Here is a 57,032-nt window from a genome sequence, read left to right as displayed (position 1 = left end):
GACGAGCGTCGTGTGCTGTACGGTGGCGGCCTCGTCGAGCGCTACGGGACAGGCTTCAAGTTCAAGTTCTTCGATCGCCTGCAAGGCAAGCTGGTGACTTTGTACGTGTCACCCTCGCAGATGCAGGCCTACCGCTCCAGCCGCTATCTCAGTGAGCTGCTGAGTCACGCTGACGAGGTGCGATTCTTCACGGTCTTTGCCTTGGGCAAACTGGTCGCCAGCCCTTCCGGGAAGAGCGTCAGCGTGGAGATCGAAGACTTGCGTCATCTGGCCATCGTGCTTGGGCCTTCGAAAGACGCTGAGGAGACTTCTTCAAAAGGTCCGGCTATCTAATACGAAGACTTTCTCCAGCTCGAAAAAAAACCCGGTTTCTCTCGCGAGCAACCGGGTTTTTTTGCGTTTCATTCAAGCGACTAAGGCGCTGCGTATGTCACCAACAGTTCCTTAGTTACCTGAAAATCCAGCGACATGGCCACGCTCAAGGCAGTGATCGTGAAGATGGAGAACACGAACAGCTTGCGTGCCCAAACGGTGTCGTCTTTGGCTTTGTAGCCGGTCCAGGCCATGTACAACCAGTACATGCCCATCGCCGCTGCAACGGCCAGATAATTGAGCCCGGCGTAGCCGCCGAAGGTCAGCATCAAGGTCGCCAGCAGGAAAGCCAGGATGTAGATCAGGATGTGCCGCTTGGCGACCCGGATACCACGCTTGACCGGCAGGACCGGAATCGAGGCAGCCCGATAGTCATTGAAGCGGAAAATCGCGATGGCATACGAGTGAGGCATCTGCCACAGGCTGAACATCACCAGCAAGGTCAACGCCGCGAGGTCGAAGGTGTTGCTGACCGCGACGTAACCAATCACGGGAGGCATCGCGCCCGACAGGCTGCCCACCAACGTGCCATGAACCGACCTGCGCTTTAGGTACAGGCTGTAGAAGCCGACGTAGATCACGAAGCCGATCACGGCAAACAGCGCCGCCAGTGCATTGGCCTTGGTGTAAAGCAGGCCGACGCCGACGACGCCCAGCACAGTGGCGTAAATCAGTGCCAGTTTCACTGACACCAACCCTTGCACCAGCACCCGATTCTTGGTGCGCTCCATCTTCACATCGATATCGCGATCGATGCAGTTGTTGAACACGCAGCCAGAAGCCACCACCAGTGAAGTCCCTATCACCGCTGCCAGGAACAAGCCGATGTCGACGTGTCCCTTGGAAGCCAGAAAAAAGCCACCTGCCACCGAAAGCACGTTACCGAAAATGATCCCCGGTTTGGTGATTTGGATAAAGTGCTTCAGTGACATCAGGTTTTCCTCACTTCGCCATCATGGCGGTGTGGATGCTGAACATGATCCAGGTGCTCAAGCCCACCAGCAGCACGATCACAAGGCCAGCGAAAGCAAACGCGATCACGTTGTTGCGCTGCGCTGCCGAGCGGTCAAGGTGCAGGAAGTACACCAGGTGAACGATAACCTGCACCACTGCGAAGATCAGAACGACCCACAGCGTGGCCACTTTCGAGATCGTCGGGAACATCACCAGACCGAAAGGAATCGCGGTCAGGATGATCGACAGTACGAAACCGACCATGTACGACTTGAAGCTGCCGTGGCTCGCAGGTTCGTGGCTGGCAGCGTCATGGGAGTGATGTGAATTCGCCATTTAAATGGTCCCCATCAGATAGACAACGGTGAACACGCAGATCCAGACAACGTCCAGGAAGTGCCAGAACAGGCTGAGCATGCTCAGGCGAGTCTGGTTGGTCCCTGTCAGGCCGTGCTTGGAGACCTGATACATCATGATCGCCATCCAGATCAGACCGCTGGTCACGTGCAGACCGTGGGTGCCGACCAGCGTGAAGAACGCCGACAGGAAACCGCTGCGGTTAGGACCGTAGCCTTCGGAGATCAGCAGGTGGAACTCGTTGATCTCCATGCCGATGAAGCCCAGGCCGAACAGGAAGGTCACGAACAACCAGCCCAGAACGCCCGACTTGTTGCCCTTGTGCATCGCCAGCATGGCGAAGCCGTAGGTGATCGAGCTGAGCAACAGGCAGGCGGTTTCGCCAAGCACGTATGGCAGTTCGAAGATGTCGTGGCCCGCAGGACCACCCGCTACGTTGTTAACCAGTACCGCGTAAATGGCGAAGATCGACGCAAACAGAATGCAGTCGGTCATCAGGTAGATCCAGAAACCGTAGATCTTCATCTCGCCGGCGTCATGGTGACCATGGTCGTGCTCGTGGTCATGACCGTGGTCGTGACCCTTCGCACCATCAAATACTAAGTTCGACATTGTTTATGCCTGCTCCAGCTTGTTGACAGGAGAGTTTGTCTGGCCATTGCGAACCTGAGCCAGGATCGCGTGTTGCTCGCCTTCGATGCGTGCCACTTCGGATGCAGGAACCATGTAGCCCTGATCGTCACGTGCAGCGTGAATCACGAAGTACACGATGGTACCGATCAAGCTGACGGCAGCCAGCCAGAAGATGTGCCAGATCATCGCGAAACCGAAGACGGTCAGCAGGAGGCCCATCACCATGCCCGTCGCCGTGTTGTTCGGCATGTGGATGTCGGAGTACTTGGCCGGAACCTTGTACGCCTCGCCATCACGCTTGGCGGCATAGAACGGGTCGATCTCGTTGGCTTTCGGCATTTCTGCAAAGTTGTAGAAAGGCGGTGGCGACGAGGTGGACCATTCCAGAGTGTGGCCATTCCATGGGTCACCGGTCAGGTCGCGGTTCTGCTCGCGGTCACGGATACTCACGAAGATCTGGATCAACTGACAGGCGATACCGATAGCGATCAGCAACGCACCAACGAACGCGACGTGCAGGTACGGCGTCCAGTCCGGGTTGTCAGTGGTGTTCAGACGACGGGTCATGCCCATGAAGCCCAATGCGTACAGCGGCATGAAGGCGACGTAGAAACCCGAGATCCAGAACCAGAACGCTGCCTTGCCCCACTTCTCGTTCAGCGTGAAACCGAACGCTTTAGGGAACCAGAACGCGAAGCCGGCGATGTAACCGAACACAGCACCACCGATGATCACGTTATGGAAGTGCGCGATCACGAACAGGCTGTTGTGCAGAACGAAGTCGGCACCCGGGATAGCCAGCAGTACGCCGGTCATACCACCGATGGAGAAGGTCACCATGAAGCCCAGGGTCCACATGACAGGCGCGGTGAAGCGCAGACGGCCCTGGTAAATCGTAAACAGCCAGTTGAATAGCTTCACACCCGTCGGGATGGAGATCAGCATCGTCGCCAGACCGAAGAAGGCGTTGACACTTGCACCCGAACCCATGGTGAAAAAGTGGTGCAGCCAGACCATGAAGCCCAGGATCGAGATCGCACCGGAGGCGTAGATCATCGAGTGGTGGCCGAACAGGCGCTTGCCGGTGAACGTCGAGATGACTTCGGAGAAGACCCCGAACGCCGGCAGAATCAGGATGTAAACCTCAGGGTGACCCCATGCCCAGAACAGGTTCACGTACATCATCGGGTTACCACCCAACTCGTTCGTGAAGATGTGGAAGTCCAGGTAACGGTCGAGGGTCAGGAACGCCAGGGTGCCGGTCAGGATCGGGAACGAAGCCACGATCAGGACGTTGGCCCAGGTGCAAGTCCAGGTGAAGATCGGCATGTCCATCAGTTTCATGCCAGGGGTACGCATCTTCAGAACGGTGACCAGGAAGTTCACCCCGGTTAACGTTGTCCCCAGTCCTGACAGCTGCAGTGCCCAGATGTAGTAGTCCACACCCACGCCCGGGCTATAGCCCAGTTCCGACAGCGGCGGATAGGCAACCCAACCGGTACGTGCGAACTCGCCGACGCCCAGGGACACGTTGACCAGAATCACGCCGGAAATCAGCAGATACAGGCTCAAGGAGTTCAGGAACGGGAAGGCAACGTCGCGAGCGCCAATCTGCAGAGGCACGACGATGTTCATCAGGCCGGTGAAGAACGGCATCGCCATGAAGATGATCATGATCACACCGTGAGCGGTGAAGATCTGGTCATAGTGCTCAGGCGGCAAATAGCCGGGCGAGCCTTCGGTGGCCATGGCCAACTGCGAGCGCATCAGCACGGCATCGGCAAAGCCACGAAGCAGCATGACCATAGCGATGATGATGTACATGACACCGATTTTCTTGTGGTCGACGGACGTCAGCCACTCGGTGTAGAGGTAAGTCCACTTCTTGAAGTACGTGATCAGGCCCACCAGCGCCACACCACCGATCGCGATCATGGCGACCGTGATCATGACTATCGGCTCGTGGAACGGAATCGCGTCCAGACTTAATTTACCAAACATTGTTTACTCCTCTGCCTGCGCAGCTGACTGCTTACCCATGTCCATCCCTTCCGTACCTGCTACTTCTTTCTTCTCATGGACAATCTTGCCCGGCTTCATACCTTCATACTTGTCGATGATGATCTGGAACAGGTTCGGAGTGACCGAGGAGTAGAGTTCAACGGGGTTACGTTCGCTGGGCTTGGCCAGCGCGGCGTATTCGGCCGTTGCCAGTGTTTTAGGTGAATTCTTGACGTCGGCAACCCAGGTGTCGAAATCAGCCTGTGAGGTAGCAGTCGCCTTGAACTTCATGCCGGTGAAACCTGCGCCGCTGTAGTTGGCGGAGATACCATCGAACTCGCCGTTTTCATTGGCGATCAGGTGCAGCTTGGTCTGCATGCCGGCCATTGCGTAGATCTGGCCGCCCAGTGCAGGGATGAAGAACGAGTTCATGACCGAATCGGACGTGATACGGAAATTGATCGGCGTGTTGGCCGGGAACACGATCTTGTTGACGGTGGCGATGCCCTGTTCCGGATAGATGAACAACCACTTCCAGTCCAGTGCGACCACTTCAATGGTCAGCGGCTTGACGTCCGACTCGAGCGGGCGGTATGGGTCCAGCGCGTGGGTGGACTTGTAGGTCACATAGCCGAGCACAATGATGATGGCCAATGGAACCAGCCAAACCACCAGTTCAATCCGGGTCGAATGCGCCCAGTCAGGCGTGTACGTCGCGCTCTTGTTGGTAGCGCGATACTTCCAGGCGAAGATGATGGTCATGAAAATGACCGGCACCACTACCAGAAGCATCAGCAAGGTAGCAGTGATGATCAGGTCACGCTCTTGAACGCCGACATGCCCTTTGGGATCCAGCAGGGTGTAATCGCACCCGCTGAGCAGGAGCATGCTGAAAAGGGCCAAGAAGCCAAAAAACCTGGGGTACCTTTTTTTACTCATCTCACGACCTCTAAAAGCAGCTTTCGCATCGCAGTTGGGTTTCGACCGCCAACACTTCACCCTGCCAGGTGCTGGCAAATGCTTGGATTGAAAAGGGGCCTGTCAAGAAGCATGTGGGCCTCACAACAAATCCGGGTTGAGCTTCGGTTTCTTATTCGAATGGTGGCGCCCGCTTATGCGGACCCTATCCCTTGGCGCAGACATTCAGAACGTGACTCAGGAGGCCATTCGAACCGCGTCTACTAGAGCGAAAAGACGCTCAATAACCTCGATTTACACCGTCCCGCAAATGAGGGGGGGCGTGAATTGGGGGCGATTGTAGATACGTAAAGTTTTATTGACTATAAGTTTCTGCGCAACAGTTAATTTCGAAATCGGTAAAAATGCGGTGTTATGCCGCACCCTGAAACGGCGCAAAGCCCCGGTTCTCTTGAACGATCTCGGGGCGCTTTGTTACGCAACACTTTGTAATCAACGTGCTTTCATCCGGTTACGAATAATCCCGGCCGGAACCAGCAGTACGGTCAGCACAAACGCCACTAACGCCCATTGCGCCAGAGACAAACCGAGAACTGGCGGATATGGCGTCTCGCAGAAACCACCTACCTGAAAGCCTAGCGGAAATAGCGACGCAAGGGGCAAACCGTCGACAATCGGCTGGAGCACATCGATGCCGCAACTCTCGGTCGGGTGGGTCTGGATGTACACATGACGCCCGGCGGCAACGAGCCCGCCGACTGCGCTCAAGGTCACCAGCGCTTCACAGATCGTCAGGCTCAGACGACCCGGCATCGCTGCGCCGATGAAGGCAAACACCGCGATGAACAACAGCGCGTAACGCTGCAGTATGCACAGCGGGCAAGGCGCCTCGGCCAATACCACCTGCATGTACAAGGCGCCGCCGATCAACGCCAGGCAGATGATTCCCAGCAACACAAGAAACTGCTTTTCACGCCGCAGGTACAACATCTCGTCAGTCATTCACATATCCTTTGAATTGGAGTCATCCGGATCTACGGATGCGTTGTGTTGCGGCCCGGACGCCCCGGAAAGGCAGCGATTCTACCATCGTCGTACCTCCCCGTTCACAGAGCCGCCGTTTCCGCAGAAAAGCAGCGGCTCCCGACCCGGGCACTGCAACCGGCGCAATGGTGAACACTCGCGCATTACCTGAGCGTTAACATTCCAATACAAAGCCCACCCACCCGGCCTTGCACCTTCCTTATATATAGAAGAGTGCGGCTTTTTGTCGCAGACGCAGATCGCGACAGTGACTCCTTCTATATATATGTAGGATGCGTCTAATTGTCGCAGCGATTATTCCAGCGCTGAGGCAGGACCAAAGAATTCGTAATGCGTTTGCACATCGGGTACACCCGCCGCTTTCAATTGACGCTTGATCGCAGCCATGAAGCCTTTGGGCCCCAGAAAGTAGGCGTCAACATCCCGGTTCTGCGGAAGCCACTGTTCCAGCCGCGCCTGATCGAGAAGCCCTGTCCCATGAGGGGCGGGGCTTACGCCATCATCTTCCGCGTAGCAATAGAAACGCTTGAGCTGCGGATGCCGAGTGGCAAGGTTTTCGATCCAGTCGCGAAACGCGTGAACCGAGCCATTGCGCGCACAGTGGATGAAATGGATCGGGCGCTGGCTCTGCAGCGCGGCCTCCAGCATCGTCAGGGTCGGGGTGATGCCAACGCCGCCGCTGATCAGCACCAGCGGCTTGTCGCTGTCGGTCAGGGTGAATTCGCCTGACGGCGGAAACAGATTGATGCTGTGCCCCAACTGCAGGTGATCGTGAAGGTAATTGGAGGCAACGCCGCCAGGCTCGCGCTTGACGCAGATGCGGTACTGATTGTTCCCCACAAGCGCTGAGAGCGAGTAGTTGCGGCGGATTTCTTCACCTTCCACCTGCAACTGCAGACCGATGTACTGGCCGGCCGTGAATTGGAGAATCGGCTCGCCGTCTGATGGCGCGAAGTAGAACGAGGTGATTTCTGCGCTCTCCGGTGTTTTGCCGACGACCTTGAATTCACGCGCGCCACGCCAGCCACCCACTGCCTTGGCCTTATCGTCGTAGATGGTTTTTTCTGCGCCAATCAAAATATCGGCGAGTTGGCCGTAAGCGTTGCCCCACGCGGTAATCACCTCGTCAGTGGCGATCTCGGCACCCAACACTTCGCGAATGGACTCAAGCAGGCATTCCCCGACGAGAGGATAGTGCTCGGGCAGGATCTGCAAAGCCACGTGCTTGTTGATGATCCTGGCAACCAGATCGCCTAGCTCATCAAGCTGATCGATGTGCCGCGCATACATCAATACGCCGTTGGCCAATGCGCGTGGCTGATCGCCAGTGGCCTGGTGCGCCTGATTGAACAGAGGACGTACCTGCGGATATCGATCGAGCAGCATTTTGTAGAAGTGAGTAATCAGCGCCTCTCCCCCGCTTTCCAGCAGTGGCACTGTCGACTTGACGATGGCACGATCCGATGCAGACAACATAGAAAACTCCTGAGATGTGATGAGAAAGCGATACCTCAGCAGTTCATGAACCGTGCCAGTTGCGCGAGGCCCTGAAACCGGCCACCGCGACGATACCAAGTCATTTTGACTCCTAGCATTGCATGTCAAAATGACCCTGACGTGGTCAATTTGACCGGGCAGGATTTGCACCGAAATGAGCCTTCAGGCCGAAAGGGTTAAAGCCTGACATCGGCAGGTCGATAAACCGTCATCGAAAGCTGTTGGCCGAACCCACACGGCCAGGCAACGCATCACAGAAGGTTTATATGTCAAAGAACGTCCGCGCAGATTCACTCTCGCTTCTGCTGTTCACGTTACGCAGCGGAAAGCTGATGGCGATCAACCTGCTCAAGGTCAGTGAAATCATTCCCTGCCCTCCCCTCACGCGTCTGCCGGAGTCTCACCCACACGTCAAAGGGGTCGCGACCTTGCGTGGCAATCCGCTGTCGGTGATTGACCTGAGCCGCGCCATTGGCGAGCGTCCGTTGGTCGACCCGGACGGCGGCTGCCTGATCGTTACCGACGTCAGCCGCTCCAAGCAGGGGTTGCACGTGCAGGCCGTCAGCAAGATCGTTCACTGCCTGACTACTGACATTCGCCCGCCGCCCTTTGGCTCCGGCAACAAGTCGTTCATCACCGGCGTGACGCAGGTGGACGGGACACTGGTTCAGGTGCTGGATATCGAGAAGGTCATTCACGGCATCGCCCCGGCGCGGATCGTCGCCGAACGCGCCGAACTGAGTGCCGATGACGCCAAAGTGCTGGCCAAGGCGCGCATCCTGGTGGTTGATGACAGCCAAGTGGCGCTGCAACAATCGGTGATCACCCTGCGGAATCTGGGCCTTGAATGCCATACCGCCCGAAGCGCGCGCGAGGCCATCGATCAACTGCTTGAACTGCAAGGCACCGCACAGCAGATCAACGTTCTCGTGTCCGACATCGAGATGTCGGAGATGGACGGCTACGCGCTCACCCGCACACTTCGGGAAACCCCGGATTTCCAGGAGCTGTACGTGCTGCTGCACACCTCACTGGACAGCGCGATGAACGCCGAGAAAGCCAATGCTGCCGGCGCCAACGCTGTGCTGACCAAGTTCTCCTCGCCCGAGCTGACACGATGCTTGATCGAAGCCGCCCGCACGGTCGAAGCTCAGGGAATCTGAGACCTGCCGCAGGCGATGCCTCCACCGCGCATTACTGGCTGATGCGCCGCGAACTCGGCCCGGGCCTCGATGATCCGCGCTGGCCCGGCCCCGTGCGCCTCGTTGAGCTCACTGCGCAGAACGCCTTGGCGGTTCATCAATTGCTGGCGCTGGGACGCGAGTACGGCGGCGGGCAGGTCGCGGACTATGCCACTTGGCTGAATGCCTTCGAGACTGATCCCGAGTTTGATCAGGCGCTGTGCTTCGTTGTGGAGGATGCTCTGGGCGTCGTGGCCGTTGCGCAATGCTGGACCAGCGCGTTCATTCGCAATCTGGTGGTTCACCCGCGCGCGCACCGTCAGGGCTTGGGACTGGCTTTGCTGAACCAGTTGTTCGCGGTCTTCCGCCAGCGCGGCGAAGGCTATGTCGATCTCAAGGTGATGGAAAGCAATCTGGGTGCACGCCGGCTGTATGAGCGCGCTGGTATGCAATATATTCAGCGCCACGAACTCGAACCGCGCTGAATCTGCGCCGAGACGTGTTTCCCCCTCATGCCATGGAGAGCCCCACCCATGAAGATGCACACCGCGTTGTTACTCGTTCTAACCGCCTGCGCTGCTGGCCAGGCCAATGCCTCCAGCCCGGACGCCTGGACCGCCTTCAACAAAACCCTGGTCGACAGTTGTATCAGCGCCAGCTCTTTAAAGAACGCAAAACCCGCCGGCGCCGATGCGGCTTTCGATGACAGCGTTGGCTTCAACGCACTGTTGATCAAAGGCCAGTACAAGCAGGCGTTCATGAAGAACAAGACCGGCACAGAGCTGTGCCTCTATGACCGCAAGAACAAGAAAGCGCTGATTACCGAGTGGGATAACGTCACCACGTTGCCGAAAAAGTAAGGCGACTTGCGCTCGGAGCGTTCGCGACTTGAGCTAATAAGGCGGGATGAATCCCACAGCAACCGTCGCCTCCGAGCCCCCCCTTCCGATTGGAGCGTGCCTGATCGCATCTATGTGCGCGACCGTGAGTTGATGACATCGGCCAAGGTCACGCCTACGGAGTTCGTGCAGCGCGCGCCAGCGAAAATGTAATCAGCGCTTGCCCATCGAACGACGCGTGCCTGATGGCGCAACGCCCGGACGCTTGTCGTGGTTGGATTTGCCAGAGCCTTTGTAGTGCTGCTGATCCTTCTTCGCCTGCAACAGCTCGCCCGGTTTGAACGGGAAGCTGAATGCCGGGATCGAAGGTTTTGTATCTGTCGCCGCAGCGTTGGCGTCGACCGAAGCGTGCGATTCACGATCATCAGGAGCAGGCGTGTGTTCGGGGGTGGTCATGGAAGCTCCGGGATAGCAGACGGTCGAGAATACGGGCGGCGCCCGAGGGCCGCGCAGCATACCTGAATCGCCAACGGATCGCTTCTGCCAACAGACCGACTGCGCGCACCTATTTGTAGAACAGATCCACCATCACTTCCGCTGAAAACGGGCCCGCGGTCGGCGTGCTGGTTTGCCACAGCAGTTCGGCGTTGAAGTCCGCCGTCTCCGAGTAATTGCCCTCCAGCAGGTCGGTCAGGTGGAAGGGTTCGAGGAACGGCACAGGCGAGCCGTCGCGGGCATGGGTGATGCGAACGCCGATGCTGTCGTTGTTGACCGGCACCAGTACGTCGCCCTTGAGTATCCCGGACACCGGCGTGATGCGCGCATTGAGGCTGAAAGGTGATTCGCAGGTGCGGCTGGTCGCCAGAGCGAAGCGTTGAAAGGTGGCGACTTCTCCCACCCGTACGTTTCGGATGGCGACGTCACCAAAATCCACGGTCTCGGGCATGACTCGCAATTCAGCGTCGCAGGCCACGAATCGCAATCCCCCAAGGTTGTTGATGACGTAGCTCAGCGTGCGGTCAGGCCCCGGACTCTGCCCGCTGCTGCCATCGAGCTGGAACATCCGATAGTCGTGCAGGCCACTCGCGACCCCGGAGGGCGGGGTCGGTCCGTACTTCTGGATGAACACTGAAAACGGCAGGTTGAACGTGACGCTCGGACACGCCGAGCTTGCGTCGATGCAGGCCGGTGCTTGCTGCTGCGTGGGAATGCGTCCGCTGGTTTGCACGAAATCGATGCCACTCAACGTGAGCCCGGCGCGAATCCCCTGTCCGATCTGCAGGTTGTCAGGGTTCAGATCAATGAACACATCCTCGGGGCCGCCCGGTTCGTCCCTCGCACATTCGACGGCAAGGTTCAGTCGCTCCGAGCGCCAGACTGCGCTGCCATCGGGCAGATTCGCCGGGATGGAGACGGTGCTGCCGAGGTCCGCGCGAACCACTGAATCGCCGGCGCCCTGGGTCTTGCAGGTCAGCGCCAGTGCGCAGCCGGGCATCAACAGCATCAGCAGCGGCGTCATCAGCAACGTCAGCCACCCTCGGAGGATGGTTTTTTTCATGTCAGCATTTCCCTATGGGTGAGTGTGAATCGGGCGTGCGCAGCGGCACCGTGAATGGCTGCCCTCCCTGAAGCGGCGCGCAGTAATCGCGTTGACCGCCGTAATCGGTCATGGCCTTGAAGCTCAAGGTGTCGGGCACTGGGGGCTTTGTGCCGAGTACAGGCACGGCCAGTGATGCGTCCGAAAAAGGCGACAGCAACCGGTGATCTGCGATCTCGATTCCATTGACGCGCAGGTCCACCAGCGAAACGTGATACGGGGTCGGGTTGCGCACCGAAAGCGTGGCGTCCGCCGATGGGATGCGTTGCCAGAGCAACCTTTGCGCCGCGTCTGCCGGGTCGCCGACCAACCCCGCCGGGCGGTAAAACACGTTAATGCGCTGGCGAATCGCGACGCTCAACTGCTGAGCCGCCGGGCTGCGCCGAGGGATTTCCAGCACAAACAGGTGCAGCATCGATTCCCGGTCCTGGGGCATGCCGATGCCTTCATACAGCAGGCGCAGCGTCTGCTTGCCCTTGGCCGGGATGCGCACCAAGTGCGGGGTCAACGCGAACGGCAGATCAGCGACGCGCCCATCGGCGGGTTGATCGTCGCCACGGGGCGCATCGAGCCAAGCCTGAATCAGGGTCTCGGCGTCCCTGCGGTTGCTGACCTCAATGGTCGCCTCGTTGTCGCTACCGTCAACGATCAACCGCGTGCCTGACAGCGACACCGCGCCTTGGGCCATTCCGCCGATCACGGCCAGAAATACCCCTGAAAGACAGGGGCGCTTCACAGGCATTGCACCTTCAGGCGATCGTAACTGCGGTGGACTTCTTTGAGCGGCAGCGCGAACGCGGCGCGGCACTGCTGATCGGTCCATTTGACGACGAGCTCGCCGCTGTCCCGCTCGCTCAGCACCAGCGCCCGCCCGCTGGGGTCGACGGTTGCCAGCGGCTTGCCCTGTTCGTCTTCCACCGCCGCGCCCATGGGCAAGCCGCTGCCATCGGCTCGCACCAGTTCGAATTGCACACGCCGACCGATTGCCGTGCGAAAGCTGATCAGGGGGGCAGCGCCGCGTCGAGGCACGACTTGATCCACGGCATTTTCCAGCTCGATATCGGCACCCAACCCACGGGTATCGAGGTTGACCCAGTTGGTTCGATACGGCTGGGCATAAGGCAGGATCGCGTAGCCGTTGTCGGCGGTTTCGACGTTGCTGAAATTGCTCAATCGCGCACCGCTGACGCCCTTCACCTGCACCAGAGCGAAGGTATCGCCCAGGGGCTGACCAAAGTTCACCCCGTCGGCATGAGCAACCACCGAGCCTGCAGCGCCCATGCTCAGTGCCTGATAATCCCTGCCCTGCCCGTAGCCCGCGTCGAAACGCCCGTAGGCCGTAGTGGTGCTGAGCTTGCCGAACCCTGAAGACCCCGACTCACTGTCGTGTCCCGCCTGTACCGAGTAGAAGCTGTCGCGGTCGTCGAAGATCTGGCCATTGAGCCCCGACTGCATGCTGGAGGCGCCGAAGCTGTCACGAACGGCATTGCCGAATACCCGCGACGAACCGGAATCGCTCCCCAGCGGCAGGCTCACTGTCAGCGCGATGCGGTTGTCCGATTGACGTTCTCCGCTGCGCTCGAAAGTCTGGTTGCGCTCGACCGATACGCTATAGCTGAGGCTGCGCCAGGCCGAGTTCCACGACAGAAAAAGCTGGCGCGTCTTGCTGCCCCTGTCCCAGTAACGCTGCTCGGACCCGGTAAAGCTCAGCGACGCGGCCTGCTCCGGCAGCGATTGGGTCAGGCTGATCTCGAGGCGATCCTTGGCGCGCGCGCTGGCTGAGCCGTCACGAGCTTGCAACGCATCGATATGGTCATCGAAGGTCAGGTATTGATCCGTTGAATAGCGATAGCCGGCCACGGCGAGGGTGGTGTTGGTCAGGTCCAGCGTATTGGCGTAGCGCACCCGCAGGCTCTGTCCGCTGTAGCGTTGCTCGCGCTGGTGGCTGAGCGACTGAGTCACGTCCAGAGACACCGCGCCGAGCCCGGTGTTGACCCCCGCGCCGATGTTGCCGGCCTGGTAATCCTCGGCGATTTGCACGCCGCCCGCTGCCGTCAGCTGCTCGGTCAGGCCGTAGACCAGCGTGCCAGCGGTAAAGCCGGGAGAAAGACCGTCTTCGGTGTTGCTGTCGTATTGGCCTGCTGCGAGGCTGTACCGCAATGCGCCTTTCGGCACCATGATCGGCAGCGACGCATAGGCCTGGACGAACACGCGCTTGCTGCCGTCGGCTTCGACGACCGTGACTTCCAGATCGCCGTTCGACCCGCTGGGATAGATGTCGGTGATTTCGAACGGGCCCGGCGAGACGTTGCCGCTGTACAGCATGAAACCGTTCTGCCGCACTTCCACTAACGCGTTGGTGTCGGCGATGCCACGAATGACCGGCGCGAAAACCCGCTCGCTGTCGGGCAGCATGCCTTCGTCGGACATCACCATGGCGCCGAGGAATCGAACGCTGTCGAAGACTTGCGAATCGGTGAAGGTTTCACCCAGGGTCAGTTGGCCTTTCAACGCAGTGAGGTCGCGCTGCATGAACGTCCGGTTGCTGCGAAAGCGGTAAGGCTGGTCATTGCCATAAGTCAGCGAGGATTCGTTGCGCAAGCGCCAGGCACCAAGGTTCACGCCGTTGCGCATGCTCAGGTAATACTGATCCTGTGCCTGGGATCGACCTTGGCCGCTGCGAGTACGGCGCGCGCCGCTGAAGTTGTAATTCACGAAACCCACCGTCTCGCCTTCGTCCCATAACTCCGGTGGGACATAGCCGCGAGCGCTGCGCGACATCATGGCCTGAGGGATGCTGATGTTCAGGCGCAAGCTCGCCGGCTGGTAGTCGACGCGGGCAAATTCAACCCGCGCCGGAAGATCGAAACATTCCGTCGGCGAAGCGTCACCGGCTTGCACAGCGTCCGGATTCATGCCGAATTGGCGAAGCATGTCCAGCGTGAGGCAGGCTTCGACAGTGCCTTTTGCAGGGTTGGCGATGAAGCTGATGTCACGCCGCCCGCTCAGGACACGGTTGACGTACACATCCACCCGATAGCTTCCAGGGACCACGCTGTTGCCGTGCAAAAACGTCGCGAGATCGGCGGGCTGATCCGTGCCCTGGATGAACGAGGTATTGAATTTCACATCGGCTGCATCATTGCTCTGGTTGGTCATTGCCCCCGCAGACGACGCCAGCGCCAATCCTGCCGAGGCAACAATGACCCTCGCCAACGGGCTGATGCGCAGCGGCTGATGCACCAGATGTCTGCGTTCGAAGGGCGAAGAGCATGCTGCGATCCGTGCATATCCCTTGGTGTGATCTCGGGGTTCCATTGGCTGGTTTCACTCGTGTTCTCGATTCCGACGCGCTGGCAAATCATGTTTGGCAGGCGCAAGGCGCTGGAGCCGCATGACTGCGACCGAAGAAAGACCTGGGTAAAATCCGACCTGCGGCTGAGTGGCTAGTCGGTTCGGGTGATGACGCTGGTGGCCTTGATGGCTTGAGTCGTCTGACCGCCGGACACTTGCGCGCTGTACGGCTCCTGAGCGCCGAAATCGTTGATGCTGATGAACCTGAGGTCTACCGCGTGACCGCTGGCCAACTGCTTGAGTGGCAATTGCACGGTCTGCCCGGGCGCAAGCATCCGGTTGTCCGCAGCGAACAGTGTCTTGCCCTGCTGTCGGGCGTCGATCTGGATCATCGACACGTGATACGACGTCGGATTGCTGACTTCCAGCTGGCCGTGATGCACGCGCCATTGCAGGTTTTTGGCAGCCTCGAGCGGATCGTCACTCAAACCGGCGGGCCGGTAGAAAAGTTTGATGCGCTGACGAATCGCGATCTGCAGCTGGTTATCCTTCGCCGATTGCGGGATCTCCTGAACGTTGAGCCAGAACACCGACTCTCGGTCCTCGGGCAAACCTTCGCCGGCGTAGATCACCCGAATCATTTGCCGGGCGCCGCCTGCCATTCGCGCCAACGGCGGGGTCACGACGAAGGGTAGATTCTCGGCATTGCTCTGCGCTTCGAGCCATGACTGGGCGAGAATGTCAGCTGTGCCACTGTTGTTCACAACCAGACTGACCTCCTTGTCCGTGGCCTGGTAGATGACACGCGTGGTGTTGAGCACGATACCCGCCTGCGCCGGGGCAGCCAGAAGCAGACCCAGCCAGAGGGCCGAGCAGCGAATGAAGTAAGGAAACATGGTGAGACCGTCTTGGGCTGTGAGGTGGACACGCCAGGAAGGCGAGCGAGCCATTGCCCGCTCGCCCGTTACATCACAGGTAATCCATTACGAACGGCAGGAAGCCGTCGGCATTACCCGGGTTGGTTGGCGCGCCGTTGAGGACGTAAACGGCGCCGAAGTTGATCTCGGCGGTCGCACCGTCGGCGCCGTCCTTGACCAGCGGCGTGTCGATGGTTTCGTTACCGCTCAGGTCCATCAACTGATTGGACGCATTGAGCAGGCCGATGCCCACGCCGTCCGCCGCGCCGGTAGCCCGCAGCAGTTTCTGGTCGAGGTTATCCAGACCGCTGCCCTGACGGGCGACGAAGCGCATGTTCACGGTGTTGTATTGAGCGGCGCCGCCGGTGCAATTGACCAACAGCTGGATGGGCGAAGCAGTTTCGAGTTTGTTGTCGGCGAAGAGACCGATGTCGGAAAACGAGACGTTGCCCAGATCTACGTTGATTTCGCCCGGGTTGTTGCCAGGAGTAGCGCCAGTTCCAGCGCCGATGTCACACGTGATGTTGGTCAGGGTGCCAGTGAAAACAAGTTTGCCGTTGTTGGCAGCATTCGCGGTCCCGGAAATGCCAAGCCCCATTGCGGCCACGATAGCCAGGGTAAGAGAAAGCTTTTTCATATAACGACGTTCCTTGTGTCGATTCGTGTGTGCCCAAAAGGACGAGAGGAACTATAAGCAGCGTCTGCAATGTCGGCTGTCAGGCGTTCTACTTCCTGTGGACTGAAAAGACAGTGGCGCGCGTCGGATTTTTCGGTAGGAGTTGACGCTTTTATTTCGCAGAGCCCTTAGGCTGGGGCTTGCAGCTTTAACCCCTTGCAAAAGCCGGGACGAACGTTTGCACGACACGCCGGCGCGCGTGGACGGGGATGGGCACCTGCAAAGTGGTCACACACGCACAAAAAACCCGGCTCGATTGAGCCGGGTTCGTCAGCAGATGTTTCTGGTGAGGGAGAAAGCGCTTATTGGTAAGTCAGCGTGACAATGCCTGCGTGAGTATCCGCCCCACCTGTAGAAAGCTCGGCGTAACTGGCCTGCACGGGCAAGGCCATCTGGCCGCAAGCGTCGTCAGCGCGACTCAAACCCACACTGACATGAGCGCTCGCTTGCAGGGTTTTAACCGGGAGGGCTGTCGACGGAGCACTAAAGGCTTGCGCGTCGCATGTCCCATTGACGACGCTGCCATGGAAAATAAGCGCGCCCTGGGCAGCCCAGGCGGCAGGCGCCGTCATTGCACACGCACCAACGACCGCGATCGAGAAAAACAGCGAAACAGCCTTTTGGCTTTTCATCGCACTACTCCGGAGTAGGAACCGGCTGACCGAAATCAGTCACAGTCCCTTGTGAACAAGCATTCAGAACTCACGAAGTTTATGTAGGAATTTTCCCCGTCACAGTAGAACTCGTTCATCGAAACTCGTGGCTTCTATTTGGGTATCGCCCTGCGGCGTTCTTTCTTTACCCACGTTCATCGTCTGCCGTTATTCACCTGACAATATTGACAGGCAGCAGTCATTTTGCTGACCGGGTCAAAGGGTTATAAAGAGCGCTCTCGATTACGCCCCTCATTCACTGGCTGGCCCTGTCCCTGTATGCAGAAGAAGAACAAAGTGGTGATGCTCGCGACCCTGTTTGTCGTGGTCGTAGTGATAGGCGTCTGGGCAGTGACCCGCCCCGCGGCAAAGAAGGTCAGCACCCCGGTTGCCGTGCCGGTGCGCGTGATCAACGTGACGCAGGAAGACGTGCCGCGTTACGTCACCGGGATCGGCTCGGTGCTGTCGCTGCAAAGCGTGGTGATTCGCCCTCAGGTGGATGGCATCCTGACCAAGGTGTTGGTCAAGGAAGGCCAGCAGGTCAAGACGGGTGATCTGCTGGCAACCATCGATGATCGCTCGATCCGCGCCGCCCTCGAACAGGCCAAGGCGCTGTTGACCCAGAGCCAGGCACAGCTGAACGTGGCCAATGTCGACCTCAAGCGCTACAAGCTGCTGACCGTAGACAACGGCATTTCCAGGCAGCAATACGATCAGCAGCAAGCGCTGGTCGATCAACTCAAGGCCACGGCGCTGGGCAATCAGGCGTCGATCAACGCCTCGCAGGTACAGCTTTCCTACACCCAAATACGCTCGCCCGTGACAGGTCGGGTCGGCATCCGCAACGTAGATGAAGGCAACTTTCTGCGGGTCAGCGATGCGACCGGACTGTTCTCGGTGACGCAGATCGACCCGGTAGCGGTCGAGTTTTCCCTGCCGCAGCAGATGCTGCCCACGCTCCATGATCTCATTGCTTCCAGCACGCCCGCGCCAGTCAACGCCTACCTCGGCGAAGGGGCGACCGGCACGTTGCTGGGTCAAGGCAAGTTGCTGTTGATCGACAATCAGGTGGCGGCCAGTACCGGCACCATCCGCGCAAAGGCGATATTCGACAACGCGGAAGAGAAGCTGTGGCCCGGTCAACTGGTGACCGTGCGCATTCAGACCGCCATCGATCGCAACGCCTTGAAGGTCCCGCCGCAGGTGGTGCAGCGGGGCATCGACCAGCATTACGTGTATCGGGTCAAGGGCGACACGGCCGAGGTGGTGCCGGTCAAGGTGCTGTATCAGGACAGCGACCTGATGCTGATCAGCGGGGTGGAGGTCAATGACGTTTTGGTCAGCGACGGTCAATCGCGCCTGAAAAACGGTGCGCGCATCGAGGTGGTCAAGGGTGATCCTGTGGACACCCTGGCCGACTCCACCGGGGCGGCGAAATGAACAGCCGCGGCTCTATCTCCGCCTGGTGCGTCAATCACCCGATCGCCACGGTTCTGCTGACGTTCGCGCTGGTGCTGCTGGGGTGCATCGCCTTCCCTCGCCTCCCGGTGGCGCCGCTGCCGGAAGCCGAATTTCCGACAATTCAGGTTGCGGCCCAGTTGCCCGGTGCCAGCCCGGAAACCATGGCGTCCTCGGTGGCGACTCCGCTTGAAGTGCAGTTCAGCGCTATTCCCGGCATGACCCAGATGACGTCGAGCAGCGCGCTGGGCTCCACCAACCTGACGCTGCAATTCACCCTCAATAAAAGCATCGACACCGCCGCTCAGGAAGTGCAGGCGGCCATCAACACGGCGGCCGGGCGCTTGCCCGCGGACCTGCCGACGCTGCCGACCTGGCGCAAGGTCAACCCGGCGGACAGCCCGGTGCTGATCCTCAGCGTCAGCTCGAACCTGATGCCTGGCACCGAACTCAGCGACGTCACCGAATCCCTGCTGGCGCGTCAGTTGAGTCAGATCGATGGCGTCGGACAGGTCAACATCACCGGGCAGCAACGTCCGGCGATCCGTGTCCAGGCAGCGCCCGAGAAACTCGCGTCCATCGGGCTGACCCTCGCCGATTTGCGGGAATCCCTGCAGCAGACCAGCCTGAACCTGGCCAAGGGCGCGCTGTACGGTAAAGACAGCATTTCCACCCTCGCCTCCAATGACCAACTGTTTCAGGCGAAGGACTACGAACAACTGATCGTTTCCTACAAAGACGGCGCCCCGGTTCATCTGCGTGACGTGGCGAAAGTCATCAACGGTTCGGAGAACGCCTACGTGCGGGCCTGGTCCGGGGATCAGCAGGGGGTGAACATCGTGGTGTTCCGCCAGCCCGGCGCGAACATCGTCGAGACGGTCGATCGCGTGCTCGGCCAGTTGCCCAAGTTGCAGGAAATGCTCCCGGCGTCGGTGGACGTCTCGGTGCTCAGCGACCGCACCAAAACCATTCGTGCGTCGCTGCATGAAGTTGAAATGACACTGCTGATCGCCATCGCGCTGGTGATTGCGGTCATGGCGCTGTTCCTGCGCCAGCTCTCTGCGACGCTGATCGTGACCGCCGTGCTGGGCGTGTCCCTCGTTGCCAGTTTCGCGCTGATGTACGTGCTCGGTTTCAGCCTGAACAACCTGACCCTGGTGGCCATCGTGGTGGCGGTGGGGTTTGTCGTCGACGATGCGATTGTCGTGGTGGAGAACATCCACCGACACCTGGAAGCCGGCGAAAGCATGCGCGATGCGGCGATCAAGGGTTCCAGCGAAATCGGCTTTACCGTGGTGTCGATCAGCTTTTCGTTGATCGCCGCGTTCATTCCGCTGCTGTTCATGGGCGGCGTGGTGGGCAGGTTGTTCAAGGAGTTCGCACTGACCGCGACGTCGACCATTCTGATTTCGGTGGTGGTCTCGCTGACGCTGGCGCCGACCCTTGCGGCGCTGTTCATGCGCGCGCCGAAACACGATCCCCACGCCAAGCCCGGCTTCGGTGAACGACTGCTCGCGCGGTATGCCCGCGGCGTGCGGTTCGCCCTCGCCCACCAGCGATTGATGCTGGGAATTTTCGGCCTGACTCTGGTGTTTGCGGTGGCCGGCTATGTGCTGATCCCCAAAGGTTTCTTCCCGGTTCAGGACACCGGCATGGTGCTGGGCACGAGTGAGGCGGCGGCGGATATTTCCTTCCCGGACATGATCGAGAAACACAAACAGCTGGCGAAAATCATCGCGGCCGATCCGGCGGTCAAGGCGTTTTCCCATTCGGTGGGCGTCAGTGGCAGCAACCAGACGATCGCCAACGGCCGGGTGTGGATCGCCCTCAAGGACCGAGAAGACCGGGATGTCACGGCCAGTCAGTTCATCGACCGGATCCGGCCGAAACTGGCGCAGATCCCCGGCATCGTCTTGTACCTGCGGGCCGGGCAGGACATCAACCTGAGCTCCGGTCCGAGCCGCGCGCAGTACCAATACGTGCTCAAGAGCAATGACGGCGCGCTGCTGAATGTCTGGACGCAGAAGCTGACCGACAAACTGAAGACCCTGCCGGCCTTTCGCGATCTTTCCAATGACTTGCAACTGGGCGGCAGCGTGACCCATCTGGACATCGACCGCAGCGCCGCTGCGCGCTTCGGCCTGACCACCGCGGACGTCGATCAGGCGCTGTATGACGCCTTTGGTCAGCGGCAGATCAACGAATACCAGACCGACATCAACCAGTACAAAGTCATTCTGGAACTGGAGCCGCAACAGCGCGGCAAGGCCGAAAGCCTGAATTACTTCTACCTTCGCTCTCCGCTGACCAATGAGATGGTGCCGTTGTCGGCACTGGCCAAAGTCGGCGCGCCGAAGATGGGACCGTTGTCGATCAGCCATGACGGGATGTTCCCGGCTGCGAACCTGTCGTTCAACCTGTCAGCCGGCGTGGCACTGGGGGATGCGGTGGTGCTGCTCGATCAGGCGAAGAACGAGATCGGCATGCCGGCCTCGATCATCGGAAACTTCCAGGGCGCGGCCCAGGCGTTCCAGAGTTCGCTGGCCAACCAGCCGTGGTTGATTCTCGCGGCGCTGGTGGCGGTGTACATCATTCTGGGCGTGCTCTATGAGAGCTTCGTCCATCCGCTGACGATCATTTCGACCCTGCCCTCCGCCGGTATCGGTGCGCTGTTGCTGCTGTGGCTGATGGGGCAGGACTTTTCGATCATGGGTCTGATCGGGATCGTGTTGCTGATCGGCATCGTCAAGAAGAACGGCATTCTGCTGGTGGACTTCGCCCTGGACGCTCAGCGCAATCGCGGGATGTCCCCGCGCGACGCCATTTATGAAGCCTGTCTGACGCGCTTTCGGCCCATCATCATGACCACCCTGGCCGCATTGCTCGGCGCGCTGCCCTTGATGCTCGGTTATGGTGTCGGCGCCGAGCTGCGTCAGCCGTTGGGCATTGCCGTTGTCGGAGGATTGCTGGTGAGCCAGGCGCTGACGCTGTTCACCACACCCGTGATCTACCTGCAACTGGAGCGTCTGTTCCACCGCCCGCGTCAGACGCCTGGCTCGACAGCGGCTGACTCGATAGCGTCTGGCCCGGCAGCATCCGGTAAGCCGGCGGTTGCGGAACTGGCCACTGAAAAGTAAGCCGTTGAAACCACGTACCCAATAAGCAAGCAGTGAAAAAGTGAGCGTGGACCGATGCGTGTCCTGATTATCGAAGACGAAGAGAAAACCGCCGATTACCTGCACCGGGGCCTGACCGAGCAGGGTTACACCACCGACGTCGCGCGCGAAGGCATCGAAGGCCTGCACATGGCGCTGGAGAGCGAATACGCGGTGATCATCCTCGACGTCATGCTGCCCGGCCTTGATGGCTATGGCGTACTGCGGGCCCTGCGTGCGCGCAAACAAACGCCGGTGATCATGCTGACCGCCCGAGAGAACGTCGACGATCGCATTCGCGGCCTGCGCGAGGGCGCTGACGATTACTTGGGCAAGCCGTTCTCGTTTCTGGAACTGGTCGCGCGTCTGCAAGCCCTGACCCGGCGCAGTGGCGGCCACGAGCCGGTGCAGATCAGCGTCGCCGATCTATGGATCGACCTGATCAGCCGCAAGGCCATGCGGGGCGGCGTGCGTCTGGACCTCACGGCGAAGGAGTTTTCGCTGCTCAGCGTGCTGGCCCGGCGCCAGGGGGAAATCCTGTCGAAGACGTCCATTGCCGAGATGGTCTGGGACGTGAATTTTGACAGCGATGCCAACGTCGTCGAAGTCGCGATCAAACGTCTGCGCGCCAAGCTCGACGGGCCGTTCGAGCAAAAACTGCTGCACACCATTCGCGGCATGGGTTACGTGCTGGAGAGCCGTCGTGTCGACTAATTCCATCGCCCTGCGCCTGAGCGGCATGTTCGCCCTCGTGGCGCTGCTGGTGTTTATGTTGATCGGCTGGGCGCTCTACCTGCAAGTGGACAAGGGGCTGGGGCTGTTACCGGAAGCCGAAGTCGACGCCCGTTACAGCGTCCTCGAATCGGCCGTCCAGCGTTACGGAACGCCCGAGCACTGGGCCAAGATCAACGCCAAACTCAAGCTGCTCAGCGAGGAGGACAAACGCCTGCGCTTTTGGGTAGTCAGCGACAACCCGACCTATGAATTCGGTGACCCGGACGCCGAGATCCGCGCCTTCGCCAAGGGCCCGTTGGGCATGCGCGACTTGAACCTGAGCGGCCATGATTACCCGTTCAAGGTGCTGGTCAGTCAGTTTCCGGCGAAAGATCAGCGCCCGCCGCTGCGGTTTCTGACAGCGGTCGACACCGAAACCTTCTGGCAGACCCAGCATTCCCTGCTCGTCGCGCTGATCAGTCTGGCCGCCGTCGGCATCCTGCTCGCGTCTGCGCTGGGTTACTGGGTGGCGCGCATCGGCCTGAAGCCGCTGACGGAGCTGTCGCTGGAGGCGCGCAAGCTGACGCCGCCGCGATTGAGCGGGCGCCTGAAATTGTCGCACCTGCCGCCAGAGCTGGATCAGTTCGTGACGTCGTTCAACTCGACGCTGGACCGGGTCGAGCAGGCCTATTCGCGGTTGGAGTCGTTCAATGCAGACGTTGCCCATGAATTACGCTCGCCGCTGACCAACCTCATCGGTCAGACCCAGGTGGCGTTGACCCGTGGGCGATCGGCCGAGCATTACTTCGAGGTGCTGCAATCCAATCTCGAAGAGCTTGAACGGCTGCGCTCGATCATCAATGACATGTTGTTTCTCGCCAGCGCCGATCAGGGCAGCAAGGCCACGCAACTGACCCAGGCCTCGCTCGCTCAGGAAGTGGCGAAGACCCTGGATTACCTGGATTTCATTATGGAAGACGCCCAGGTGCAGGTTGAAGTGCGTGGGGATGCCAACGCGCCGATCGAAACCGCGCACTTGCGCCGGGCGCTGATCAATCTGCTGCACAACGCGGTGCAGCACACCTCGCCGGGGCAGTTGATTCAGGTGGATATTCGCGATGAGGGCGATCACGTCAGCATCGGCGTGACCAACCCCGGCGCGCCGATCGCCGGGGAGCATTTGCCCAAGTTATTCGAGCGCTTCTACCGCGTCGATGCCTCTCGCAGCAACAGCGGCGCCAATCACGGGCTTGGCCTGGCGATCGTCAAAGCCATCGCCCTGATGCACGGCGGCACCGTGTTCGTGCGCAGTGAGGATGGGGTGAATACGTTCGGGATCAATTTGCCAAGTTAAGTGGGACGCGTGTCACCCCACGATGTTAGTTCCACGCTCCGCGTGGTAACGCCGCCCGGGATGCTCCGCGTCCCCATCCGCACTCCAGTGACGCGGAGCGTCATGAGCGGCATTCCCACGCGGAGCGTGAGGAACGATCCTCGTGGCGATCAACCCTTCTTCACAAACTCCGACTTCAGCTTCATCGCGCCGATGCCGTCGATTTTGCAGTCGATGTCGTGATCGCCGTCCACCAGGCGGATGTTTTTGACTTTGGTGCCGACCTTGACCACCAGCGACGAGCCTTTGACCTTGAGATCCTTGATGACCGTGACGGTGTCGCCGTCCTGCAGCGTGTTGCCCACAGCGTCCTTGATCACCTTGGTGTCATCGCCCGCTTCGGCGCTGGCCCCGTCCGCCGACCATTCGTGGGCGCATTCCGGGCACACGAACTGGCTGCCATCTTCGTAGGTGTACTCGGAACTGCATTTTGGGCACGGCGGTAAGCTCACGGCGGATCTCGCATCAGAGGAATAGGCGCAGGATTATAAGGGTTTTTACGCGGTTGAGGAGCAGGCGCCTGAAAGTGCTGGAAACATCACTCGCTGCTGTAGTCTCAATCGCAAGTGCGGCGAGGTGCCGCGATCAGGGCGAGGCGTCAGCAATGAACGATCCATTTGATCTGCAGCGATTTGTCGAGGCGCAAACGCCGACGCACGAACGCGCACTGGCGGAGCTGAAATCCGGGCGCAAACAGTCGCACTGGATGTGGTTCGTGTTCCCGCAACTCGCGGGTTTGGGCCACAGCGACATGGCCCGGCGGTACGGCATCAGTGGGCGCGACGAGGCGATTGCCTATTTGCAGCATCCCCTGTTAGGTGAACGATTGGCGCGCTGTTGCGAGGCGCTGCTTGAATGGAAAGACCGCAGCGCCATGCAGATCATGGGCTCGCCGGATGACATGAAGCTGCGATCAAGCATGACGCTGTTTGCAGCGGTCGCGCCTGATAAGCCGATTTTCCAGCAGGTGCTTGACGCGTTTTTCGACGGCAAGCCGGATGCCGTCACGCTGTCGAAGCTGGCCTGAGGCAGCCGCCCGCCTCCTCAGGCCAACGCCGTGTCCATCACCATCATCAGGCAGAACCCGACCAGTAATCCGAAGCTGGCGATTTTGTCGTGACCGTTTCGGTGGGATTCGGGGATGACTTCGTGGGTCACCACCAGCAGCATTGCCCCGGCCGCCAGCGCCAGTCCTACCGGCAACAGCAACGCAGCCACTTCTACCAGCCAGGCGCAGAGCACTGCGAACACCGGCTCGACCAATCCGGACGCCGCGCCGATCAGAAACGCCTTGAACCGCGACATGCCGGCCGCCGCCAAGACCAGCGCGATGACCAGCCCTTCCGGCACGTCCTGAATGGCGATACCCATCGCCAGGCTGTCGGCGTGGGCCAGACCGCCACCCGCCGACACGCCCACCGCCATGCCTTCCGGGATGTTGTGGGCAATGATGGCGATGACAAATAGCCAGATGTTCGAAGGAATGGCCGGCTTCCCCGCCACCTCCGACAACGGCGACCCTCTGGAAACCAGCGTGTCGACCAGAAACAAACCGGCGGCGCCGAGCAGTATCCCGAAGCTGATCAACGCACCGGCGCCCCACGGGGTGAAGCCCAGATCGTGGGCCGCGCCAAGGCCCGGCACGATCAACGAAAACGCTGTCGCCGCCAGCATGATGCCGGCGCCGAAACCCAGCAGGCCGTCGGACACCGCCACCGGCATTCCGCGAATCACCAGCACCGGCACAGCCCCCAAAGCGGTACCCAATGCGCAGAGGGCACCGCCTTCAAGCGCGCGCAACATTCGGGGCTCAAGCGCCACCCATGTAAGTCCCTGGGCCACCAGCAGACCGGCCCCGACGAGGACCAGCATCGAGCCCAATGCCAGCCGCAATAAACGCACGCTGCCGAGAGCCAGTATGTCCGAGCGCATAAATCGCCTTATCCGAGTTCTGGGAGGTTTCAGCCGATCGCCGCTGCGTAGCGCCTGGCAACTTCATCCCAGTTGACGACGTTGTAGAACGCGGCGATGTAGTCCGGACGACGGTTCTGGTAGCGCAGGTAATAGGCATGCTCCCAGACGTCCAGCCCGAGGATCGGCGTGTTGCCGTTCATGAGCGGGCTGTCCTGATTGCCGCTGCTTTCCACGACGAGTTTTTTGTCCGGAGTAACGCTCAGCCAGGCCCAGCCGCTGCCAAAACGGGTCAGCGCTGCTTTGGTGAAAGCGTCCTTGAACGCTTCGAATCCGCCTACCTGTTCGTCGATCGCCGTCGCCAGCGCACCGCCTGGAAGACCGCCGCCCTTGGGGCTCATGATGTCCCAGAACAGCGAATGGTTGGCATGACCGCCGCCCTGATTGATCACCGCCGGGCGCAGCTTTTCCGGAAGCTCGGCTACGCTGGCAACCAGCTTCTGGATCGGCCACTCCGCGTATTCAGTGCCCTCGACGGCTGCATTGAGGTTATTGATGTAGGTCTGGTGGTGCTTGCTGTAGTGAATTTCCATGGTCTGCGCGTCGATGTGTGGCTCGAGCGCATCGTAGGCGTAGGGCAAGGCAGGCAAGGTAAAAGGCATGTCAGTGGACTCCATACGAAAGGGTGCCGGCGCGGGCCGCATGGTGCTGTAGCGCCGAGCGAGAATGTTCGCCGTTGCTGTTGAGCAGGCGACGGGTGCGTGGGTACTCGCCGTATTGGCCGACGAAACCCAATAGTTCGCTGTAGGTTTTATTGCTGTGACGCAGCGCGGCCTGTCGCAGGGCGGGCGTCATTTGCGGATCCTGAATCACATTCAACAGTCGCTGATGGACGGCGCACAGGTATTCGGCGCTCTCCTCCGGCTGACCCAGGCTGAGGTGTAGATCCGCCAGGTTGTGGTGCGAAATCACGAACGCCGCCACGGCCTCATCGGCGACGCTCCAGCGGTCGAACAGCACTTGCGCCAGCGCGAGGGCTTGCAGGTACAGCTCGCGCCCATCGATCAGGTCGCCTCGGTTGAAGCAACTGTTACCGCTCAGGATGGTACGTTTCCATTGCTCCATAGCGCAGGTCCTCACGAGTGGCGCCGGCGATCAGAAGCCGTCGGCAGGGCGTTTTGCGGATTTGATGGCGCGGGTTCCGTCAGCGGAATCGACGGCAGCAGTGCGCAGGTCGCCAGGCGCTGGGCGAAGGATTGAACGCGTTGCTGTTGCGCAGCGGATTCAGCGAGCGCCTTCATGTCTCGCAGCGGTCGCCATGCCTGGTCCAGGCACAGACAACGCCAATGCCAGGGCAGCGCGGTGTCGCTGGCGGTGTCGATCAGCAGGCGAAAGGTGCTTTCACAGATGAGGGATTTGGGCGTGGCGGTGAAGCGCGCCAGATAGCGACCTTCCGCAAGGTAGTGCTCGATGAGCCGCGGCTCGTCCGGATCCAGCGCGCAGCGAATCCGCAGACTCAATGCGCGCCAGTTTTCCAGGTAAGGCGACTCGTGCAGAACAGTACCCATGACCGAGGCCCATTTAACGAATGAGATTCATTATTAAATGAGTTTAAGAATCAAAACAACCCCGGTGATGAATTGAGATCATGCTCTGATCTCAAGAGCACCCTCCTGTAGGAGCGCGCTTGCCCGCGAATCTCGGCTTGTCAGTCACAGAAATGGAACTGATCCACCGCCATTCGTGGGCAAGCGGCCCTACAGGGTTTGGATGTGCGATAAAGCGAAAAGCACCCACAAAAAAGGCCCGCACCGGAATCGGGGCAGGCCTTGGGGGTGAAGCGTTAACTCGGAGCGGGATCAGCTACCCGCTACCATCATTTTCTCGATCAGCACAGAACCCGTGCGGATGTTGCTGCGCATCTCCAGATCACTGCCCACGGCGACGATCTGCTTGAACATGTCACGCATGTTGCCGGCGATGGTCACTTCCTGAACCGCAAACTGGATCTCGCCGTTCTCGACCCAAAAACCCGCCGCACCGCGGGAATAATCCCCGGTGACCATATTCAGCCCGCTGCCCATCAACTCGGTGACCAGCAGCCCGCGTCCCATGCGGCGGATCAGCGCCGCCTGGTCTTCGGTGCCGTGGCTGACGAACAGGTTATGCACGCCCCCTGCGTTCGCGGTGCTCGGCAGGCCCAGTTTGCGGCCCGAATAGGTGCTGAGGATGTAGGACACCAGATCGCCGTTTTCGACGAAGGGCTTGGCATAGGTCGCCAGACCATCGCCGTCGAACGCGGAGCTGCCCATGGCGCCGACCAGATGCGGGCGCTCGTCGATGGTCATCCACTCGGGGAACAGGCGCTGACCGATCGCGCCTTCGAGAAACGATGACTTGCGGTACAGGTTGCCGCCGGAAATCGCGCCCAGCAAACTGCCGAACAGACCGCCCGCCAGCTCCGCCGAGAACAGCACCGGCACTTCGCAGGTCGGCACCGGCCGTGCGCCCAGTCGGCTCGCGGCGCGCTCGGCGGCTTTCTGGCCGATCAATCGGGCGTCCATCAACAGCTCGCCACGACGATTAACGTCATACCAGTAGTCGCGCTGCATCTGCCCTTCGCCTTCGGCGATCATCACGCAGCTCAGACTGTGGCGGGTCGACGCGTAACCGCCGATGAAACCGTGGCTGTTGCCATACACGCGGCAGCCCTGATGGACGTTGAGCGTGGTGCCGTCGGCGTTCTTGATCCGGCTGTCGGCGTCGAAGGCAGCGGCTTCGCAGATCAGCGCGCGTTCGATGGCCTGCTCGGGGGTGATGTCCCACGGGTGATATAGATCGAAATCCCGATGGTCTTTCGCCATCAATGCGGCGTCGGCGAGACCCGAGGCCTCGTCTTCCGACGTATGTTTGGCGATGGCCAGCGCCGCAGCCACGGTCTCGCGAATGGCATCAGGCCCGCTCGCCGACGTGCTGGCCGAACCCTTGCGCTGGCCCACATACAAGGTGATGCCGAAACCCTGGTCACGGTTGAATTCGACTGTCTCGACTTCCCGCTGGCGAACCGTGGTGGACAGGCCCTGCTCCAGCGACACGGCGACTTCGCACGCGGTCGCGCCCTGACGTTTGGCTTCAGCGACGATCTGCTCGACCTGCTGCTGCAATGCCGGCAAAGCCTGCGGGCCGACGCTTTCTGATGCACTCATGACGTTCTCCATCAAATTCTGATTTCAGCAGCCGGGCCGGACAATCGGGCCCTGACTGGTTATCATGGCGGCGTTTATTTGCGGACGGCCCCCATGGTTGATTCTTACGACGACTCCTTCGACGGAGAGAAAAGCAAAACCCAGGTCAAACGAGAGCTTCACGCTCTGGTGGAGCTGGGCGAACGCTTGACGACATTCAAGCCCGATGTGCTGGCCAAGCTGCCTCTGACCGACCCTCTGCGTCGGGCTCTGGCTGATGCTCCCAAGCACACCGCGCACATTGCGCGCAAACGCCACATCCAATTCATCGGCAAGCTGATGCGCGATCAGGATCTGGATGAGATCCTGGTGCTGCTCGATCAGCTTGACGCCTCTACGCGCCAGTACAACGAGCGCTTCCACAATCTGGAACGCTGGCGTGATCGCCTGGTGACCGGTACCGACGACGTGCTTGAGCAGTTCGTCAGCGAATACCCGGACGCCGACCGTCAGCAACTGCGCTCGCTGATCCGTCAGGCTCAGCACGAAGCTGCGCAGAACAAGGCCCCTACCGCGACCCGCAAAATCTTCAAATACATCCGCGAGCTAGACGAAAGCAAACGCGGACTGCGCTAGAACTGCTGCGCCGTTTGAATCACTCAACCGGCGCACCCCCTCGACCATCACGCCGCGCCTGTGCCGCCAACGGTGATCGCATCGATCTTCAGCGTAGGCTGACCCACGCCTACCGGAAGCGATTGACCGTCCTTGCCGCAGGTGCCGACGCCGCTGTCCAGGGACAGATCGTTGCCGACCATCGACACACGGCTCATGCATTCCGGACCGTTGCCAATCAGCGTCGCGCCTTTGACCGGCGCGGTGATTTTGCCGTCTTCGATCAGATAAGCCTCGCTGGTGGAGAACACAAACTTGCCGCTGGTGATGTCCACCTGTCCGCCGCCGAGGTTGGCGCAGTAAATGCCGCGCTTGACCGAGGCGATGATTTCCGCCGGATCGCTCTGGCCGCCGAGCATGTAGGTGTTGGTCATGCGCGGCATCGGCAGGTGCGCGTAGGACTCGCGACGACCGTTACCCGTGCGCGCGACGCCCATCAGCCGTGCGTTGAGCTTGTCCTGCATGTAGCCCTTGAGCACGCCGTTTTCGATCAGCGTGGTGCACTCGGTCGGGGTGCCTTCGTCATCGACGGTCAGGGAACCGCGGCGATCGGCCAGCGTGCCGTCATCGACGATGGTGCAGAGCTTGGACGCGACCATCTCGCCCATACGACCGCTGTACGCCGAGCTGCCCTTGCGGTTGAAGTCGCCTTCAAGACCGTGGCCGACGGCCTCGTGCAGTAACACGCCGGACCAGCCGGAGCCCAGTACCACCGGCAAGGTGCCCGCCGGCGCCGGAATCGCTTCGAGATTGACCAGCGCCTGACGCAGGGCTTCACGGGCATAGCCCATGGCGCGGTCGTCGTTGAGGAAATAACGGTAATCGGTGCGTCCGCCGCCGCCGTGTCCGCCGCGCTCACGACGGCCGTTCTGCTCGACGATCACGCTGACGTTGAAACGCACCAGGGGACGTACGTCGGCAGCAAGACCGCCGTCAGTCGAGGCCACAAGAATGCGCTCCCAGACACCGGCCATGCTCACGGTGACCTGCTGAATACGCGGGTCAAGCGCACGAGTGGCGGCGTCGACGCGCTTGAGCAGCTCGACTTTCTCGGCACGGGTCATGACTTCCAGGGGGTTGTCCGGCGCATAAAGCTGGGCGACGTCCTGGGTGGTGAACGCCTGAACCCGCCCTTCCTGGCCAGCGCGGGAAATCGAGCGAGCGGCCCGGGCCGCCTGGGTCAGGGCTTCATGGGTAATGGCGTTGCTGTAGGCGAAGCCGGTTTTCTCGCCTGACTGTGCGCGTACGCCGACGCCCTGGTCCAGGTTGAAGCTGCCTTCTTTGACGATGCCGTCTTCCAGTGCCCAGGACTCGGAAATCTGCCCCTGAAAATACAGGTCGGCGGCGTCGATGCCTGGGCCGGCCAGCTCGCCGAGCACCGATTGCAGGCTGTCGATGCTCAGGCCGCCTGGTGCCAGAAGGTGTTCGCTGACAGAGGACAAGTGGCTCATATTCACTCCGGGGTATTGGCAGGTCGCACGGCGGCCTGCGAAAAAAATCGCCGGTGATTCGCTACCGGCATGCGCGCCCGTATGGACGCTTGTTCTACGCTGTCTCGTTCGGCCAGCAGCACGGCTTCACCCTGCGCCTGCTCGGCCAGCACGCGGCCCCATGGATCTATGATCGCCGCGTGCCCAAATGTTTCTCTCGGCCCCGGATGAATTCCGCCCTGCGCCGCCGCCAGCAGGTAGCACTGGGTTTCGATGGCCCGGGCGCGCAGCAGAATCTCCCAGTGCGCCGCGCCGGTCACGGCGGTAAAGGCCGACGGCGCGGTGATCAATTCAGCCCCCGCTTCCCGCAGCGCAGTGTACAGCTCGGGAAAGCGCAGGTCGTAACACACCGACAGCCCCAGCCGTCCGACCGGCGTATCGGCCACGACCACGTTGTTGCCGTGGGCGTAATCGTCGGATTCCCGGTATCGCCCTCGTGCATCGGCGACATCGACGTCGAACAGGTGCAGCTTGTCGTAGCGCGCGACCTGCTGGCCCTGATCGTCAATCAGCAGCGAACACGCCGTGACTTTGCCATCAGGCTGGCCTTCAGGGGGCAGCGGCAATGTCCCGGCAACTATCCATAAGGTGAGGTCGCGAGCGGCAAGTTTCAACCACGGCAGGATCGGTCCTTCGCCAAGGGCTTCGGCGCGACCGATGGCAGCGACATCACGACGGCCCATCGCGGCGAAGTTTTCCGGGAGCACGGCCAGTTTCGCGCCCGACGCAGCCGCCTGTTCCAGCAACCTGCGCGCCTGGGCCAGATTGCCGAGCACGTCGCTCTGGCTGACCATCTGAATGACTGCGAAGGACATACGCGCTCCCTGATCGATAGAACTGCACTCTACTCCAAGCGCCGATGATGGGCTCGCCCGGCTGCTCGAATTCATCGTCACTGCACCACCCTTCCCGGCTGAAGCCGGTCCCACTAAGGCTGCGTGTTCATCCCGTGGGTCCGGCTTTAACCGGGAATCTTTCAAGTGTCACACCGCAGAGCAATTGAAGAGCCGCAGATCAGAATGCAGGAGCGCGCTTGCCCTCGAAATCGTAGGTGCGGACGACCCGAATGCGTCGGATGTACCGGCCTCTTCGCGGGCAAGCGCGCTCCTACACCGATCAGCGGCAGACAGTGAACGCTCGTGGCACCCACTGGCCTCTTCCCGGCTGAAGCCGATTCCATTGACACCGCGCTCACTAGTGGGACCGGCTTTAGCCGGGAAGGCGTCGGAAGCCACACCGCGAGGGTCGGGCGTCACGCCAAGGCAGTGATTACTGCCGTTTCTCGAACGGCTTGTCGAAGGTGATCTTGGGTTCTTTCCATGGCCCTTCGACCTTGTACTGGACGCTGGCGAAGCGCGATACGCGATCGCCCAGCAGTTTGTCGACGAGGAACAACGCGCCGCCAATCGCCGGTGCGCCGACGATCAACGCGGCGATTGGCAAATTATTGGTCACTGGTAAGGTCACCAGCAGCTTGGCGTCGACGCGGTCGCGGACCATGTCCAGCGTGCCGTCGAGTTCCAGGTTGGTGGACGGACCGGTCATGGTGATCGGGTCGCGAGTGACATACACGCCATCGCTCGCCACCAGCAGCCCTTTGACCTTGTCGTAGCTTAGCCCCTTACCCAACAGGTCGGAGAAGTCCAGACGCAGACGCCGGCCAATCGAATTGAAGTTGAGCAGGCCGAACACCCGCAATGCCTGCGCGCCACCCTCGACCTCAACGAACTGGCCGTTTTTCAGCGTCGCATCCAGGTTGCCGGAATAACGCTTCAACCCCACCCAGGCGGGCGAGCCCGGCCAGCGTCCGTCAGCGTTCAGCTCGAACTCCTGACTGGTGACCGTCGGCGCGAAACCCCAAGCCTTCAGCACATCCGCAAGATTCTTGCCGCTCACCTGGCCCTTGAACCAACTGCTGGTCGTCCCTGGTGTACCTTCCCACCCCCCATTACCCAGCAGCGCAATGCCTTTGAGGCCCAGATTCATGTCGGCCATCTGGATACCGTTAGGCGTCGGGCGGATCTTGAGCGACCACGCACCCATCAATTGATCGCCCTGAAACAGCTGCGTGATCTTGATGTTCAGCGCGGGGATCTTGCGCGGGTCGACGTCCGCCAATGGGTCCGGCGGGTTTTCCACAACTGCAGCGTTCGGGTCTGGTGCGGGCAAACGGACGTACAACAGATTGATGTCGATCGGCGCGGTTTTGCTGTCCGGCAACGTCGCAGTGCCTTTCACCTTCGAACTGTCCAGCGACAGCGCCCACGCGGTGTCACTGCGGTTGAGCTGAACCCCCGCCTGCTCCAGCGTCGTCCCCATCGCAGTCAGCTTGCCGATTTGCAAATCGACGCTGTTGAGTAACTGCTTGGCGCTGCCCCCCGGGTCATTCCCGGCGTAACGCTCAGCCATGGCTTGCCAGGGCGCGATGTCCAGCTCCGACAGCGAACCGCGAACACGCAACCCCTTGGCGTCCGGCACGATCGCCCCGCCTTCACCAAGGAATAGCTCGCCACGCCCATCGGCGAACTTGCCCGGCGGCGACGCGAACGCCAGATTGGCGATATTGCCGTAGCCGACGTCAATGCGCCGTTCCGGGCCTTGGAGGTTCATGCGGAAATCAGTGTCGCGCGCGTCATCAGCAGATTTTCCGAACGGAGCTGGCAAATCCACTGCCAGACCTTTCAGATTCGAGTTGATCTGCAACTGACTGGCGTTGCCGCTCAATGTCAGCTGCAGCTGATAGGGCAGATCACCCGAGATCGGCAGCGGCTGCGTCACGCCCAGCCAATCGGTCAGGCGCTTGCTGGCGATCTGGCTGCTGGCAGTAACACGCGTCACCGGCGCCCCCGGTTTGCCTTCGGCGAAGATCTCGGCGTTCACCGGCTTGTCGAAGGCGACGGCCTTGATGTTCTTGCCGCTCAGGCCCTTGGTGTAATCGAAGCGGAAGTCGCCGCGCAATTGCGTCAACTCCAGCACCGGATCGGCGAGCTTGAGACGCGAATTGTCGGTACTGAAATCCATTACGACCTTGGGCTCCTGCCCCTTGACCAGCGGGATATCCAGATTGAGGTGCCCCTGCAGCGGTCCTTCCGCCTGCCAGCCGGCGAAGGTCTGGGCGGTGCCGATCGGCGCTTCCTGAAGAATCTTCATGCCGTCCTGAAGGCTGCCCTTCAAGTCACTGTCCACCAACAGATGGCTGGACTGGCCCGCCGGGACATGGGGAATGTCCACCGCGACATTGCTGACCTGGGTGTTCAGCAGCTGACCCTTGTTGGCCCGAATGCGCACGCCGCTGTTCTCAACGAAGACGTCACCGTCGACATTGTTCAGCTGCGGCCATCCCGGCTGAAAGGCCAGGCTCGCGTTGCGCACCTTGAAGAACAGGCTGATGACACGCGCCACGTCAGGCGCGTCTTTGTTGATCGAACCCTGATACTGGAAGAAACCCTGATCGACGTTGCCACCCAGAATCGCGGTGCGCAGCCATTGGTCGAGGGCTGGGCTGAGCACGGCGGGCAGGTACTTGGAGGTGTAGCGACCGTCGCCGTCGACCAGCCCGACGCGCAGGTCCATGTAGTCTTCCTGGCTGTGATCAAAGTGCAGGCGAATGAGGAAATCGCTGGCGATGTTGCCCTCCTCCCCCTCGACCTTGATGTAGGGCGCAATCAGCGTGAAGCCTTGATCATCCAGCGACCAGGTCAGCTTTGCATTGGCGTGCCGGTACTTCCATTCGTTACGGAAGATCGGGTCCAGGTGCAGCATGAAATCATCGGTGTCGAGGCGCAGTTCGCCCTGGCCCAGATCCCCGCTGATGGCACCGCTGACGTTCCCCGCCGCCGGCGCGCCGTGGTAAGCGTCGAAACCGACCTTGTCGAGATTGGCAGCGAAGCTCAGTCGCTTGGGCGCCTCGGCCTGCGGTCGGTAATCGACCAGCACATTGCGCAGGCCGCCAGTGACTTTCAGGCGGTCGACCGCCACCATGACCTTGTCGGGCAACGGCGCCAGTGAGTCCAGCAGCGGCGTAATCGGCGTCAGATCAAGACGGTCCGCCTGTACGTGCCACAGCTCTTCGGCGTCGGCCGTCGCAGCGGTCTGCTGCAGATCAACGCGACTTTCCCAGCGCTTGCTGTTCAGGTCCATCGCCAACGAATCGAGCGTGGCGCTGAAGCCTTTTTCGTCGCGCACAAACCACGCATTGAGGGCCAGATTGTCAATGCGCGCGGGCTTGCGGTCGGCGTACGCGCCTTTGAACTGCGGCGCGTTCAAGCGGGCAACGGCGCTTTGCACATTGCCCTTGCCCCAGTTCAGCCACAGCTCGCCGCCGGCCTTGAGCTTCTGGATCTTCCAGTCGCGGGTCAGGCTCTTCGGCAACCATTGCGACCACTCGCTTTGCGGCAAGCTCAAATAGGCCTGGGCCTCGCCATCGCGCCATTCGTGGGCGCGCACGGTGGAGCGAACGTTCAGCGACAGCGGCTGGCCGTCAGGCAGGTTCAGGCGAGCGTCGAGGCGCTGATGCAGACTGCCGGTCTTCAGCGTCAGGCTCACGTAGGTCAGCGTCAGGGGGGAATGGTCATACGGCTGCAAGGTGATCTGGCTGTCGAACAGCGACAGGTGCGAGACCATCTGCATCTGATTGAGGATTTGCTCGGGGTCGAAGGGCTTGTCGGTTTGAACGGGGAGCCCTTGCAGTGCCCAGTGGCCGGTCTGGTCTTCCTTCAGGCCGATCTGCAGGCCGTCCAGCTCAAGCCGTTCGAGGCGCACTTCGCGGGTACGCAGGCTGGCGAGCAGGTCAGGCATGGCCCGCACGTGATCGAGCCGAACGGCATTGCCGCCTTCACCGATCATTACATCGCGCGCGACCAAAATGGGGGCGAAGCCGCTCCAGCTGCCTTCCAGCCGACCAATGCTCACCGGCATGCCCAGCGCGGTCTGCGCCTTGGCCTCAACGTCGGCGCGGTATTCGGCCACCATCGGCACCAATTGACGGCCGACGCTCACGTACAGCGCGACCAGCACCACGAAGAGGGCGCACAGCGTCAGGCCCCAGCGGATCAGCGCAGCGAGAAACCGAGTCAGACGCTCCATGTCGCTACGCCTCCGCAAAAACTGCCTGCATATGGCATCCGGCCCAATCGTGCAGGTGCGGGTACGTCCAGGTTGTGCTCAATCGCCACGCGTTGTTCTCTTTGGACGGCATCCGTTCCGTCTGCCTCAAGGGCACTGTTTTCTGTATTCAACTGCACCGCCACTCGGCAGCGCGGCGCATCACGCACTCTCAGAGCAGCACGACGTCATATTGTTCCTGGGAGTACATGGTCTCGACCTGGAAACGAATGGTCCTGCCAATGAACACTTCCAGTTCGGCCACATTGCCGGATTCTTCGTCAAGCAACCGGTCGACCACTTTCTGATTGGCCAGCACGCGGTAGCCCACCGCCTGATAAGCCCGGGCTTCGCGCAGAATCTCGCGGAATATCTCGTAGCAGATGGTTTCCGGGGTCTTCAGCTTGCCACGGCCCTGGCAACTGCTGCACGGCTCGCAGAGCACTTGCTCCAGGCTTTCCCGGGTGCGCTTGCGCGTCATCTGCACCAGGCCCAGTTCGGTGATGCCGATGATGTTGGTTTTGGCGTGGTCACGCTCAAGCTGTTTTTCGAGGGTCCGCAGCACTTGGCGTTGGTGCTCGGCGTCTTCCATGTCGATGAAATCGATGATGATGATGCCGCCGATATTGCGCAGACGCAGCTGCCGGGCAATGGCAGTCGCTGCTTCAAGATTGGTCTTGAAGATGGTCTCTTCGAGGTTGCGGTGACCGACGAACGCACCGGTGTTCACATCGATGGTGGTCATGGCTTCGGCGGGATCGATGACCAGATAGCCGCCGGACTTGAGCGGTACCTTGCGGTCCAGCGCCCGTTGAATTTCGTCCTCGACGCCGTACAGGTCGAAGATCGGCCGCTCGCCGGGGTAATGCTCAAGGCGATCGGCGATTTCCGGCATCAGCTCAGCGACGAACTGGGTGGTCTTCTGGAAGGTCTCGCGGGAATCGATGCGAATCTTCTCGGTGCGCGGGCTGACCAGATCGCGCAACGTGCGCAGCGCCAGACCGAGGTCTTCGTAAATCACGCTGGCCGGGCTGATGGTTTTGATCTGCTCGCCAATCTGGTCCCACAGCCTGCGCAGGTAGCGGATGTCCATCATGATCTCGTCAGCGCCCGCCCCTTCGGCGGCCGTGCGCAGGATGAACCCGCCCTTCTCCTTGATCCCTTCCTTGGCGACGCAATCGCTGACCACTTGCTTCAGGCGTTCGCGCTCGGCTTCGTCTTCGATTTTCAGGGAAATGCCGACATGGGCCGTGCGCGGCATGTATACGAGGTAGCGCGACGGGATCGACAGCTGGGTCGTCAACCGTGCGCCTTTGCTACCAATCGGGTCCTTGGTGACTTGCACCACCAGACTCTGGCCATCGTGGACCAGCGAGCTGATGGTCTCCACGGCCGGGCCTTCGCGCATGGAGATTTCCGAAGCGTGAATGAACGCCGCACGGTCCAGACCGATGTCGATGAACGCCGCCTGCATGCCAGGCAGCACGCGCACGACTTTGCCCTTGTAGATATTGCCCACGATCCCGCGACGCTGGGTGCGTTCGACGTGCACCTCTTGCAACACCCCGTTCTCAACGACCGCCACGCGCGATTCCATCGGCGTGATGTTGATCAGAATCTCTTCACTCATGACTTGTCACCTTCCGGGCGTTGCCAACAGGGTATGCCGAAACGCTGGAGGATTTCTGCGGTTTCGCACAACGGCAAGCCGACCACGGCGGAATAACTGCCACTGAGGTTTTCCACGAACACCGCGCCCAGGCCTTGAATGCCGTAGCCGCCGGCCTTGTCGCAGGGCTCGCCGCTGGCCCAGTAGCGGCGTGCTTCATCCTCCGGGATCGCCCGGAAGCGGACACGGCTGGTAACGGTTCGGGTTTCGCAGCGCTCTTCGTGCACCACCGCGATGGCGGTCAGGACTTCGTGTTCCCGGTTCGACAGTGCGGCGAGCATCGCCAGCGCCTCGGCTTCGTCCGCCGGCTTGCCGAGGATGCGGCCGTCCAGCACCACGGCGGTGTCGGCGCCCAGGACGCAGGCGGTCGGGTAGGCAGGATCGTTGGCGAGCTGCAGCAGCCCGGCGTCCGCCTTGCCACGGGCCAGCCGCAGGACGTACGCGGCAGGGGGTTCGTTGGCCAGAGGGGTTTCGTCGATGTCGGCGCTGAGGGTCGTGAACGGCACGCCGATCTGGGTTAGAAGCTCACGACGGCGCGGGGAGCCGGAGGCCAGAAGAAGTTGGGGCATGGGACGTCTCCGTGTCGTTGATCACAAGCGTAGCCTTGGTGCACACCGCTGACGTGATGGTGGTCACACCAGCTTCTTCCCTTGTAGGACCGGCTTCAGCCGGGAAAGCGCCGGGTGTAACTCCGCAACATTCATCTGCCGGGGACAGATTAATTTACGGTGAAGCGCTGTAAATAAATCAGTCCCCTTTCCGTTAAAAACACCGCGTTCAAACTGTGGGACCGGCTTTAGCCGGGAAAGCGTCGGGTGTCACACCGCAGAACTGATGGCGCTCACACCGGCCTCTTCCCGGCTCAAGCCGGTCCCACTAAAACAGACCAAAAACGGCCCCACTGAATGGTATTGCTTAGTTGATCTTCAAACGCAGACGCAATCCGCGCAGGCCGTAGCTGACCCATGGCCAGAGCAATGCGCTGACCAACGCCGGCAATACCAGCGCCAGGGTCGGCTGACGATTGCCGGTCAGGGCACTGAGCCATAGCTGCACCAACTGCGCGAGGCCGAAGATCACCAGGAGCACCAGGCACTGCTGCCACATCGGGAACATGCGCAAGCGCTGCTGCAACGACAGCACCAGAAACGTAATCAGCGTGAGGATCAACGCGTTCTGTCCCAGCAACGTGCCGTACAGCACGTCCTCGGCCAGCCCCAGCATCCAAGCCGTGACCATGCCGATCTTGTGCGGCAACGCCAGTGCCCAGAAGGCCAGCAGCAATGCGAGCCACAGCGGGCGAAATATTTCCATGAACTGCGGCAGCGGCGAAACGCTGAGCAGCAGGCCGATGGCGAAGGTCAGCCAGACCACCCAGCCGTTTCGTGCGGGAGCATGACGCGCCATTATTCTTCCCTCTCGCGTGGAGCGGCCGGGGTCGCAGCAGGCGTCGCCGGTCGGGTGGCGGCAGGTTTCGCCGCAGGCTTGGCGGACGGTTTGCTGGTCGCGGGTTTGGCAGGCGTGGTCGCCGCCGGTGCGGTGGTCGCCGGAGCCGGTGCGCCGTTGGCGTTGGCCGGCGTCGACGAAGCACTGTGCCCGGCAGGCTTGGGCACGGTCGCGGGAACAACCGCCTTGTTCGGCGTGGCAGCAGGAGCGGCACCCGGCACAGTGGCCGATGGCACCGCCGCCGGGTCAGCCGCCTGACGATCGAGCGATTCCTGCTGCTGCGCAGCGTCGGCAGCGCGCTCTTCAGGGGAACGGCCGTCCGAGAACACCAGCAACAGATAACGGCTGCGGTTCAGCGCCGCCGTTGGCACCGCTCGCACGATGGCAAAGGGCTGGCCGGAGTCGTGGATCACTTCCTTCACCGTCGCCACCGGATAACCCGCCGGGAAGCGCTGACCCAGACCGGAACTCACCAGCAGGTCGCCTTCCTTGATGTCAGCGGTGTCCGCCACATGGCGCAGCTCGAGACGTTCCGGGTTGCCGGTGCCGCTGGCAATCGCGCGCAGCCCGTTGCGGTTCACCTGCACCGGAATGCTATGGGTGGTGTCGGTCAGCAGCAGCACGCGGGACGTGTAGGGCATCAACTCGACCACCTGCCCCATCAGGCCGCGGGCATCGAGCACTGGCTGACCGAGGACCACGCCGTCGCGCTCACCCTTGTTGATGATGATCCGGTGGGTGAACGGGTTGGGGTCCATGCCGATCAGCTCGGCGACTTCGACCTTCTCGTTGACCAGTGCCGACGAGTTCAGAAGCTCGCGCAGGCGAACGTTCTGCTCGGTCAAGGCAGCCAGCTTTTGCAGGCGGCCTTGCAGCAGCAGGTTCTCGGTCTTGAGTTTTTCGTTTTCGGCGGCAAGCTCGGTGCGGCTGCCAAACTGGCTGGCGACGCCCTGATACAGACGCTCGGGCAGGTCGGCAATCCAGTAAGACTGCATCAGCACCAGCGACATCTGACTGCGGACAGGTTTGAGCAGGGTGAAACGTGCGTCCACGACCATGATGGCCACAGACAGCACGACCAGCACCAGTAGACGGACGCCCAGGGACGGGCCCTTGGAGAAAAGCGGTTTAATGGGCCGCTCCTTCCAGAGATGCGTGAATCTTGCTGTGCTTATTCATGCGACATGAAACCGGCCTGATGCGGATTGATGGAAATGCAGGGCGTCAGACTTGCAACATCGCTGCGCGACGTCAACAGGTCGGACACGAACAGGCAGCACGGTGAGGTGCTGCCCGTTAAGCGCAACATGCTGCGTTCCGGCGACTTATTCGCTGGAGAGCAGGTCCATGGTGTGCTTGTCCATCATTTCCAGCGCACGACCACCGCCACGCGCGACGCAGGTCAGCGGGTCTTCGGCCACGATCACCGGCAGACCGGTTTCCTGGGCCAGCAGCTTGTCCAGGTCACGCAGCAACGCGCCACCACCGGTCAGCACCAGACCGCGCTCGGCGATGTCCGAAGCCAGCTCCGGCGGGGATTGTTCAAGCGCGCTCTTCACGGCCTGAACGATGGTTGCAAGGGATTCCTGCAACGCTTCCAGCACTTCGTTGGAGTTCAGGGTGAAAGCACGTGGCACGCCTTCAGCCAGGTTGCGACCGCGTACGTCGACTTCGCGCACTTCGCCGCCCGGGTACGCCGTGCCGATTTCCTGCTTGATACGCTCGGCGGTGGATTCGCCGATCAGGCTGCCGTAGTTGCGACGCACATAAGTGATGATCGCTTCGTCGAAACGGTCGCCACCCACGCGGACGGATTCGGCATACACGACGCCGTTCAGGGAGATCAGCGCGATTTCAGTGGTACCGCCACCGATGTCGACAACCATCGAGCCGCGGGCCTCTTCGACCGGCAGACCGGCACCGATGGCTGCGGCCATTGGTTCTTCGATCAGGAACACTTCACGTGCGCCGGCGCCCAGAGCGGATTCGCGAATGGCGCGACGCTCGACCTGGGTCGATTTGCACGGGACGCAGATCAGCACTCGGGGGCTTGGCTGCAGGAAGCTGTTCTCGTGAACCTTGTTGATGAAGTACTGAAGCATTTTTTCGCAGACGCTGAAGTCGGCGATAACGCCGTCTTTCATCGGGCGAATGGCAGCAATGTTGCCCGGGGTACGGCCCAGCATCCGCTTGGCTTCCATCCCGACAGCAACAACGCTCTTCTGATTTCCGTGGGTCCGAATGGCCACAACTGATGGCTCATTCAGCACAATGCCGCGCTCACGCACGTAAATAAGGGTGTTGGCAGTGCCCAGGTCGATGGAAAGATCGCTGGAAAACATGCCACGCAGTTTCTTGAACATGGGGAAAGGACCCTAGGCAACGCGTGGGTAAAAAAGTGCGGCAAACTCTAACAACGACAGGGATTTTGGGCAAGGAGCCAATATGTTAAATTGGCGGTTTTCCGAGCACTACCCTCGAAGATCGCGGCCTTATGACCGTTTAAAGGGCGTAGTGTTCCGCAATCTGACGTACGGTTCACCCCGTGCGCATTCCACTGGAGAACCCCATGGCGCTTGATCGCTCCGACGTGGAAAAAATCGCTCATCTGGCCCGACTGGGCCTCAATGACGCCGATATCCCGCGTACTACTGAAGCACTGAACAGCATTCTCGGGCTGATTGACCAGATGCAGGCGGTCGATACCACCGGCATCGAGCCCCTCGCACATCCCCTTGAAGCCTCGCAACGCCTGCGTGTAGACGCCGTTACCGAGATCAATCATCGCGATACCTATCAAGCCATCGCACCAGCGGTCCAAGACGGCCTTTATCTGGTTCCGAAAGTCCTCGACTAAGGGAATGTGCCTGCAATGCATCAAATGACTCTGGCAGAGATCGCTCGCGGACTCGCCGATAAAAAGTTTTCCTCCGAAGAATTGACCCGCAATCTGCTGGCGCGCATCGCTCAGTTGGATCCGCAGCTCAATAGCTTCATTACTGTCACCGAGGACCTGGCGATCACCCAGGCTCAGGCTGCTGACGCCCGTCGCGCGGCAGGCGAAACCGGCGCACTGCTGGGGGCCCCACTGGCGCACAAGGACCTCTTCTGCACCAAGGGCATTCGCACCAGTTGCGCGTCGAAGATGCTCGACAACTTCAAGGCGCCCTACGACGCCTCTGTGGTTGCCAGGCTCGCCGCCGCCGGCACCGTGACCCTGGGCAAGACCAACATGGACGAATTCGCCATGGGGTCGGCCAACGAATCCAGCCATTACGGCGCGGTGAAAAACCCATGGAACCTGCAACACGTCCCGGGCGGTTCGTCCGGCGGTTCGGCGGCGGCTGTCGCGGCGCGTCTGCTGCCTGGCGCCACCGGCACCGACACTGGCGGCTCCATTCGCCAGCCTGCTGCGCTGACCAACCTCACCGGCCTTAAGCCGACTTATGGTCGCGTGTCGCGCTGGGGCATGATCGCCTACGCCTCCAGCCTTGATCAGGCCGGCCCGATGGCGCGCACCGCTGAAGACTGCGCGTTGCTGCTGCAAGGCATGGCCGGTTTCGACGTCAACGACTCCACCAGCATCGACGAGCCCGTGCCGGATTACAGCGCAGGCCTCAATGCTTCGCTGCAAGGCCTGCGCATTGGCGTACCGAAGGAATACTTCAGCGCCGGTCTCGACCCGCGCATCGCCGATCTGGTCATGGCCAGCGTCGAAGAGCTGAAAAAGCTCGGCGCCGTGGTCAAGGAAATCAGCCTGCCGAACCTGCAACACGCGATTCCGGCTTACTACGTGATCGCGCCGGCCGAGGCTTCTTCCAACCTGTCGCGTTTCGACGGCGTACGCTTCGGCTATCGCTGCGAAGACCCGAAAGACCTCACCGATCTGTACAAGCGCTCCCGCGGCGAAGGCTTCGGCCCTGAAGTGCAGCGCCGGATCATGGTCGGTGCCTACGCGCTGTCAGCCGGTTACTACGACGCTTACTACCTGCAGGCGCAGAAAATCCGCCGCCTGATCAAGAACGACTTCATGAACGCGTTCGCCGAAGTCGACGTGATCCTTGGCCCGACCACGCCGAACCCGGCCTGGAAAATCGGCGCCAAGAATGCCGACCCGATCGCCGAGTATCTGGAAGACTTCTACACCATCACCGCTAACCTCGCGGGCCTGCCGGGCCTGTCGATGCCTGCCGGTTTCGCCGACGGCCTGCCGGTAGGCGTGCAATTGCTGGCGCCGTATTTCCAGGAAGGCCGCTTGCTGAACGTTGCCCATCAATATCAGCAAGTAACCGATTGGCACACCCGCTCGCCGGCTGGCTTCTAAGGAGAAAACACATGCAATGGGAAGTCGTCATCGGGCTGGAGATTCACACCCAGCTCACCACCCAATCGAAGATTTTCTCCGGTAGCGCCACCACGTTCGGCTCCGAGCCGAATACTCAGGCCAGCCTCGTCGACCTGGGCATGCCCGGCACGTTGCCGGTGCTGAACAAGGAAGCCGTGCAGATGGCGGTCAAGTTCGGCCTGGCCATCGATGCCGAGATCGGTCAGCACAACGTGTTCGCCCGCAAGAATTACTTCTACCCGGACCTGCCGAAGGGTTATCAGATCAGCCAGATGGAATTGCCGATCGTTGGCAAGGGGCATCTGGATATCACCCTGGAAGACGGCACCATCAAGCGCATCGGCGTGACTCGCGCTCACCTTGAAGAAGACGCCGGCAAAAGCCTGCACGAAGACTACAGCGGCATGACCGGCATCGATCTGAACCGCGCCGGTACGCCGTTGCTGGAGATCGTTTCCGAGCCGGACATGCGTTCGGCCAAAGAAGCCGTCGCCTACGTCAAGGCGATGCATGCGCTGGTTCGCTACCTCGGCATCTGCGACGGCAACATGGCTGAAGGCTCGCTGCGCTGCGACTGCAACGTGTCGATTCGCCCGAAAGGCCAAGTCGAGTACGGGACGCGATGCGAGATCAAGAACGTCAACTCGTTTCGCTTCATCGAGAAGGCGATCAACAGCGAGATCCAGCGCCAGATCGACCTGATCGAAGACGGCGGCAAGGTCATTCAGCAGACCCGCCTGTACGACCCGAACACCAACGAAACCCGCGCCATGCGCAGCAAAGAGGAAGCCAACGACTACCGTTACTTCCCCGATCCTGACCTGTTGCCGGTGATCATCGAAGACGCGTTTCTGGAGCAGACCCGCGCCACCCTGCCGGAACTGCCACCGCAGAAACGCGAGCGCTTCCAGTCGCAGTTCGGCTTGTCGCTGTATGACGCGAGCGTGTTGGCTTCGAGCCGCGAACAGGCGGACTTCTTCGAGAAGGTCGTCAGCATTTCCGGCGACGCGAAGCTCGCGGCCAACTGGGTGATGGTCGAGTTGGGTTCGTTGCTGAACAAGCAAGGCGTCGAGATCGACGAGTCGCCAGTCACCGCCGAACAGTTGGGCGGCATGCTGCTGCGCATCAAGGACAACACCATTTCCGGCAAGATCGCGAAGATGGTGTTCGAGGGCATGGCCAATGGTGAGGGCAGCGCCGATGAGATCATCGATCAGCGCGGTCTGAAGCAGGTTACGGACAGCGGCGCCATCGAGTCGATGCTGGACGACGTCCTCGCCGCCAACGCCGAACAGGTCGAGCAATATCGAGCGGCTGATGAAGCCAAACGCGGCAAGATGTTCGGCTTCTTCGTCGGGCAAGCGATGAAGGCATCGAAAGGCAAGGCCAACCCGGGCCAGGTCAACGAACTGCTGAAGCGCAAGCTGGAAGGCTGAGTGCATAACCTGTAGGAGTGACCGGGGTGGCGCTCCACCTTGCCCGCGAAGACGGTGTTTCAGTCGCTAAATCGGTAGCGGATGTACCGGCCTCTTCGCGGGCAAGCGCGCTCCTACAGGGAACTGCGTTTACTCGTTATCAGCATATTTCTGTAGGGACCCTCCCCCATGAGGCGAATCCTCGGCGCTTGCGCCCTGCTCTCCTTGCTGGCCGGCTGCGCCAGTGACGGCATCATCGACCCGCACGGCTACAACGCCACCGGCGGCGCCTCGTATTACGGCGTGCAACATCAAGGTCAGCGCACCGCCAGCGGTGAACGCTTCGACGCCAATTCCCTGACCGCCGCGCACCGGCAATTGCCGTTCGGCACGCGCGTGCAGGTCACCAATCTGGACAACGACCGCAAGGTCATCGTCCGTATCAACGACCGCGGCCCGCACACCCGGGGGCGGCTGATCGATGTGTCACGTGCAGCCGCCGCACAATTGGGTATGCTGCGCAGCGGAACCGCCCAAGTGCGGGTACAAGCCCTCGACGACTGACTGGTGCCCTGAATTCTCGCCCTAACGAATCTGCCCCTGCCCACGCTGATCGAGCTGGTCTGCGGCCTGTTGTTGATGATCATCGGCGCGCAACTGTCGGTGCGCGCGGCCGTGGCCCTGGCCGCCCTGCTCAAAACCCGCCCGCTGTTCCTCGGCCTGACCGTCGTCGCACTGGGCAGCAGTGCCCCGCAACTGGCGGTCGGTCTGCAAGCGGCGTTCACTGACAGCACTGACATTGCGGTCGGCAGCGTCATCGGCAGCAACATTTTCAACGTGCTGGTGACCCTGGGGCTGTCTGCCCTGATCATCCCGCTGCGCGTGGCACGGCAACTGGTGCGCGTTGATCTGCCGCTGATGATTGCGGCCACCGCACTGGTCGCGGCGCTGGCGTGGAACGGCGAGCTGAGCGCACTGGATGGCGTCGTGCTGTTGCTGGGCATGGCTGCGTATCTGTTCGTCGTGGTCCGTCAGTTCGCCCACGGCGCGCGGCATGTGCCGAGAACCGACCTTGAGCCGCGCCGGCGGATCTGGCCATTACTCGGCAGACTCGCGCTGATGGCCTGCGGCCTGGCGCTGCTGACGTTGGGCAGTCATCTACTGGTCGGCGCGGCGGTTTCGGTGGCCCTGGATCTGGGCCTGTCGGAGCGGGTGATCGGCCTGACCGTGATCGCGGTCGCGACCTCGCTGCCCGCGCTGATGACGTCGCTGGTCGCGGCATTGCGCGGCGAGCGGGATATCGCGGTGGGCAACATCATCGGCAGCAACCTGTTCAACCTGCTAGGGGTGCTCGGCATCACGGCGCTGATTTCCACCGGGCCGTTGTCGATCTCACCCAATGCGCTGGATTTCGATTTGCCGGTGATGCTGGGCGTCGCGGCGCTATGCGTGCCGCTGTTCTATTCGGGGTATCGAATCACCCGGCTGGAGGGGCTGTTGCTGCTCGGGCTTTACGCGGTGTACGGGCTGCACATCGTTTCGTTTACCACGGGCATGCCCCTGGCCGAGCGGCTGGAGCGTTTGATGATTCACTACGCGCTGCCGGTGATTGCGCTGTGTGTCGTCGTGGGGACGGTGCGGGCGTGGCGGCGTCAGCATTGAGCACTGACAAATTGTAGGAGCGCGCTTGCCCGCGATTGCGGTGGATCAGCAGACAATGCGCCGACTGACGAAATCTATTCGCGGGCAAGCGCGCTCCTACAGGTCTGAGTTAAATCCACCCGCCCCACTGCAGAATGAATATCCCGACATTGGTCGTTACCGCCGCGGCCAGGGTGGTCATGACGATGATTGACGCCGCCAGTTCGTGATTACCATTGGCCGCGCGGACCATGACGAAACTGGCGGACGCCGTCGGGGCGCCGAAGTACAGAAACAGAATCCCCAGCTCGGCGTGACGGAAGCCCAGCAACCAAGCGCCCAGCGTGCAGATCAGCGGCAGCCAGACCATCTTCATCAGGCTCGCGCTGATCGCCACCGTGCCGCTCTCTCGCAACGACTTCAACGACAGCGTGCCGCCGATGCACATCAGCGCCAGCGGCAGGGTCATCTGCGCCAGGTAGCTGCCGGACGTGTCGAGCCATTTCGGGAGCGGAATCTGGAAGTAGGCGAACGGCGCGGCAATGACAATGCTGATGATCAGCGGATTGGCCATGACGCTCTTGGTGATGCTCCACGGGTCGGACTTGATGACCGGGCTGTAGACCGCCAGCACGACTGTGGACAGGGTGTTGTAGAAAAGGATGACCAGCGCGGCAAGGATCGCACCGAGGGAAATGCCGTAATCGCCATACATGCTCGCGGCCAGGGCGAGGCCGATGACACCGTTGTTGCCGCGAAACGCCCCTTGGGTGTAAGTGCCACGCTCGGCGAACGGCACGCGGTAAATGGCCCAACCCCACGACAGCGCAAAACCCGCCAGCGTGGCGACGATGAAGTAGATCAGAACGCCCGGCTGAAACGCCGCGTGGAGGTCAGCGTGAATGATCCCCAGAAACAGCAGCGCCGGCATGGTGCAGTTGAACACCAGCGAGGAGGCGGTGTGGATAAAACTGTCGTCGATCCAGCCAACGCGCTTGAGCAACACACCGAGAAACAGCATCGCGAAGACAGGCGCCGTGATGTTCAGGGTTTCCAGAAAGATTGCCAGCATGCACACCAAACCCTGAGCCGTCGTTAGGTGGCTAATGATAGGCCAGCGGCGAGGGAAGTGTTACCGGCAATTGCCTGGTTATCGTACGACTGATCAAGAAGCGGGACCGCATTGCCTGTAGGAGCGCGGCTTGTCCCGCGATCGGCTGCGAAGCAGTCGTGAATTCGGTAAATGCGGTACCTCAGACATCACCGTGTTTACAGGTTTTGCTGCCGCTTCGCGCCAGATCGCGGGACAAGCCACGCTCCTACGGGGTATTGCGTCAGGCCTGATTGGCCGGTTGCAGCTTCTTCTCAAACACCGAAACCCCGTCCAGATCCCGCAGCGTCACGGTCATCGCTCCGCTTTGGCCGTCGATGTTCACCTCACCAAAAAACTGGAAGCCGGCAAACGGTGAGGTGTTCTGCGCCGGCGGAGCCTTCTGGAATACCAGCTCAGGGCCAAAGGTCTTGTCGAGGGTGTTAGGCCCATAACTGCCCGCATTCAGAGGCCCGGCGACAAACTCCCAGAACGGGTCGAAATCCTGAAACACCGCCTGATCCGGGTGGTAGTGGTGAGCCGCGCAGTAATGCACGTCAGCGGTCAGCCAGACGGTGTCGCGGATCTTTTGTTGGCGCAGGAACCCGAGCAGTTCGGCGACCTCCAGTTCGCGGCCTTTTGGCGCGCCGTCGTCTCCGTTGGCGATGGCCTCCCAACGCATCACGCCGGGGCTGATCTCGCCGTCGGGCACACCGAGGCCGATGGGCATGTCGGCGGCAATGACCTTCCACTGAGCGCCGGAAGCTTGAAGTTCGCGCTTGAGCCAATCCAGTTGCTCGCGGCCGAGAAACGCGGTGGTCGGCCCGGCCTTGTCGGCCAGATTGGCGTCGTTGCCATCACGGTAGCTGCGCATGTCGAGCACGAACACGTCCAGCATCGGGCCGTAAGCGATCTTGCGGTAGACACGCCCGCAGTTGTCGGCGCTCTGCAGGCGCATCGGCGCGTATTCGAGAAACGCCTGACGCCCGCGGGCTGCCAATAACTGGATGTCCTTGACCTTGTAGCGGTCGTCGAGCTGCTTGCTCGGTGACCAGTTGTTGGTCACTTCGTGGTCGTCCCACTGCCAGATCTGCGGGACCTCGGCGTTGAAGCGACGCATATTCTCGTCCATCAGGTTGTAGCGGTAGGCGCCGCGGTACTCGTCGAGGGTTTCCGCGACCTTGCTCTTCTCTTCGGTGGTGATGTTGCGCCAGACGCGCCCGCCTTCGGTGACCACTTCGGCAGGCACCGGGCCGTCGGCGTAAATGGTGTCGCCGCTGTGGATGAAGAAGTCCGGCAAGCGCAGGCGCATGGCTTCATAGATGCGCATGCCACCGATCTCGGGGTTGATGCCGAAGCCCTGGCCGACGGTGTCGCCGCTCCAGACGAAGCGGATATTGCGGCGATTGACCGGTACGCTGCGCAGATGACCGAACCAGGGTTCGCTGGCGACGCCGGTCTGCGCGTCCTCGAAGAACACGCGGTAGAAAATGGCTTGATCCGCCGGCAGGCCGGTCAGTTCGACGCGTGCGGTGAAGTCAGAGCGCTGGTCAGCGAGCAGCGAGACCGTGCGGCGGGGGTTGGTGAACATGCTGCGGGTGTCCCATTCGACCACCATACGCGCAGGCCGGTCGCTGCGGCTCCAGACCATGGCGCGGTCGCCGAGCACGTCGCCGGACTGCACGCCGTCGGTCATCTTCGGGCGATCCTTCACTGACGCGATTACCGCGGGCGCAAGACCCGGCAACAACAATCCAGCGCCAGCGGCCTGGATGATACGGCGGCGAGTCAGGTCGAACCGGGACATGTTTATCCTCCTCAAGCGAATGCCAAAGAGAGGACGCTAGCAGCGGATTGTTTGCGGGAGATGACAGGGAACTAGATGGCGGGCTTAACGCAAAACTGTAGGAGCGCGCTTGCCCGCGAAGATCTTGGTACATCCGACACCTCTTCAGCGCCAGGCGTATCGCGTTCGCGGGCAAGCGCGCTCCTACAATTGATCGTGTCCGGCCGCGGAATTCCGGGGCGCACTCAGCCCCCTGTAGGAGTGAGCTTGCTCGCGAATACGCCCTGACATCCAGCACATCTCCGCCGGCCAGACCCGAACTTGTGGGACCGGCTTTAGCCGGGAATGCGTCGGCACTCACACCAAAAATCTGATGGCGAACACACCGACCTCTTCCCGGCTAAAGCCGGTCCTACATTAAAATGCCCGCGGTTATGCGCCGGCCGGCACCGCGTCAAGCTCTGCGGTTTCAGGCCGTTTCAGCAGCGCGTACAGCACGCCAGTCACGACGCTGCCTGCCACGATCGCCAGCAGGTACAGCAGCGCATGGTTAATCGCATTCGGGATCAGCAGCACGAACAAACCACCGTGGGGCGCCATCAGTTTGCAGCCGAAGAACATCGACAGCGCACCGGTCAGCGCGCCGCCCGCGATGCTCGCCGGGATCACCCGAAGCGGGTCTTTCGCGGCAAACGGAATCGCGCCCTCGGAGATGAAGCACAGCCCCAGCACGAAGGCCGCTTTGCCCGCCTCACGTTCGCTCTGGGCAAACTTGCGTCGGGCAATCAACGCGGCGATACCCATACCAATCGGCGGCACCATGCCGGCAGCCATCGTCGCGGCCATCGGCGCGCCGCTGCTGGAGGCCAGCAAGCCCACGGAGAACGCATAGGACGCCTTGTTGATCGGCCCACCCAGATCCACACACATCATCGCGCCCAGCAGCACGCCGAGCAGCACCGCGTTCGCCGTGCCCATGGTATCGAGGAAGTGGGTCAGTCCTTCGAGCATGCCGGCGACAGGCTTGCCTACCACGTAAATCATGACCAGCCCGGTGAACAGGCTCGCCAGCAGCGGAATGATCAGAATCGGCTTCAAGGCTTCGACACTGGCCGGCAGCTTCGCGTAACGATTGACCGCCCAGGCGCTGTAGCCCGCCAAGAATCCCGCGATGATCCCGCCAATGAAGCCGGCGCCCAGGGTGCTCGCCAGCAGCCCGCCGATCATCCCCGGCGCAAGGCCCGGACGGTCCGCGATGGAATAAGCGATGTAACCGGCCAGCAACGGCACCATCAACTGGAACGCCGCGCCCGCGCCGATCTGTTTCAGCGCCGCCGCCAACGTCCCCGGTTCCTCTGCCGCGTGAATGCCGAACACGAACGACAGCGCAATCAGCAAACCGCCGGCCACCACCATCGGCAACATGAACGACACGCCGGTGAGCAGGTGTTTGTAGACGCCGGTCTTTTCCTTTTTGGAGGACGCTTTGGATGCCGAAGCGGTGGACTCGACCTCAGCTTCCGCCAGCGCCTTTTTCAGCGTCGCTTCAGCTTGCTTGAGCGCAATACCGGTGCCGCAGCGATAGATGCGCTTGCCGGCGAAACGCTCGGTGGCGACTTCGATATCACACGCCAGCAGCACCACATCGGCGTCGGCAATGGCCTGGGCGCTGAGCGGATTACGCGCACCGACCGAGCCCTGGGTTTCCACCTGCAGGTCATAGCCGAGCTTTTTCGCCGCCTGCTGAATCGCCTCGGCGGCCATGAACGTGTGAGCGACGCCGGTCGGGCACGCCGTCACTGCCACCAGACGCGGCTGCGCGCTAGGCGTAGCAGACGGGGCGGACGTCGCGGTGTGCTCGGTCGCCAGCGCCGCTGCTGAACGCAGAAAGCCATCGGCGTCCTGCAACGCCTGCGCGGGCGTGGCCTGATACAGGCGCTTGCCGGAGAAGCGCGCCAGGTCCAGCGTGCCGGTGTTGACCACCAGCACCCAGTCCGCCGCTTCGATGTCGCCCGGCGACAGTTGCTTTTCCGGATGACGCGGATCGTGGATCTCGACGCTGGTGCTCCAACCCTGGCGTTGGGCCGCCGCATCCAGCAGACGGGCACTGAGGACGCTGCTGATTTTGCCGTTCGGACAGGCCGTAACGATGGCTAACTTCATCACACTTCCTCTCTTGTTATGCCGTCAGGATGCGGACGTTGACGCCGCTTTCCAGACGTTTCAATTGCGCCGGATCATTGATGCCGAAGCCGATCTGAGTGACGGCCATGGCCGCAATGGCCGTGGCAGTCCGCAAGGTTTGCTCGGGTTTGTGCCCAGACAGCAAGCCGTGAACCATGCCGGCCAGCAGCGAGTCCCCCGCGCCGACGGTGCTGGCGACGGTGACTTTGGGCGGCAATGCCTGCAAGGCCACGTTGGAACTGAACCAGTGAACGCCTTCCGAGCCCTGGGAAATCACCACATGCTCGATGCCACGCCGGCGCAGGTCCGCCGCCGCTTCCGCTTGCGCGGCGATGGAAATGATCGGCGCATCAAGGGCGTCGGCCAGTTCTTCGGTGTTGGGTTTAATCATCCACGGCGACGCTTCCAGTCCGGCGCGCAACGCTTCGCCGCTGGTGTCCAGGGCCACTTTCAGGCCCATCTCGTTGAGGCGCAGCAACAGGGTTTTCAGCCACTGGGGGCTGACGCCACGGGGCAGACTGCCGGCCACGACTACCGCATCAAAACCCGACGCGATCTGCTCGATCCGAGCGGCCAGCGCTTGTTGCGCCTGCGGGCTGACTTCCGGGCCCGGGCCGTTGAGGTCGGTAATGCGCCCACTGCTTTCCGCCAGCTTGATGTTGCTGCGCGTCTCGCCCGGCACCCGCACGAATTCGTCGACGAAGCCGCGCTTGGCGAACAGGGTTTCGAACGGCTGCTGGTTATCGACGCCGAGGAAGCCCGCGACGGTCAGCTCGTGCCCCAGATCAGCCAGCACCTGCGCGACATTTATCCCCTTGCCCGCCGCGTGGCTGAGCATGGCGTCGCTGCGGTTGACCTGGCCGATCTGCAAGGGGCCCAACTGCACGGTCAAGTCCAGCGCCGGGTTCATGGTCAATGTCAGAATTTTCGCCATTACAGCCCCTCCACGAGGGCACGCACGTCCGCCGCGCTGCCAACGGCCAAGGCCGCCTGCGCAAGTTTCCGGGCTTCGATCAGATTCAATTCACGGACGCAGGCTTTGACTTCGCCGATGCTCCGCGCCGAGACGCTCAATTCATCCACACCCAGACCGACCAACACCGGCACCGCCAGCGGATCGGCGGCCAATTCGCCGCAGACGCCCACCCATTTGCCATGGGCATGGGCCGCGCGCACGGTGATGTCGATCAGTTGCAACACCGCCGGGTGCAGACCATCAGCCTGAGCGGACAGGGTCGGGTGACCGCGATCAATGGCCATCGTGTACTGGGTCAGGTCGTTAGTGCCGACACTGAAGAAGTCCACTTCCTTGGCCAGCACCGGCGCCAGCAACGCCGCCGACGGCACTTCGATCATGATGCCCAATTGCAGGTCGGCAACGGGGATCTCCAGACGCAGACGCTCGGTCATGTCGCGGGCCTGACGCCACTCTTCAACGGTACCCACCATCGGGAACATGATGCGCAGCGGGCGATTGTCTGCCGCACGCAGCAAGGCGCGCAGTTGGCTTTCCATGATGTCCGGGCGCTGCAGGGTCAGGCGAATGCCGCGCACGCCGAGAAACGGGTTTTCTTCTTTGTCGATGGGCCAGTACGGCAGCGGTTTGTCGCCGCCGACGTCCAGGGTGCGAACCACCAGCGGGCGGCCGTCGAGATCAGTGAGCACGCGGCGGTATTCCGCTTCCTGGGTCGCTTCATCCGGCGCGGAACTGTGGGCCATGAACAGCAATTCGGTGCGCAGCAGGCCAATCCCTTCGGCGCCCTGCTCCACTGCTGCCGGCGTACCGGCGCTGTCACCGATGTTGGCGAAGACCTCAACGGCATGGCCGTCCTGGGTGATCGCCGGCTCCATGCGCAGCGCGGCGGCAGCCTTGAGGCGTTGCTCGCGGGTGTCGCGGTCCCGCAAGGCGCGCTGCAGGGTCGCTTCGTCCGGCGCGACGTCGAGACGCCCGCGCTGGCCGTCGATCAACAGCTGCGTGCCGGATTTGATCAGCAACACCGCATCGCCCGCACCGACCAGCGCGGGAATGCCCAACGCCCGGGCAACGATTGCGCTGTGGGCCGTGGCGCCGCCGCGCGCGGTGAGAATACCGGCGACACGGGCAGGGTCCAGACGGGCGACGTCGGACGGACCGACTTCGTCCATCACCAGAATGTAAGGTTCTTCCGGCTCGACCAGGTCCTCGACGCCAAGGATCTGCGCCAATACGCGGCGACCAACATCCCGCAGGTCAGCGGCACGTTCGGCCAGCAGCGCATCTTTGAGCTGTTCCTGCTGACGGGCGGCGGCCTCGATGACGTTCATCCATGCCGCAGCCGCGCTTTCGCCCTGTTTCAGGCGCTGCGCCACTTCGTCGACCAGTTCGGGGTCGGCGAGCATTTCCTGGTGGGTGACGAAAATCTCGCGAATGGCCTTCGCCGTACTGCGCTGAATCAATTGCTCGATGTCGATGCGCACCTGCGCCAGCGCGCTGTGCAGACGTTCGTGTTCGACGCTTTGCGATTCGCCCTGGGCCGGGTAATCGAACACCGGCAGAACATGCACGTGGGCCGGGCCGAAGGCGATGCCGGGCGCTGCAGGAACGGCCTGAATCTGTGCGCCTGGAGCCGGCGCGCTGAGGGTTTTCTCCACAACTGCCGGTGCGGCTGCGGCTTCGGTGTGGGTCGGCAACGGTTGAATTTCTTCGCCCAGGCCTTCGAGGACCGCGGCGATCAATGCAGGCAACGCGTCGGCAGCAATCGTCGGCTCGGCGATGAACTCAAGGGTCTGACCGCGCTGCACGCCGAGGCTCAGCAGTTTGCTCAGGCTCTTGGCCGACACCGGATTCTCGGTGCCGTCGACAATGCGCACACGGATGTCGCCATCAAAACCCTTCGCCAACTGCGCGAGGATTTTCGCCGGACGCGCATGCAGGCCGTGGGCATTGGCCAGGGTCACTCGCTCGCTCGGCCAGTCCGGCGGTACTTCGCCGCCCAATGCCTGAAGCACGGCGCGGCTGCTGGTCGCCTCACCCAGGACGTGGCCGCGACCTTCGATCAACAAAGCGCAAAGGCGTTCGAGCAGTGCCTGGTGGGACTCGCCCAGACTGGCGAGGCAGAACAGGCCGGTCAGCGACTGGCCCAGATGACGCATGGGTTTGTCCGGGGTGACGAACGCCAGGCCGGGTTTGTTGACCATCTGTTCGCTGTGCAGCCACCAGAGGCCTTCGCCCAACGGCAGCGGCTCGACCTGCTGCAGCACCGCTGCGAAACCGTTGTTCACGCACTCCGCCTTGCGCAGCAGACGGGCGCCGCGCCAGACCAGTTCTTCGAAATCATCGACCATGACGCCCAGGCTGATCATCTGCGCATCGAGGGCCAGTTCCTGGGGCGCGCCTTGCAGCAGTTTGAGCAGCGACTCGGGATCCTTGGCCTGACGCAACGCTTCGCCCAGGTCGTTCTCGCCGAGGGCGCGGGTCAGTAGCTGGAGCAAGCGAAGGTGTTCGTCGGACTTGGCGGCGATGCCGATGGCCAGATAGACCATTTGCCCGTCGCCCCAGTCCACCCCTTCGGGGAATTGCATCAGGCGCACGCCAGTGGCGAACACCTGGTCGCGGGTCTCTGGCGTGCCATGGGGAATGGCAATGCCCTGCCCCAAAAAGGTCGAGCCCTGTTGCTCACGCGCTTGCAAGCCTGCAAGGTAGCCGGCAGCCACCAAGCCGTCGGCAACGAGCAAGTCAGCCAGCAGTTGCAACGCGGCGGGCTTGTCCACCGCCGACTGGTCCATGGAAATTTGCTCTATGGTCAGCTCGAGCATTGCGTTCTCCTGTGCTGCGCGGGGTCGCGCCAGATTCTTGTTGTAGGACCGGTCGTACACACCGATGACTGACGGTTTGCGAATATTGAATGCGGCATTCAGAGGTCCGATTGGGCAAAAAGTGCCATAAACAGGCCTGCTGAATCGTTTAATCTGAAGTGCCGCGCACGTTACTTGATAATTCCGGCGGTTTGAAGCTCATCCGGTCGAATCGTGTAGGAAACATCCCGTGCGGGTCACAAGCTTCCTACGAGGCGACGGTCTGCTGTCATGATGGCTGTTAATCGGTGAAAATCCCTGCCACGGTAGTTCAGCTCCCACTTTTGCTTCTCATCACGAAAGGATGCCCGGCTTGAAACTCAGTGATATTGCGCGTCTGGCCGGTGTTTCTGTGACCACGGCCAGCTACGTGATCAACGGAAAGGCCGAACAGCAACGCATCAGCAGTGCAACGGTCGAGCGCGTGCGGGCGGTGGTCGACGCCCATGGCTTCAGGCCCAACCCGCAGGCTGCCGGGCTGCGCAGCCGGCATACCCGAACACTGGGCTTCATCCTGCCCGACCTGGAAAACCCCAGTTACGCGCGCATCGCCAAGCAATTGGAACAGGGCGCCCGCGCGCGCGGTTACCAATTGCTGATCGCCAGTTCAGACGACGATCCCATCAGCGAGTTGCAGCTGTTGCAGCTTTTTCGTGCGCGACGCTGCGATGCGCTGTTCGTCGCCAGTTGCCTGCCGGCCAGCGATGACAGCTACCGTGCGCTGCAGCAGCAAGGGGTTCCGGTCATCGCCATCGACCGCGAAATGGACCCGGCGCACTTCTGTTCGGTGGTCAGCGATGACCACGACGCCAGCCAGCAACTGACCCGCAGCCTGCTGGAGATAAAACCTCGACATATCGCCCTGCTCGGCGCGCAGCCGGAGCTGAGCGTCAGTAAGGCTCGGGCAAAGGGCTTTGAAGACGCGCTGGAAGGTTTCGAAGGCTCGGTGATCATCGAACACGGCGACGCGTTCAGCCGTGACTGCGGCCTGCAACTGGCCAGCGTTATGCTCGATCGCCTGGGTTATTTCCCCGATGCACTGATCACGACCTCCTACGTCCTGCTGCAAGGGGTCTTCGACTTGCTGCACCAGCGCCGCCTGAACCCGGACCAACTCCACCTGGGCACGTTCGGTGACACTCAGCTGCTGGATTTCCTGCCGTTGCCGGTCAATGCCATGGCTCAGCAGCATCATCTGATTGCCGAAAAGGCGCTCGCGCTGGCGTTGTCGGCCATCGAGCAGGATCAGTACGAGCCGGGCGTGCATGCCATCGTGCGGACATTCAAGCAGCGGATTCACGAGGCGTAAGCAACGTGCGACTGATCGACACCCACACGCACCTGGATTTCGACGATTTCGACGCCGATCGTGATGCAGTCCTCGCCAACAGCATGCAGCTGGGTGTCGAGCGCATCGTGGTGTTGGGCGTCTATCAGCGCAATCTGCAGCGAGTGTGGGATCTGGCGCTCAGCGAGCCTTCGGTGTATGCCGCGCTGGGCTTGCACCCGGTCTTCCTTGAAGAGCATCAGCCCGAGCATGTGCAGCAATTGCGCGACTGGCTGACGCGGCTGGCCGGGCATCCCAAGTTGTGCGCCGTGGGCGAG

At 61.4% G+C, this 57,032-nt stretch carries 51 protein-coding genes (2 of these 51 cut by a window edge); 17 read left to right on the top strand and 34 right to left on the bottom strand.

Annotated elements, in window-relative coordinates; translation table 11 throughout:
• Positions 1 to 333 carry the final stretch of an ATPase gene (locus tag ACYAR8_RS20430; protein WP_463580885.1) on the top strand. Its footprint begins 654 nt before the window's first position, so 333 of the gene's 987 nt are visible here — the last part of the coding sequence; the start codon falls outside the window, past its left edge; its stop codon occupies positions 331 to 333.
• Between the two features lie 80 nt (positions 334 to 413).
• On the opposite strand, the gene cyoE is transcribed toward ACYAR8_RS20430, so the two are convergent.
• From cyoE to hmpA, 7 genes are all read right to left on the bottom strand, one after another.
• Entirely contained in the window at positions 414 to 1,304 is an 891-nt protein-coding gene (gene cyoE / locus ACYAR8_RS20425) for a heme o synthase (protein ID WP_074886382.1), read from the bottom strand.
• 10 nt (positions 1,305 to 1,314) lie between these two features.
• The gene (cyoD, locus tag ACYAR8_RS20420; protein ID WP_108120862.1) at positions 1,315 to 1,662 is read right to left on the bottom strand and encodes a cytochrome o ubiquinol oxidase subunit IV; all 348 of its coding nucleotides are present in this window, start codon (positions 1,660 to 1,662) and stop codon (positions 1,315 to 1,317) included.
• Positions 1,663 to 2,295 (bottom strand): cytochrome o ubiquinol oxidase subunit III, encoded by a 633-nt coding sequence (locus ACYAR8_RS20415; RefSeq protein ID WP_074886388.1) that lies wholly within the window; start codon positions 2,293 to 2,295, stop codon positions 1,663 to 1,665. It abuts the gene before it with no gap.
• Between the two features lie 3 nt (positions 2,296 to 2,298).
• Positions 2,299 to 4,317 (bottom strand): cytochrome o ubiquinol oxidase subunit I, encoded by a 2,019-nt coding sequence (gene cyoB, locus ACYAR8_RS20410; protein ID WP_074886391.1) that lies wholly within the window; start codon positions 4,315 to 4,317, stop codon positions 2,299 to 2,301.
• Between the two features lie 3 nt (positions 4,318 to 4,320).
• Entirely contained in the window at positions 4,321 to 5,256 is a 936-nt protein-coding gene (gene cyoA / locus ACYAR8_RS20405) for a ubiquinol oxidase subunit II (protein ID WP_074886395.1), read from the bottom strand.
• A gap of 471 nt (positions 5,257 to 5,727) precedes the next feature.
• Positions 5,728 to 6,237 (bottom strand): disulfide bond formation protein B, encoded by a 510-nt coding sequence (locus tag ACYAR8_RS20400; protein WP_463580884.1) that lies wholly within the window; start codon positions 6,235 to 6,237, stop codon positions 5,728 to 5,730.
• A 336-nt stretch (positions 6,238 to 6,573) separates the two neighbouring features.
• Entirely contained in the window at positions 6,574 to 7,755 is a 1,182-nt protein-coding gene (gene hmpA, locus ACYAR8_RS20395; RefSeq protein WP_463580883.1) for an NO-inducible flavohemoprotein, read from the bottom strand.
• 287 nt (positions 7,756 to 8,042) lie between these two features.
• On the opposite strand from hmpA, the gene ACYAR8_RS20390 reads away from it, so the two are divergent.
• From ACYAR8_RS20390 to ACYAR8_RS20380, 3 genes are read left to right on the top strand one after another with little or no spacing between them, the layout of a single operon-like run.
• Positions 8,043 to 8,939 carry a chemotaxis protein gene (locus tag ACYAR8_RS20390; RefSeq protein WP_074886404.1) on the top strand — a complete coding sequence of 299 codons (897 nt, stop codon included), beginning with the start codon at positions 8,043 to 8,045 and terminating at the stop codon, positions 8,937 to 8,939.
• Positions 8,940 to 8,980: 41 nt separating this feature from the next.
• Complete coding sequence (locus tag ACYAR8_RS20385) at positions 8,981 to 9,442, top strand: GNAT family N-acetyltransferase (protein WP_463580882.1); 462 nt, start codon at positions 8,981 to 8,983, stop codon at positions 9,440 to 9,442.
• A gap of 48 nt (positions 9,443 to 9,490) precedes the next feature.
• Positions 9,491 to 9,817 carry a hypothetical protein gene (locus ACYAR8_RS20380; RefSeq protein WP_074886410.1) on the top strand — a complete coding sequence of 109 codons (327 nt, stop codon included), beginning with the start codon at positions 9,491 to 9,493 and terminating at the stop codon, positions 9,815 to 9,817.
• A gap of 192 nt (positions 9,818 to 10,009) precedes the next feature.
• Here the strand turns inward: ACYAR8_RS20380 and ACYAR8_RS20375 are convergent, their stop codons facing one another.
• The 7 genes from ACYAR8_RS20375 to ACYAR8_RS20345 form a co-directional block, all read right to left on the bottom strand.
• Positions 10,010 to 10,252: a hypothetical protein gene (locus ACYAR8_RS20375; RefSeq protein WP_108120859.1), complete on the bottom strand. Its 243-nt coding sequence runs from the start codon at positions 10,250 to 10,252 to the stop codon at positions 10,010 to 10,012.
• Positions 10,253 to 10,361: 109 nt separating this feature from the next.
• Complete coding sequence (locus tag ACYAR8_RS20370) at positions 10,362 to 11,354, bottom strand: fimbrial protein (RefSeq protein WP_463580881.1); 993 nt, start codon at positions 11,352 to 11,354, stop codon at positions 10,362 to 10,364.
• A gap of 1 nt (position 11,355) precedes the next feature.
• On the bottom strand, positions 11,356 to 12,135 hold the full coding sequence (locus ACYAR8_RS20365) for a fimbrial biogenesis chaperone (RefSeq protein ID WP_463580880.1): 780 nt from the start codon (positions 12,133 to 12,135) through the stop codon (positions 11,356 to 11,358).
• Positions 12,126 to 14,711, bottom strand: coding sequence for a fimbria/pilus outer membrane usher protein (locus ACYAR8_RS20360; protein ID WP_463580879.1), 2,586 nt, complete (start codon positions 14,709 to 14,711; stop codon positions 12,126 to 12,128). Before ACYAR8_RS20360 ends, ACYAR8_RS20365 begins: the two co-directional genes overlap by 10 nt.
• 128 nt (positions 14,712 to 14,839) lie before the next feature.
• A complete protein-coding gene (locus ACYAR8_RS20355) occupies positions 14,840 to 15,583 on the bottom strand; it encodes a fimbrial biogenesis chaperone (protein ID WP_108120855.1) in 744 nt (247 codons plus the stop codon).
• Between the two features lie 73 nt (positions 15,584 to 15,656).
• The gene (locus tag ACYAR8_RS20350; RefSeq protein ID WP_074886429.1) at positions 15,657 to 16,241 is read right to left on the bottom strand and encodes a fimbrial protein; all 585 of its coding nucleotides are present in this window, start codon (positions 16,239 to 16,241) and stop codon (positions 15,657 to 15,659) included.
• A 341-nt stretch (positions 16,242 to 16,582) separates the two neighbouring features.
• On the bottom strand, positions 16,583 to 16,912 hold the full coding sequence (locus ACYAR8_RS20345; protein ID WP_108120854.1) for a hypothetical protein: 330 nt from the start codon (positions 16,910 to 16,912) through the stop codon (positions 16,583 to 16,585).
• 300 nt (positions 16,913 to 17,212) lie between these two features.
• On the opposite strand from ACYAR8_RS20345, the gene ACYAR8_RS20340 reads away from it, so the two are divergent.
• From ACYAR8_RS20340 to ACYAR8_RS20325, 4 genes are read left to right on the top strand one after another with little or no spacing between them, the layout of a single operon-like run.
• A complete protein-coding gene (locus ACYAR8_RS20340; RefSeq protein WP_463580878.1) occupies positions 17,213 to 18,373 on the top strand; it encodes an efflux RND transporter periplasmic adaptor subunit in 1,161 nt (386 codons plus the stop codon).
• The gene (locus ACYAR8_RS20335) at positions 18,370 to 21,528 is read left to right on the top strand and encodes a multidrug efflux RND transporter permease subunit (protein WP_108120853.1); all 3,159 of its coding nucleotides are present in this window, start codon (positions 18,370 to 18,372) and stop codon (positions 21,526 to 21,528) included. The genes ACYAR8_RS20340 and ACYAR8_RS20335 overlap by 4 nt, the downstream gene beginning before the upstream one ends.
• Before the next feature lie 54 nt (positions 21,529 to 21,582).
• Complete coding sequence (locus ACYAR8_RS20330) at positions 21,583 to 22,260, top strand: heavy metal response regulator transcription factor (protein ID WP_074886439.1); 678 nt, start codon at positions 21,583 to 21,585, stop codon at positions 22,258 to 22,260.
• The gene (locus ACYAR8_RS20325; RefSeq protein ID WP_463580877.1) at positions 22,250 to 23,614 is read left to right on the top strand and encodes a heavy metal sensor histidine kinase; all 1,365 of its coding nucleotides are present in this window, start codon (positions 22,250 to 22,252) and stop codon (positions 23,612 to 23,614) included. The genes ACYAR8_RS20330 and ACYAR8_RS20325 overlap by 11 nt, the downstream gene beginning before the upstream one ends.
• Before the next feature lie 149 nt (positions 23,615 to 23,763).
• Here ACYAR8_RS20325 and ACYAR8_RS20320 read toward each other — a convergent pair whose 3' ends face one another.
• The gene (locus tag ACYAR8_RS20320) at positions 23,764 to 24,105 is read right to left on the bottom strand and encodes a zinc ribbon domain-containing protein YjdM (RefSeq protein WP_074886446.1); all 342 of its coding nucleotides are present in this window, start codon (positions 24,103 to 24,105) and stop codon (positions 23,764 to 23,766) included.
• Between the two features lie 152 nt (positions 24,106 to 24,257).
• Between ACYAR8_RS20320 and ACYAR8_RS20315 the strand changes: the two genes are divergently transcribed.
• On the top strand, positions 24,258 to 24,680 hold the full coding sequence (locus ACYAR8_RS20315) for a DUF1810 domain-containing protein (protein ID WP_463580876.1): 423 nt from the start codon (positions 24,258 to 24,260) through the stop codon (positions 24,678 to 24,680).
• A gap of 17 nt (positions 24,681 to 24,697) precedes the next feature.
• Here ACYAR8_RS20315 and ACYAR8_RS20310 read toward each other — a convergent pair whose 3' ends face one another.
• The 5 genes from ACYAR8_RS20310 to pmbA all read right to left on the bottom strand — a co-directional run bounded on the left by ACYAR8_RS20310 (position 24,698) and on the right by pmbA (position 28,770).
• Positions 24,698 to 25,585, bottom strand: a complete 888-nt coding sequence (locus ACYAR8_RS20310; protein WP_463580875.1) for a ZIP family metal transporter — start codon at positions 25,583 to 25,585, stop codon at positions 24,698 to 24,700.
• Between the two features lie 29 nt (positions 25,586 to 25,614).
• Positions 25,615 to 26,226 carry a superoxide dismutase gene (locus tag ACYAR8_RS20305; protein ID WP_463580874.1) on the bottom strand — a complete coding sequence of 204 codons (612 nt, stop codon included), beginning with the start codon at positions 26,224 to 26,226 and terminating at the stop codon, positions 25,615 to 25,617.
• A gap of 1 nt (position 26,227) precedes the next feature.
• Positions 26,228 to 26,689 (bottom strand): hypothetical protein, encoded by a 462-nt coding sequence (locus ACYAR8_RS20300; RefSeq protein WP_463580873.1) that lies wholly within the window; start codon positions 26,687 to 26,689, stop codon positions 26,228 to 26,230.
• Positions 26,690 to 26,700: 11 nt separating this feature from the next.
• On the bottom strand, positions 26,701 to 27,132 hold the full coding sequence (locus ACYAR8_RS20295) for a FagA protein (RefSeq protein WP_463580872.1): 432 nt from the start codon (positions 27,130 to 27,132) through the stop codon (positions 26,701 to 26,703).
• Between the two features lie 291 nt (positions 27,133 to 27,423).
• Positions 27,424 to 28,770, bottom strand: a complete 1,347-nt coding sequence (gene pmbA / locus ACYAR8_RS20290) for a metalloprotease PmbA (RefSeq protein ID WP_074886461.1) — start codon at positions 28,768 to 28,770, stop codon at positions 27,424 to 27,426.
• Positions 28,771 to 28,863: 93 nt separating this feature from the next.
• Between pmbA and yjgA the strand changes: the two genes are divergently transcribed.
• Positions 28,864 to 29,385, top strand: coding sequence for a ribosome biogenesis factor YjgA (gene yjgA, locus ACYAR8_RS20285; protein ID WP_065990105.1), 522 nt, complete (start codon positions 28,864 to 28,866; stop codon positions 29,383 to 29,385).
• 47 nt (positions 29,386 to 29,432) lie between these two features.
• On the opposite strand, the gene tldD is transcribed toward yjgA, so the two are convergent.
• The 9 genes from tldD to mreB all read right to left on the bottom strand — a co-directional run bounded on the left by tldD (position 29,433) and on the right by mreB (position 41,495).
• On the bottom strand, positions 29,433 to 30,875 hold the full coding sequence (tldD, locus tag ACYAR8_RS20280) for a metalloprotease TldD (RefSeq protein WP_074886463.1): 1,443 nt from the start codon (positions 30,873 to 30,875) through the stop codon (positions 29,433 to 29,435).
• Between the two features lie 2 nt (positions 30,876 to 30,877).
• On the bottom strand, positions 30,878 to 31,729 hold the full coding sequence (locus ACYAR8_RS20275; protein WP_463580871.1) for a carbon-nitrogen hydrolase family protein: 852 nt from the start codon (positions 31,727 to 31,729) through the stop codon (positions 30,878 to 30,880).
• Between the two features lie 454 nt (positions 31,730 to 32,183).
• Complete coding sequence (locus tag ACYAR8_RS20270; RefSeq protein ID WP_463580870.1) at positions 32,184 to 35,999, bottom strand: YhdP family protein; 3,816 nt, start codon at positions 35,997 to 35,999, stop codon at positions 32,184 to 32,186.
• A gap of 190 nt (positions 36,000 to 36,189) precedes the next feature.
• On the bottom strand, positions 36,190 to 37,647 hold the full coding sequence (rng, locus tag ACYAR8_RS20265) for a ribonuclease G (RefSeq protein WP_037012596.1): 1,458 nt from the start codon (positions 37,645 to 37,647) through the stop codon (positions 36,190 to 36,192).
• Positions 37,644 to 38,255, bottom strand: a complete 612-nt coding sequence (locus tag ACYAR8_RS20260; RefSeq protein WP_108120843.1) for a Maf-like protein — start codon at positions 38,253 to 38,255, stop codon at positions 37,644 to 37,646. Before ACYAR8_RS20260 ends, rng begins: the two co-directional genes overlap by 4 nt.
• A 346-nt stretch (positions 38,256 to 38,601) precedes the next feature.
• Positions 38,602 to 39,093: a rod shape-determining protein MreD gene (gene mreD, locus ACYAR8_RS20255; protein ID WP_074755995.1), complete on the bottom strand. Its 492-nt coding sequence runs from the start codon at positions 39,091 to 39,093 to the stop codon at positions 38,602 to 38,604.
• The gene (gene mreC, locus ACYAR8_RS20250) at positions 39,093 to 40,235 is read right to left on the bottom strand and encodes a rod shape-determining protein MreC (protein ID WP_245760031.1); all 1,143 of its coding nucleotides are present in this window, start codon (positions 40,233 to 40,235) and stop codon (positions 39,093 to 39,095) included. Before mreC ends, mreD begins: the two co-directional genes overlap by 1 nt.
• A gap of 68 nt (positions 40,236 to 40,303) precedes the next feature.
• A complete protein-coding gene (locus ACYAR8_RS20245; protein ID WP_192170698.1) occupies positions 40,304 to 40,441 on the bottom strand; it encodes a hypothetical protein in 138 nt (45 codons plus the stop codon).
• Positions 40,442 to 40,457: 16 nt separating this feature from the next.
• On the bottom strand, positions 40,458 to 41,495 hold the full coding sequence (mreB, locus tag ACYAR8_RS20240; RefSeq protein WP_020292894.1) for a rod shape-determining protein MreB: 1,038 nt from the start codon (positions 41,493 to 41,495) through the stop codon (positions 40,458 to 40,460).
• A gap of 206 nt (positions 41,496 to 41,701) precedes the next feature.
• On the opposite strand from mreB, the gene gatC reads away from it, so the two are divergent.
• The 5 genes from gatC (at position 41,702) to ACYAR8_RS20215 (ending at position 46,554) form a co-directional block, all read left to right on the top strand.
• Complete coding sequence (gene gatC / locus ACYAR8_RS20235) at positions 41,702 to 41,989, top strand: Asp-tRNA(Asn)/Glu-tRNA(Gln) amidotransferase subunit GatC (RefSeq protein WP_065990114.1); 288 nt, start codon at positions 41,702 to 41,704, stop codon at positions 41,987 to 41,989.
• 15 nt (positions 41,990 to 42,004) lie between these two features.
• Complete coding sequence (gene gatA / locus ACYAR8_RS20230; RefSeq protein WP_463580869.1) at positions 42,005 to 43,456, top strand: Asp-tRNA(Asn)/Glu-tRNA(Gln) amidotransferase subunit GatA; 1,452 nt, start codon at positions 42,005 to 42,007, stop codon at positions 43,454 to 43,456.
• Between the two features lie 11 nt (positions 43,457 to 43,467).
• Positions 43,468 to 44,913 carry an Asp-tRNA(Asn)/Glu-tRNA(Gln) amidotransferase subunit GatB gene (gene gatB / locus ACYAR8_RS20225; protein ID WP_074886482.1) on the top strand — a complete coding sequence of 482 codons (1,446 nt, stop codon included), beginning with the start codon at positions 43,468 to 43,470 and terminating at the stop codon, positions 44,911 to 44,913.
• 168 nt (positions 44,914 to 45,081) lie between these two features.
• A complete protein-coding gene (locus ACYAR8_RS20220) occupies positions 45,082 to 45,456 on the top strand; it encodes a septal ring lytic transglycosylase RlpA family protein (protein WP_463580868.1) in 375 nt (124 codons plus the stop codon).
• Positions 45,457 to 45,501: 45 nt separating this feature from the next.
• Positions 45,502 to 46,554 carry a calcium/sodium antiporter gene (locus ACYAR8_RS20215; protein WP_463580951.1) on the top strand — a complete coding sequence of 351 codons (1,053 nt, stop codon included), beginning with the start codon at positions 45,502 to 45,504 and terminating at the stop codon, positions 46,552 to 46,554.
• A gap of 109 nt (positions 46,555 to 46,663) precedes the next feature.
• Here ACYAR8_RS20215 and ACYAR8_RS20210 read toward each other — a convergent pair whose 3' ends face one another.
• The 5 genes from ACYAR8_RS20210 to ptsP all read right to left on the bottom strand — a co-directional run bounded on the left by ACYAR8_RS20210 (position 46,664) and on the right by ptsP (position 55,388).
• The gene (locus ACYAR8_RS20210; protein WP_265387061.1) at positions 46,664 to 47,605 is read right to left on the bottom strand and encodes an AEC family transporter; all 942 of its coding nucleotides are present in this window, start codon (positions 47,603 to 47,605) and stop codon (positions 46,664 to 46,666) included.
• A gap of 262 nt (positions 47,606 to 47,867) precedes the next feature.
• On the bottom strand, positions 47,868 to 49,430 hold the full coding sequence (locus ACYAR8_RS20205) for an alkaline phosphatase D family protein (protein ID WP_463580867.1): 1,563 nt from the start codon (positions 49,428 to 49,430) through the stop codon (positions 47,868 to 47,870).
• A 411-nt stretch (positions 49,431 to 49,841) separates the two neighbouring features.
• Positions 49,842 to 51,572, bottom strand: coding sequence for a PTS fructose-like transporter subunit IIB (locus tag ACYAR8_RS20200; protein WP_463580866.1), 1,731 nt, complete (start codon positions 51,570 to 51,572; stop codon positions 49,842 to 49,844).
• Between the two features lie 16 nt (positions 51,573 to 51,588).
• Positions 51,589 to 52,527: a 1-phosphofructokinase gene (pfkB, locus tag ACYAR8_RS20195; RefSeq protein WP_463580865.1), complete on the bottom strand. Its 939-nt coding sequence runs from the start codon at positions 52,525 to 52,527 to the stop codon at positions 51,589 to 51,591.
• Positions 52,527 to 55,388: a phosphoenolpyruvate--protein phosphotransferase gene (ptsP, locus tag ACYAR8_RS20190; RefSeq protein ID WP_463580864.1), complete on the bottom strand. Its 2,862-nt coding sequence runs from the start codon at positions 55,386 to 55,388 to the stop codon at positions 52,527 to 52,529. The genes pfkB and ptsP overlap by 1 nt, the downstream gene beginning before the upstream one ends.
• A gap of 352 nt (positions 55,389 to 55,740) precedes the next feature.
• Here ptsP and cra point away from each other — a divergent pair, with 352 nt between their 5' ends.
• The gene (cra, locus tag ACYAR8_RS20185) at positions 55,741 to 56,736 is read left to right on the top strand and encodes a catabolite repressor/activator (protein ID WP_074886504.1); all 996 of its coding nucleotides are present in this window, start codon (positions 55,741 to 55,743) and stop codon (positions 56,734 to 56,736) included.
• 5 nt (positions 56,737 to 56,741) lie between these two features.
• Positions 56,742 to 57,032 carry the 5' end (the start) of a TatD family hydrolase gene (locus ACYAR8_RS20180; RefSeq protein WP_074886507.1) on the top strand. 489 nt of this gene lie beyond the right edge of the window, so the window shows 291 of its 780 coding nt (coding positions 1-291); it begins with the start codon at positions 56,742 to 56,744; the stop codon falls past the right edge of the window.

This window comes from Pseudomonas sp. HP_01 (assembly GCF_055284355.1).
Note: the sequence above shows the minus strand (reverse complement) of the source record. Positions and strands in the feature narration are given on the sequence as shown.

What these genes read in the sequence shown, in the direction of transcription:
- ACYAR8_RS20380 (WP_074886410.1), top strand. Translation starts at nt 9,491, where the DNA reads ATGAAGATGCACACCGCGTTGTTACTCGTTCTAACCGCCTGCGCTGCT.
- ACYAR8_RS20295 (WP_463580872.1), bottom strand. Translation starts at nt 27,132, where the DNA reads ATGGGTACTGTTCTGCACGAGTCGCCTTACCTGGAAAACTGGCGCGCA.
- ACYAR8_RS20390 (WP_074886404.1), top strand. Translation starts at nt 8,043, where the DNA reads ATGTCAAAGAACGTCCGCGCAGATTCACTCTCGCTTCTGCTGTTCACG.
- cyoD (WP_108120862.1), bottom strand. Translation starts at nt 1,662, where the DNA reads ATGGCGAATTCACATCACTCCCATGACGCTGCCAGCCACGAACCTGCG.
- mreD (WP_074755995.1), bottom strand. Translation starts at nt 39,093, where the DNA reads ATGGCGCGTCATGCTCCCGCACGAAACGGCTGGGTGGTCTGGCTGACC.
- ACYAR8_RS20245 (WP_192170698.1), bottom strand. Translation starts at nt 40,441, where the DNA reads ATGTTGCGCTTAACGGGCAGCACCTCACCGTGCTGCCTGTTCGTGTCC.
- ACYAR8_RS20350 (WP_074886429.1), bottom strand. Translation starts at nt 16,241, where the DNA reads ATGAAAAAGCTTTCTCTTACCCTGGCTATCGTGGCCGCAATGGGGCTT.
- ptsP (WP_463580864.1), bottom strand. Translation starts at nt 55,388, where the DNA reads ATGCTCGAGCTGACCATAGAGCAAATTTCCATGGACCAGTCGGCGGTG.
- ACYAR8_RS20205 (WP_463580867.1), bottom strand. Translation starts at nt 49,430, where the DNA reads ATGTCCCGGTTCGACCTGACTCGCCGCCGTATCATCCAGGCCGCTGGC.
- ACYAR8_RS20400 (WP_463580884.1), bottom strand. Translation starts at nt 6,237, where the DNA reads ATGACTGACGAGATGTTGTACCTGCGGCGTGAAAAGCAGTTTCTTGTG.
- rng (WP_037012596.1), bottom strand. Translation starts at nt 37,647, where the DNA reads ATGAGTGAAGAGATTCTGATCAACATCACGCCGATGGAATCGCGCGTG.
- yjgA (WP_065990105.1), top strand. Translation starts at nt 28,864, where the DNA reads ATGGTTGATTCTTACGACGACTCCTTCGACGGAGAGAAAAGCAAAACC.
- pfkB (WP_463580865.1), bottom strand. Translation starts at nt 52,527, where the DNA reads ATGGCGAAAATTCTGACATTGACCATGAACCCGGCGCTGGACTTGACC.
- gatC (WP_065990114.1), top strand. Translation starts at nt 41,702, where the DNA reads ATGGCGCTTGATCGCTCCGACGTGGAAAAAATCGCTCATCTGGCCCGA.
- ACYAR8_RS20330 (WP_074886439.1), top strand. Translation starts at nt 21,583, where the DNA reads ATGCGTGTCCTGATTATCGAAGACGAAGAGAAAACCGCCGATTACCTG.
- ACYAR8_RS20305 (WP_463580874.1), bottom strand. Translation starts at nt 26,226, where the DNA reads ATGCCTTTTACCTTGCCTGCCTTGCCCTACGCCTACGATGCGCTCGAG.
- gatA (WP_463580869.1), top strand. Translation starts at nt 42,005, where the DNA reads ATGCATCAAATGACTCTGGCAGAGATCGCTCGCGGACTCGCCGATAAA.
- hmpA (WP_463580883.1), bottom strand. Translation starts at nt 7,755, where the DNA reads ATGTTGTCTGCATCGGATCGTGCCATCGTCAAGTCGACAGTGCCACTG.
- ACYAR8_RS20345 (WP_108120854.1), bottom strand. Translation starts at nt 16,912, where the DNA reads ATGAAAAGCCAAAAGGCTGTTTCGCTGTTTTTCTCGATCGCGGTCGTT.
- ACYAR8_RS20220 (WP_463580868.1), top strand. Translation starts at nt 45,082, where the DNA reads ATGAGGCGAATCCTCGGCGCTTGCGCCCTGCTCTCCTTGCTGGCCGGC.
- cyoA (WP_074886395.1), bottom strand. Translation starts at nt 5,256, where the DNA reads ATGAGTAAAAAAAGGTACCCCAGGTTTTTTGGCTTCTTGGCCCTTTTC.
- ACYAR8_RS20260 (WP_108120843.1), bottom strand. Translation starts at nt 38,255, where the DNA reads ATGCCCCAACTTCTTCTGGCCTCCGGCTCCCCGCGCCGTCGTGAGCTT.
- ACYAR8_RS20360 (WP_463580879.1), bottom strand. Translation starts at nt 14,711, where the DNA reads ATGGAACCCCGAGATCACACCAAGGGATATGCACGGATCGCAGCATGC.
- gatB (WP_074886482.1), top strand. Translation starts at nt 43,468, where the DNA reads ATGCAATGGGAAGTCGTCATCGGGCTGGAGATTCACACCCAGCTCACC.
- ACYAR8_RS20200 (WP_463580866.1), bottom strand. Translation starts at nt 51,572, where the DNA reads ATGAAGTTAGCCATCGTTACGGCCTGTCCGAACGGCAAAATCAGCAGC.
- ACYAR8_RS20300 (WP_463580873.1), bottom strand. Translation starts at nt 26,689, where the DNA reads ATGGAGCAATGGAAACGTACCATCCTGAGCGGTAACAGTTGCTTCAAC.
- cyoB (WP_074886391.1), bottom strand. Translation starts at nt 4,317, where the DNA reads ATGTTTGGTAAATTAAGTCTGGACGCGATTCCGTTCCACGAGCCGATA.
- ACYAR8_RS20365 (WP_463580880.1), bottom strand. Translation starts at nt 12,135, where the DNA reads ATGCCTGTGAAGCGCCCCTGTCTTTCAGGGGTATTTCTGGCCGTGATC.
- ACYAR8_RS20375 (WP_108120859.1), bottom strand. Translation starts at nt 10,252, where the DNA reads ATGACCACCCCCGAACACACGCCTGCTCCTGATGATCGTGAATCGCAC.
- mreB (WP_020292894.1), bottom strand. Translation starts at nt 41,495, where the DNA reads ATGTTCAAGAAACTGCGTGGCATGTTTTCCAGCGATCTTTCCATCGAC.
- tldD (WP_074886463.1), bottom strand. Translation starts at nt 30,875, where the DNA reads ATGAGCCACTTGTCCTCTGTCAGCGAACACCTTCTGGCACCAGGCGGC.
- ACYAR8_RS20310 (WP_463580875.1), bottom strand. Translation starts at nt 25,585, where the DNA reads ATGCGCTCGGACATACTGGCTCTCGGCAGCGTGCGTTTATTGCGGCTG.
- ACYAR8_RS20275 (WP_463580871.1), bottom strand. Translation starts at nt 31,729, where the DNA reads ATGTCCTTCGCAGTCATTCAGATGGTCAGCCAGAGCGACGTGCTCGGC.
- ACYAR8_RS20335 (WP_108120853.1), top strand. Translation starts at nt 18,370, where the DNA reads ATGAACAGCCGCGGCTCTATCTCCGCCTGGTGCGTCAATCACCCGATC.
- ACYAR8_RS20385 (WP_463580882.1), top strand. Translation starts at nt 8,981, where the DNA reads ATGCGCCGCGAACTCGGCCCGGGCCTCGATGATCCGCGCTGGCCCGGC.
- ACYAR8_RS20355 (WP_108120855.1), bottom strand. Translation starts at nt 15,583, where the DNA reads ATGTTTCCTTACTTCATTCGCTGCTCGGCCCTCTGGCTGGGTCTGCTT.
- pmbA (WP_074886461.1), bottom strand. Translation starts at nt 28,770, where the DNA reads ATGAGTGCATCAGAAAGCGTCGGCCCGCAGGCTTTGCCGGCATTGCAG.
- cyoE (WP_074886382.1), bottom strand. Translation starts at nt 1,304, where the DNA reads ATGTCACTGAAGCACTTTATCCAAATCACCAAACCGGGGATCATTTTC.
- ACYAR8_RS20340 (WP_463580878.1), top strand. Translation starts at nt 17,213, where the DNA reads ATGCAGAAGAAGAACAAAGTGGTGATGCTCGCGACCCTGTTTGTCGTG.
- ACYAR8_RS20370 (WP_463580881.1), bottom strand. Translation starts at nt 11,354, where the DNA reads ATGAAAAAAACCATCCTCCGAGGGTGGCTGACGTTGCTGATGACGCCG.
- ACYAR8_RS20315 (WP_463580876.1), top strand. Translation starts at nt 24,258, where the DNA reads ATGAACGATCCATTTGATCTGCAGCGATTTGTCGAGGCGCAAACGCCG.
- ACYAR8_RS20270 (WP_463580870.1), bottom strand. Translation starts at nt 35,999, where the DNA reads ATGGAGCGTCTGACTCGGTTTCTCGCTGCGCTGATCCGCTGGGGCCTG.
- ACYAR8_RS20210 (WP_265387061.1), bottom strand. Translation starts at nt 47,605, where the DNA reads ATGCTGGCAATCTTTCTGGAAACCCTGAACATCACGGCGCCTGTCTTC.
- ACYAR8_RS20415 (WP_074886388.1), bottom strand. Translation starts at nt 2,295, where the DNA reads ATGTCGAACTTAGTATTTGATGGTGCGAAGGGTCACGACCACGGTCAT.